The organism is Streptococcus pseudopneumoniae ATCC BAA-960 = CCUG 49455, assembly GCF_002087075.1.
Taxonomy (GTDB): Bacteria; Bacillota; Bacilli; order Lactobacillales; family Streptococcaceae; genus Streptococcus; species Streptococcus pseudopneumoniae.
The window spans coordinates 122,187-178,140 of record NZ_MWSM01000007.1 but is presented as its reverse complement, the minus strand read 5'-3'; the positions used below and the strand labels follow the sequence as shown (position 1 = coordinate 178,140).

At 39.3% G+C, this 55,954-nt stretch carries 56 protein-coding genes, 7 pseudogenes and 1 riboswitch (1 of these 64 running past the window's edge); of the genes and pseudogenes, 29 read left to right on the top strand and 34 right to left on the bottom strand.

All coding sequences use genetic code 11. The features are described 5' to 3' along the window. Positions 1-16 precede the first annotated feature (16 nt). The 13 genes and pseudogenes from B4W83_RS12215 to B4W83_RS01835 all read left to right on the top strand — a co-directional run. Positions 17-130 (top strand): annotated as a pseudogene (locus B4W83_RS12215) (tRNA (adenosine(37)-N6)-threonylcarbamoyltransferase complex transferase subunit TsaD); the annotation flags it as partial. A gap of 104 nt (positions 131-234) precedes the next feature. Next, positions 235-1,098 (top strand): XRE/MutR family transcriptional regulator, encoded by an 864-nt coding sequence (locus tag B4W83_RS01895; RefSeq protein ID WP_007284849.1) that lies wholly within the window; start codon positions 235-237, stop codon positions 1,096-1,098. Between the two features lie 289 nt (positions 1,099-1,387). Continuing rightward, on the top strand, positions 1,388-1,585 hold the full coding sequence (locus tag B4W83_RS01890; RefSeq protein ID WP_000933471.1) for a peptide pheromone VP1: 198 nt from the start codon (positions 1,388-1,390) through the stop codon (positions 1,583-1,585). A gap of 67 nt (positions 1,586-1,652) precedes the next feature. Next, entirely contained in the window at positions 1,653-2,321 is a 669-nt protein-coding gene (locus B4W83_RS01885; protein ID WP_000516540.1) for a CPBP family intramembrane glutamic endopeptidase, read from the top strand. A 148-nt stretch (positions 2,322-2,469) separates the two neighbouring features. Then, a pseudogene (locus B4W83_RS12210) lies at positions 2,470-3,696 on the top strand (MFS transporter). A gap of 273 nt (positions 3,697-3,969) precedes the next feature. Continuing rightward, entirely contained in the window at positions 3,970-4,665 is a 696-nt protein-coding gene (locus B4W83_RS01870) for an AzlC family ABC transporter permease (protein ID WP_000659737.1), read from the top strand. Further along, positions 4,655-4,978, top strand: a complete 324-nt coding sequence (locus B4W83_RS01865) for an AzlD domain-containing protein (protein ID WP_000253931.1) — start codon at positions 4,655-4,657, stop codon at positions 4,976-4,978. The genes B4W83_RS01870 and B4W83_RS01865 overlap by 11 nt, the downstream gene beginning before the upstream one ends. 103 nt (positions 4,979-5,081) lie before the next feature. Beyond that, positions 5,082-5,912, top strand: a complete 831-nt coding sequence (locus B4W83_RS01860; protein WP_000724933.1) for an amino acid ABC transporter substrate-binding protein — start codon at positions 5,082-5,084, stop codon at positions 5,910-5,912. Between the two features lie 153 nt (positions 5,913-6,065). Then, complete coding sequence (locus B4W83_RS01855; protein ID WP_000694510.1) at positions 6,066-6,920, top strand: MetQ/NlpA family ABC transporter substrate-binding protein; 855 nt, start codon at positions 6,066-6,068, stop codon at positions 6,918-6,920. A gap of 96 nt (positions 6,921-7,016) precedes the next feature. Further along, the gene (locus B4W83_RS01850; RefSeq protein ID WP_000231815.1) at positions 7,017-8,390 is read left to right on the top strand and encodes a M20 family metallopeptidase; all 1,374 of its coding nucleotides are present in this window, start codon (positions 7,017-7,019) and stop codon (positions 8,388-8,390) included. Next, positions 8,383-9,444, top strand: a complete 1,062-nt coding sequence (locus B4W83_RS01845; protein WP_000085651.1) for a methionine ABC transporter ATP-binding protein — start codon at positions 8,383-8,385, stop codon at positions 9,442-9,444. The genes B4W83_RS01850 and B4W83_RS01845 overlap by 8 nt, the downstream gene beginning before the upstream one ends. Position 9,445: 1 nt before the next feature. Next, the gene (locus B4W83_RS01840; RefSeq protein ID WP_000444652.1) at positions 9,446-10,138 is read left to right on the top strand and encodes a methionine ABC transporter permease; all 693 of its coding nucleotides are present in this window, start codon (positions 9,446-9,448) and stop codon (positions 10,136-10,138) included. 130 nt (positions 10,139-10,268) lie between these two features. Then, entirely contained in the window at positions 10,269-11,027 is a 759-nt protein-coding gene (locus tag B4W83_RS01835; protein WP_001180345.1) for a helix-turn-helix domain-containing protein, read from the top strand. Positions 11,028-11,188: 161 nt separating this feature from the next. On the opposite strand, the pseudogene B4W83_RS01830 reads toward B4W83_RS01835, so the two are convergent. The 4 genes and pseudogenes from B4W83_RS01830 to B4W83_RS01810 form a co-directional block, all read right to left on the bottom strand. Further along, a pseudogene (locus B4W83_RS01830) lies at positions 11,189-12,406 on the bottom strand (tyrosine-type recombinase/integrase). 81 nt (positions 12,407-12,487) lie between these two features. Then, positions 12,488-12,691 (bottom strand): excisionase, encoded by a 204-nt coding sequence (locus B4W83_RS01825; protein ID WP_000814511.1) that lies wholly within the window; start codon positions 12,689-12,691, stop codon positions 12,488-12,490. Positions 12,692-13,151: 460 nt separating this feature from the next. Beyond that, complete coding sequence (locus B4W83_RS01815; protein WP_000857133.1) at positions 13,152-13,382, bottom strand: helix-turn-helix domain-containing protein; 231 nt, start codon at positions 13,380-13,382, stop codon at positions 13,152-13,154. Continuing rightward, positions 13,379-13,801 (bottom strand): sigma-70 family RNA polymerase sigma factor, encoded by a 423-nt coding sequence (locus B4W83_RS01810; protein ID WP_000804885.1) that lies wholly within the window; start codon positions 13,799-13,801, stop codon positions 13,379-13,381. Before B4W83_RS01810 ends, B4W83_RS01815 begins: the two co-directional genes overlap by 4 nt. A 504-nt stretch (positions 13,802-14,305) precedes the next feature. Here B4W83_RS01810 and B4W83_RS01805 point away from each other — a divergent pair. Beyond that, a complete protein-coding gene (locus B4W83_RS01805; protein WP_001227347.1) occupies positions 14,306-14,659 on the top strand; it encodes a helix-turn-helix transcriptional regulator in 354 nt (117 codons plus the stop codon). A gap of 59 nt (positions 14,660-14,718) precedes the next feature. On the opposite strand, the gene B4W83_RS01800 is transcribed toward B4W83_RS01805, so the two are convergent. The 14 genes and pseudogenes from B4W83_RS01800 to B4W83_RS01730 form a co-directional block, all read right to left on the bottom strand. Continuing rightward, positions 14,719-14,886: a cysteine-rich KTR domain-containing protein gene (locus B4W83_RS01800; protein ID WP_000336323.1), complete on the bottom strand. Its 168-nt coding sequence runs from the start codon at positions 14,884-14,886 to the stop codon at positions 14,719-14,721. 118 nt (positions 14,887-15,004) lie between these two features. Next, the gene (gene tet(M) / locus B4W83_RS01795) at positions 15,005-16,924 is read right to left on the bottom strand and encodes a tetracycline resistance ribosomal protection protein Tet(M) (protein ID WP_000691726.1); all 1,920 of its coding nucleotides are present in this window, start codon (positions 16,922-16,924) and stop codon (positions 15,005-15,007) included. A 15-nt stretch (positions 16,925-16,939) separates the two neighbouring features. Next, positions 16,940-16,987: pseudogene (locus tag B4W83_RS13870) on the bottom strand (hypothetical protein); the annotation flags it as partial. Positions 16,988-17,300: 313 nt separating this feature from the next. Beyond that, positions 17,301-18,236 (bottom strand): conjugal transfer protein, encoded by a 936-nt coding sequence (locus B4W83_RS01785; RefSeq protein WP_001224320.1) that lies wholly within the window; start codon positions 18,234-18,236, stop codon positions 17,301-17,303. Then, positions 18,233-19,234, bottom strand: a complete 1,002-nt coding sequence (locus tag B4W83_RS01780; protein ID WP_000769868.1) for a bifunctional lytic transglycosylase/C40 family peptidase — start codon at positions 19,232-19,234, stop codon at positions 18,233-18,235. Before B4W83_RS01780 ends, B4W83_RS01785 begins: the two co-directional genes overlap by 4 nt. Further along, on the bottom strand, positions 19,231-21,408 hold the full coding sequence (locus tag B4W83_RS01775; protein WP_000804748.1) for a CD3337/EF1877 family mobilome membrane protein: 2,178 nt from the start codon (positions 21,406-21,408) through the stop codon (positions 19,231-19,233). Before B4W83_RS01775 ends, B4W83_RS01780 begins: the two co-directional genes overlap by 4 nt. Before the next feature lie 2 nt (positions 21,409-21,410). Next, a complete protein-coding gene (gene tcpF / locus B4W83_RS01770; protein WP_000331160.1) occupies positions 21,411-23,858 on the bottom strand; it encodes a conjugal transfer ATPase TcpF in 2,448 nt (815 codons plus the stop codon). Then, a complete protein-coding gene (locus tag B4W83_RS01765) occupies positions 23,842-24,234 on the bottom strand; it encodes a conjugal transfer protein (RefSeq protein ID WP_000723888.1) in 393 nt (130 codons plus the stop codon). The genes tcpF and B4W83_RS01765 overlap by 17 nt, the downstream gene beginning before the upstream one ends. A gap of 88 nt (positions 24,235-24,322) precedes the next feature. Then, entirely contained in the window at positions 24,323-24,820 is a 498-nt protein-coding gene (locus B4W83_RS01760; RefSeq protein WP_000342539.1) for an antirestriction protein ArdA, read from the bottom strand. Positions 24,821-24,936: 116 nt separating this feature from the next. Beyond that, the gene (locus B4W83_RS01755; RefSeq protein ID WP_001009056.1) at positions 24,937-25,158 is read right to left on the bottom strand and encodes a hypothetical protein; all 222 of its coding nucleotides are present in this window, start codon (positions 25,156-25,158) and stop codon (positions 24,937-24,939) included. A 42-nt stretch (positions 25,159-25,200) separates the two neighbouring features. Next, positions 25,201-26,406, bottom strand: coding sequence for a MobT family relaxase (gene mobT, locus B4W83_RS01750; RefSeq protein WP_000398284.1), 1,206 nt, complete (start codon positions 26,404-26,406; stop codon positions 25,201-25,203). Positions 26,407-26,582: 176 nt separating this feature from the next. After that, positions 26,583-27,968, bottom strand: a complete 1,386-nt coding sequence (locus B4W83_RS01740; protein ID WP_000813488.1) for an FtsK/SpoIIIE domain-containing protein — start codon at positions 27,966-27,968, stop codon at positions 26,583-26,585. A gap of 28 nt (positions 27,969-27,996) precedes the next feature. Beyond that, entirely contained in the window at positions 27,997-28,383 is a 387-nt protein-coding gene (locus B4W83_RS01735) for a YdcP family protein (RefSeq protein WP_000985015.1), read from the bottom strand. Between the two features lie 15 nt (positions 28,384-28,398). Next, positions 28,399-28,713, bottom strand: coding sequence for a YdcP family protein (locus B4W83_RS01730; protein WP_000420682.1), 315 nt, complete (start codon positions 28,711-28,713; stop codon positions 28,399-28,401). 649 nt (positions 28,714-29,362) lie between these two features. Here B4W83_RS01730 and B4W83_RS01725 point away from each other — a divergent pair. Both B4W83_RS01725 and B4W83_RS01720 read left to right on the top strand, forming a co-directional pair. Continuing rightward, a complete protein-coding gene (locus B4W83_RS01725) occupies positions 29,363-30,607 on the top strand; it encodes an MFS transporter (protein WP_000765360.1) in 1,245 nt (414 codons plus the stop codon). A 16-nt stretch (positions 30,608-30,623) separates the two neighbouring features. Then, positions 30,624-30,862 (top strand): annotated as a pseudogene (locus B4W83_RS01720) (ABC transporter permease); the annotation flags it as partial. 29 nt (positions 30,863-30,891) lie between these two features. Here B4W83_RS01720 and B4W83_RS01715 read toward each other — a convergent pair. Next, the gene (locus tag B4W83_RS01715) at positions 30,892-31,461 is read right to left on the bottom strand and encodes an MptD family putative ECF transporter S component (RefSeq protein WP_000751257.1); all 570 of its coding nucleotides are present in this window, start codon (positions 31,459-31,461) and stop codon (positions 30,892-30,894) included. Positions 31,462-31,595: 134 nt separating this feature from the next. Here B4W83_RS01715 and B4W83_RS01710 point away from each other — a divergent pair, with 134 nt between their 5' ends. From B4W83_RS01710 to nrdI, 5 genes are all read left to right on the top strand, one after another. Continuing rightward, entirely contained in the window at positions 31,596-32,210 is a 615-nt protein-coding gene (locus tag B4W83_RS01710) for a YesL family protein (RefSeq protein WP_000532364.1), read from the top strand. Then, on the top strand, positions 32,188-33,858 hold the full coding sequence (locus B4W83_RS01705; protein ID WP_080572907.1) for a sensor histidine kinase: 1,671 nt from the start codon (positions 32,188-32,190) through the stop codon (positions 33,856-33,858). Before B4W83_RS01710 ends, B4W83_RS01705 begins: the two co-directional genes overlap by 23 nt. A gap of 11 nt (positions 33,859-33,869) precedes the next feature. After that, positions 33,870-35,156: a response regulator transcription factor gene (locus B4W83_RS01700; protein ID WP_000278861.1), complete on the top strand. Its 1,287-nt coding sequence runs from the start codon at positions 33,870-33,872 to the stop codon at positions 35,154-35,156. A gap of 60 nt (positions 35,157-35,216) precedes the next feature. Next, entirely contained in the window at positions 35,217-35,750 is a 534-nt protein-coding gene (locus B4W83_RS01695; RefSeq protein WP_000729015.1) for an ABC transporter permease, read from the top strand. 77 nt (positions 35,751-35,827) lie between these two features. Next, entirely contained in the window at positions 35,828-36,298 is a 471-nt protein-coding gene (gene nrdI, locus B4W83_RS01690) for a class Ib ribonucleoside-diphosphate reductase assembly flavoprotein NrdI (RefSeq protein WP_000849623.1), read from the top strand. 285 nt (positions 36,299-36,583) lie between these two features. On the opposite strand, the gene B4W83_RS01680 is transcribed toward nrdI, so the two are convergent. The 3 genes from B4W83_RS01680 to B4W83_RS01670 all read right to left on the bottom strand — a co-directional run bounded on the left by B4W83_RS01680 (position 36,584) and on the right by B4W83_RS01670 (position 39,102). Continuing rightward, positions 36,584-37,846: an NRAMP family divalent metal transporter gene (locus tag B4W83_RS01680; RefSeq protein ID WP_000075789.1), complete on the bottom strand. Its 1,263-nt coding sequence runs from the start codon at positions 37,844-37,846 to the stop codon at positions 36,584-36,586. A 360-nt stretch (positions 37,847-38,206) separates the two neighbouring features. Then, the gene (locus B4W83_RS01675) at positions 38,207-38,665 is read right to left on the bottom strand and encodes a DUF3021 domain-containing protein (protein WP_000743979.1); all 459 of its coding nucleotides are present in this window, start codon (positions 38,663-38,665) and stop codon (positions 38,207-38,209) included. Next, positions 38,662-39,102 (bottom strand): LytTR family DNA-binding domain-containing protein, encoded by a 441-nt coding sequence (locus B4W83_RS01670; RefSeq protein ID WP_007284769.1) that lies wholly within the window; start codon positions 39,100-39,102, stop codon positions 38,662-38,664. Before B4W83_RS01670 ends, B4W83_RS01675 begins: the two co-directional genes overlap by 4 nt. A gap of 205 nt (positions 39,103-39,307) precedes the next feature. Between B4W83_RS01670 and mutL the strand changes: the two genes are divergently transcribed. Further along, the gene (mutL, locus tag B4W83_RS01660) at positions 39,308-41,257 is read left to right on the top strand and encodes a DNA mismatch repair endonuclease MutL (RefSeq protein ID WP_000018207.1); all 1,950 of its coding nucleotides are present in this window, start codon (positions 39,308-39,310) and stop codon (positions 41,255-41,257) included. Positions 41,258-41,581: 324 nt separating this feature from the next. Here mutL and ribH read toward each other — a convergent pair whose 3' ends face one another. The 4 genes from ribH to ribD are packed head-to-tail and all read right to left on the bottom strand — an operon-like array spanning position 41,582 to position 44,995. Beyond that, on the bottom strand, positions 41,582-42,049 hold the full coding sequence (gene ribH, locus B4W83_RS01655) for a 6,7-dimethyl-8-ribityllumazine synthase (protein ID WP_001099497.1): 468 nt from the start codon (positions 42,047-42,049) through the stop codon (positions 41,582-41,584). Next, positions 42,050-43,255 (bottom strand): bifunctional 3,4-dihydroxy-2-butanone-4-phosphate synthase/GTP cyclohydrolase II, encoded by a 1,206-nt coding sequence (locus tag B4W83_RS01650; RefSeq protein ID WP_007284770.1) that lies wholly within the window; start codon positions 43,253-43,255, stop codon positions 42,050-42,052. It lies immediately after the preceding gene. Positions 43,256-43,274: 19 nt separating this feature from the next. Continuing rightward, the gene (gene ribE / locus B4W83_RS01645) at positions 43,275-43,910 is read right to left on the bottom strand and encodes a riboflavin synthase (protein WP_000493848.1); all 636 of its coding nucleotides are present in this window, start codon (positions 43,908-43,910) and stop codon (positions 43,275-43,277) included. Next, entirely contained in the window at positions 43,895-44,995 is a 1,101-nt protein-coding gene (gene ribD / locus B4W83_RS01640; RefSeq protein ID WP_001284090.1) for a bifunctional diaminohydroxyphosphoribosylaminopyrimidine deaminase/5-amino-6-(5-phosphoribosylamino)uracil reductase RibD, read from the bottom strand. The genes ribE and ribD overlap by 16 nt, the downstream gene beginning before the upstream one ends. A gap of 133 nt (positions 44,996-45,128) precedes the next feature. Further along, a riboswitch (FMN riboswitch) is annotated at positions 45,129-45,243 on the bottom strand. Positions 45,244-45,399: 156 nt separating this feature from the next. Here ribD and ruvA point away from each other — a divergent pair. The 6 genes and pseudogenes from ruvA (at position 45,400) to B4W83_RS01605 (ending at position 47,620) form a co-directional block, all read left to right on the top strand. Then, a complete protein-coding gene (gene ruvA / locus B4W83_RS01635) occupies positions 45,400-45,993 on the top strand; it encodes a Holliday junction branch migration protein RuvA (protein ID WP_000273402.1) in 594 nt (197 codons plus the stop codon). 9 nt (positions 45,994-46,002) lie between these two features. Further along, a pseudogene (locus tag B4W83_RS01630) lies at positions 46,003-46,188 on the top strand (DNA-3-methyladenine glycosylase I); the annotation flags it as partial. A gap of 187 nt (positions 46,189-46,375) precedes the next feature. After that, complete coding sequence (locus B4W83_RS01620; RefSeq protein WP_001813542.1) at positions 46,376-46,621, top strand: hypothetical protein; 246 nt, start codon at positions 46,376-46,378, stop codon at positions 46,619-46,621. Continuing rightward, positions 46,618-46,953, top strand: coding sequence for a DinB/UmuC family translesion DNA polymerase (locus tag B4W83_RS01615; RefSeq protein ID WP_000806926.1), 336 nt, complete (start codon positions 46,618-46,620; stop codon positions 46,951-46,953). The genes B4W83_RS01620 and B4W83_RS01615 overlap by 4 nt, the downstream gene beginning before the upstream one ends. Before the next feature lie 12 nt (positions 46,954-46,965). Next, on the top strand, positions 46,966-47,334 hold the full coding sequence (locus tag B4W83_RS01610; protein ID WP_000567222.1) for a hypothetical protein: 369 nt from the start codon (positions 46,966-46,968) through the stop codon (positions 47,332-47,334). Further along, positions 47,321-47,620: a DUF5960 family protein gene (locus B4W83_RS01605; protein WP_001072467.1), complete on the top strand. Its 300-nt coding sequence runs from the start codon at positions 47,321-47,323 to the stop codon at positions 47,618-47,620. The genes B4W83_RS01610 and B4W83_RS01605 overlap by 14 nt, the downstream gene beginning before the upstream one ends. Before the next feature lie 117 nt (positions 47,621-47,737). On the opposite strand, the gene msr(D) is transcribed toward B4W83_RS01605, so the two are convergent. From msr(D) to B4W83_RS01590, 3 genes are all read right to left on the bottom strand, one after another. Continuing rightward, on the bottom strand, positions 47,738-49,201 hold the full coding sequence (gene msr(D) / locus B4W83_RS01600; protein ID WP_000420313.1) for an ABC-F type ribosomal protection protein Msr(D): 1,464 nt from the start codon (positions 49,199-49,201) through the stop codon (positions 47,738-47,740). 20 nt (positions 49,202-49,221) lie between these two features. Further along, positions 49,222-50,439, bottom strand: coding sequence for a macrolide efflux MFS transporter Mef(A) (gene mef(A) / locus B4W83_RS01595; protein WP_000417519.1), 1,218 nt, complete (start codon positions 50,437-50,439; stop codon positions 49,222-49,224). Between the two features lie 385 nt (positions 50,440-50,824). Continuing rightward, complete coding sequence (locus tag B4W83_RS01590) at positions 50,825-50,995, bottom strand: hypothetical protein (RefSeq protein ID WP_000873143.1); 171 nt, start codon at positions 50,993-50,995, stop codon at positions 50,825-50,827. Between the two features lie 543 nt (positions 50,996-51,538). On the opposite strand from B4W83_RS01590, the pseudogene B4W83_RS01585 reads away from it, so the two are divergent. After that, positions 51,539-51,976 (top strand): annotated as a pseudogene (locus tag B4W83_RS01585) (DNA-3-methyladenine glycosylase I); the annotation flags it as partial. A gap of 84 nt (positions 51,977-52,060) precedes the next feature. Here the strand turns inward: B4W83_RS01585 and B4W83_RS01580 are convergent. The 5 genes from B4W83_RS01580 to B4W83_RS01555 all read right to left on the bottom strand — a co-directional run. Further along, positions 52,061-52,324: a SemiSWEET family transporter gene (locus tag B4W83_RS01580; protein WP_000166114.1), complete on the bottom strand. Its 264-nt coding sequence runs from the start codon at positions 52,322-52,324 to the stop codon at positions 52,061-52,063. 105 nt (positions 52,325-52,429) lie between these two features. Next, positions 52,430-53,464, bottom strand: a complete 1,035-nt coding sequence (locus tag B4W83_RS01575) for a S66 family peptidase (protein WP_000255117.1) — start codon at positions 53,462-53,464, stop codon at positions 52,430-52,432. Positions 53,465-53,718: 254 nt separating this feature from the next. Continuing rightward, complete coding sequence (locus B4W83_RS01565; RefSeq protein WP_000078022.1) at positions 53,719-54,402, bottom strand: DUF1129 domain-containing protein; 684 nt, start codon at positions 54,400-54,402, stop codon at positions 53,719-53,721. Positions 54,403-54,413: 11 nt separating this feature from the next. Continuing rightward, positions 54,414-55,358 (bottom strand): magnesium transporter CorA family protein, encoded by a 945-nt coding sequence (locus B4W83_RS01560; protein ID WP_000815629.1) that lies wholly within the window; start codon positions 55,356-55,358, stop codon positions 54,414-54,416. 153 nt (positions 55,359-55,511) lie between these two features. After that, positions 55,512-55,954, bottom strand: the end of a protein-coding gene (locus B4W83_RS01555) for a tyrosine-type recombinase/integrase (protein WP_000704659.1). The gene runs 724 nt beyond the window's last position; 443 of the gene's 1,167 nt are visible here — the last part of the coding sequence; its start codon lies off the right edge, out of view — the gene reads right to left on this strand; it ends in the stop codon at positions 55,512-55,514.

Sequence of the window (55,954 nt, the reverse complement as noted above, 5' to 3'; positions counted from 1 at the left end):
TTAAGTGATAAAGTCGGGAGACAATGCAGGTATGATTGCTTATGCCAGTGTCAGCGAGTGGAACAAAGAAAACTTTGCAAACTTGGACCTCAATGCCAAACCAAGCCTCGCTTTTGATACCATAGAATAAAGAGTCAGCTTAAGGCTGGCTTTTTTATTTTTTCTAACTATCAGAATATTTTGACAAATGAACACAAATAATGATATAATATGCAAAAGCTAGGAGGTGGTAGGATGATTGAAAAAATGGAATTGGGGGAATTTTACAAGGAACTGCGCCTGGCTAGAAAGCTCAAGCAGTCAGATGTGGCTTGTGACGGGCTAACAGCTTCTCAGTTGTCCAAGTTTGAGCTAGGGCAGTCCATGTTGTCTGCTGATAAGCTCATATTAGCCATTCAAGGGATCAATATGAATTTTGATGAGTTTGGGCACAAGCTCAACAACTATCAAGAATCTCCACATATGCGAATCGGTCGAAAGGTTGTGGATCGCTTTGCCCACCAAGATATCGCTGGCTTAGAGCAACTATTGGAGAAAATCAAGCAAGAACAGATGGCAGAGACCTATCGTCGTTTGAATGCCATTGTGATTAAAAATGCTATCCATTCCTTAAATAAGAGCTATCTGCTAACAGAGGAGGATAGCGAATTTTTGACCAGCTATCTCTATGCTATCGAGTCTTGGACCTGGTTTGAACTCTATCTCTTTTGCAATACTATGCCCTTCTTGAGCAATCAAGATCTGATCTTTTTATCAACCTCCTTACTCGAAAAATCCAAAGAATTTAAAGAGTTGGTACATAATAGACTGTATATGAAAAGTGGCTTTCTGAATATTATATCAGAGCTCATGGAGCGAAAACTTTTCTCATACATCCCAATCTTCGAAGCTGAGCTGGAGCGCATGCTCCGTCCGTACGATGTTTTTGAGAAAGTATCGTGGCAATTTTTAAAGAAAATGAGTATTTTTCTTCAAACCAAGGGAAGCAACCAAAAAGAGATTGAAAATTTTATCCAATCTCTGCAAGTATTAGAAAATCCACAATTGACAGCCCTTTTTGAATTGCGTTTGCAGCAATACAAAGAGCTTATCGATTAGTTAAAAACGGGATGACAATAACCCACTCCGAAATAAGCAGGAGTATCAGTTGTATTTTTCTTTTCTTCATCATTATATCCCTCCTTGTTAGTAATAACTTTATTATACCAGAGAAGTAATCAAATTCACCAAAATCGCAAATCTGAAATTTCTATAAGAAAAAATATCAAATATGCGATTTTCTAAAATAAGCCAATTTCCGTGTTATACTGTCCTTGTAAAACATTTGAAGCAAATCCTAGGTCGCAGAAGTGGTTTACAAATGAAGATAATTGAAGGAGTGTAAAAGATGTTAAATTTACAATTTGCAGAAACAATGGAATTGACAGAAGCTGAGTTGGAGACAGTTTATGGAGGGGAACTTGGGTATAATGCCGTTATCCCAGGTGGTAGTTGGGGAGGTTTAGGAACGTCTTGGTCAATCACTAATTTCTGGGAGAAATATTTTAACCATGATTCTTCCACTGTTAATCGTCGCCATTATTGATATTCAAAGTCCTTGCCTTTTTCTTGGGTAGGGGCTGTCTTTATTTCATAGTATAGGAGAAAATAAAATGGGAAAGATAACTTCAAGATACTACTTTTTTATAGCGATTCTACTCGTCCTTGCTTATCAGTACCTTAGTGGTCTGGTTTTATCTAGCGACTTTGCTCTTGTTCTATCTGACTTTGGTTATTATCTGTCGGATATGATGTTGCATTTTCTTGTCGTTTTTATTGCTTTTTTTGCTATGGTTAAGTCAGGCAAATGGCAGAAAATCAAGAGTAGAAAGTTTAAAGGATCCTATCTTTTCTATTCCTTCCTAGCTCTGCTTGCTTTTGTTGTTTGGAATTTCGTCACCTTTTTTCTTTTCCCTCCTACCAAAAATGAAATTGCTTATCAACTGGATGTTCCTACTTTTACAGGAGCTACAGCATTTTTGATGTATTTTTTCTATCCTGTTATAGCAGGTCCCATTTTTGAAGACATGATTTATCGGGGATTGGTGATGACAGCTCTGGAAAAAGGAAAGCAATGGGGACTAGATGTACTTGGTTCTGCTATTTTATTTGGGGTCTTGCACATTAGTAATCACGGTTGGGTTTTAACAGACTTTTTTGTATATATGGGTGGTGGCCTCATATTTGCAGTCTTGTTTAGAGTAACCAAGTCCATTTATTGGCCTATTGGACTGCACATAGTCTACAATGGTATTGGTCAGATTTTGATGTTATTGCACTAGGATCTGGTTAGTAGCTAAAGACATGATGAGGTGTGCAGTGAAAAAGGCTGTGTAGGCTATCTATATGATATGGGATAGACTGGGCATACAGGATTTATTAGGATGTTTTGGAATAAAAATTCTAACTGGAATTTAAAAAGGAGTTGCGATGAAAGTATTTCTTCAAAATAGAGATTTTAGGCAATTAACCATCAACCAGTGGATTTCAACACTTGGGGATACGATTTTTTATCTGGCCTTCCTGAATTATGTGGCAGATGCCTCTTTTGCCCCTTTGGCGATTTTACTTATCACGATTTCAGAAACCCTGCCCCAAGTTCTACAAATCTTTCTGGGAGTTTTGGCGGATTTTCAACATCATCGTGTCCTAAAATATACAATTATTAGTTTTGCAAAATTTTTGCTTTACTCTATAGTGTCTTTATCACTTTCAGGGCAGTCTTTCTCCTTGTTGCTAGTAGCATTTATTTGTCTGATTAACCTCTTGTCTGACACATTGAGTTATTTTTCAGGCGCCATGCTCACTCCGATTTTCATTAGAATTATTGGGCAAGATCATCTGGCAGAAGCTATTGGATTTAAACAATCAACTGTTAGTTTAGTGAAAACAATCAGTAATATTCTAGGAGGAGTCTTACTAGGTATTCTATCCATCCAGTTTATTTCCTTACTGAACGCTCTTACCTTTTTAATCGCATTTTTAGGTATCCTATTCATAAAAACTGACCTCTTGAAAGTAGAAAAAACGATTAGCTATCAAGAAGGACTCTCTGTAAAATCCTTTTGCTAGCATTTGCTCCAATCATCGAAATTGATATGGAATATGAATAAGGTGCTCTTGGTTTTGTTTATTATTTCTATTAGTCAAGCAGTGATAAATGTTACAGTTCCTGTTTCTACTCTATTTTTGAGGAATCAACCCTTTTTGAATTTACAAACAGGTCAATCTCTTGCCTTGCTATCCACTTTTGAACTGTCAGCCCTGATTGTCGGAAGCCTTGTAAGTGGCTATCTGAAAAATATGATTTCTATAAAAACAGCTCTCTATGCCTCACTCGTCATCCAGTTGCTTCTTCTAGTAGGATTTGCCACAGTTCGTTTTGACTGGATTCTCATCTTTAGTACCTTGGATGCCTTTTTCGCAGGTGTTCTCTCTCCTAGATTGCAAGAACTCGTCTTTAAACAAATACCTGAGGAGTCAATGGGAGCAGTTCAATCTTCTATCGGTGCCATTACGGTTGTTTTACCTAGCTTATTTACAATAGCTTTGGTAACCATTGCTACTAGCTTTGGAACTCTGGCAGTTAGCTTTGTTTTATTGCTATTTCTTCTAGTTGCCTTTGTCATGCTTCTGAATCTTCGTGAAAGTATTTAGTGAAGAATTTCTATAATTTATGTTTGAGACTGGACTGCCAGTCTTTTTATGATAGCTACAATCAACAGACTTTTTTCTCTTTCCTGAATGTGTTATAATAGTCCATGCTGTGGCTGGATTCTTATCAGCCTACTTATACTCTTCGAAAATCTCTTCAAACCGCGTCAGCTCCTATCTGCAACCTCAAAACAATGTTTTGAGCAACCTGCGGCTAGCTTCCTAGTTTGATCTTTGATTTTCATTGAGTATTATTAAGACAATACGAGGAGAAAGATGAAAGAAAAAGGATTTTGGGAGGGAGCGCAGGCAGCTATGCCAACGGCCCTTGGATATGTTAGTATCGGACTGGCCTGTGGGATTATCGGTGCGCCCTATGTGACACCTGTTGAGATGGGCTTGATGAGCCTCTTTGTTTATGCTGGGAGCGCCCAGTTTGCCATGTTGGCACTAATTGCGGTTCAAGCACCTGTGGCAGCTATTGCTATGACGGTTTTTTTGATTAATTTGCGTCTCTTTTTGTTGAGTTTGCATGCGTCAACCTATTTCCGTCATACTAGTCTCTGGCACAATATCGGTATGTCTAGTATCTTGACAGATGAGACCTATGGCGTCTTGATGGGCGAATTAGCCCATACAGACAAGGTTAATCCTATGTGGATGCACGGAAATAATCTCAACAGCTATGTGGCTTGGTTTGTGGGAACAGTAGTCGGAACGGCTCTAGGTGGTCTGTTACCAAATCCAGAAATCTTTGGTTTAGATTTTGCCCTGGTTGGGATGTTTATCGGTATTTTTGCTTCGCAATTCCAGATTATGCAAAGACGGATTCCTGTCCGTAATCTGCTCATTATCTTAGCAGTTGTTGCGGTGTCCTTCTTTTTACTTTTGACAGTGGTGTCTCAGTCGCTAGCTGTTCTCTTTGCGACGCTACTTGGTTGTACAATGGGGGTGGTGTTAGATGGTCAGTAAGTATCTTTTATTAGCGGTTATTTTCTCTGGTCTTGTGACCTGGATTCCCCGTATGATTCCCTTCATCTTGGTCAAGTATAAGGGCTTGCCTGCGATCGTTGAGCGTTTTTTGAAGTTCTTGCCCGTTTCTATTATCTTTGCCTTGATTCTTTCAAGCGTAGTGACAGGTAAGGTTGGTAACTTACCTCAAATCAAATGGCTAGATTTCTTAGCCGTCTTTCCAACAGCTTGGGTAGCCTTTCGCTACCGCAATCTAGTCGGAACAGTTCTCTTTGGAGTGGTCTTGATTGCCGTCTTGCGTTTGATCTTTTAAATTAGCTATAAAGAAAACTTATCACAGAGATAGATATCATATAATGGCGTAAATGCTCTTTTTCTGTTAAGATTATAAGGTATTCTATTTTGGAGGAAATGACATGAAAAAAATTGTTAAATACTCATCTCTTGCGGCCCTTGCTCTTGTTGCTGCAGGTGTGTTAGCAGCTTGCTCAGGTGGTGCTAAGAAAGAAGGAGAAGCGACTAGCAAGAAAGAAATCATCGTTGCAACCAATGGCTCGCCAAAACCATTTATCTATGAAGAAAATGGCGAATTGACTGGTTACGAGATTGAAGTCGTTCGCGCTATCTTTAAAGATTCTGACAAATATGATGTCAAGTTTGAAAAGACAGAATGGTCAGGTGTATTTGCTGGTCTTGATGCTGACCGTTACAATATGGCTGTCAACAATCTTAGCTACACTAAGGAACGTGCGGAGAAATACCTCTATGCCGCACCAATTGCCCAAAACCCTAATGTCCTTGTAGTGAAGAAAGATGACTCTAGTATCAAGTCTCTCGCTGATATCGGTGGAAAATCGACGGAAGTCGTTCAAGCCACTACATCAGCTAAGCAGTTAGAAGCATACAACGCTGAACACCCGGACAACCCAACTATCCTTAACTATACTAAGGCAGACTTCCAACAAATCATGGTACGTTTGAGCGATGGCCAATTTGACTATAAGATTTTTGATAAAATCGGTGTTGAAACAGTGATCAAGAACCAAGGTTTGGATAACTTGAAAGTCATTGAACTTCCAAGCGACCAACAACCTTACGTTTACCCACTTCTTGCTCAGGGTCAAGATGAGTTGAAATCATTTGTAGACAAACGCATTAAAGAACTCTACAAAGATGGAACGCTTGAAAAATTGTCTAAACAATTCTTCGGAGACACTTACCTACCGGCAGAAGCTGATATTAAATAATTTCTTGAAATCATCCATTCTGAATAAGATGGGTGATTTCTCAGTTCTTAGATATATAGTTTTAAACTATATATCTGACTATCTAATAACAATTTGTGAAATAAAACAAAGTATGAGATACTAGTACGGTATTATTTTTAAGGAGAAAGAATCATGAAAATCAAAAAATGGCTTGGCCTAGCAGCCCTTGCTACAGTCGCAGGTTTGGCTCTTGTAGCTTGCGGAAACTCAGAAAAGAAAGCAGACAATGCAACAACTATCAAAATCGCAACTGTTAACCGTAGCGGTTCTGAAGAAAAACGTTGGGACAAAATCCAAGAATTGGTTAAAAAAGACGGTATCACTTTGGAATTTACAGAGTTCACAGACTACTCACAACCAAACAAAGCAACTGCTGATGGCGAAGTAGATTTGAACGCTTTCCAACACTATAACTTCTTGAACAACTGGAACAAAGAAAACGGAAAAGACCTTGTAGCGATTGCAGATACTTACATCTCTCCAATCCGCCTTTACTCAGGTTTGAATGGAAGTGCCAACAAGTACACTAAAGTAGAAGACATCCCAACAAACGGAGAAATCGCTGTACCAAACGACGCTACAAACGAAAGCCGTGCGCTTTACTTGCTTCAATCAGCTGGCTTGATTAAATTGGATGCTTCTGGAACTGCTCTTGCAACAGTTGCCAACATCAAAGAAAATCCAAAGAACTTGAAAATCACTGAATTGGACGCTAGCCAAACAGCTCGTTCATTGTCATCAGTTGACGCTGCCGTTGTAAACAATACCTTCGTTACAGAAGCAAAATTGGACTACAAGAAAGCACTTTTCAAAGAACAAGCTGATGAAAACTCAAAACAATGGTACAACATCATTGTTGCGAAAAAAGATTGGGAAACATCACCTAAGGCTGATGCTATCAAGAAAGTAATCGCAGCTTACCACACAGATGACGTGAAAAAAGTTATCGAAGAATCATCAGACGGTTTGGATCAACCAGTTTGGTAATAAGAAACAGGGAGGTGGGAGAGAAAATTCCACCTCTTGCTTTTGTATAGAGCATGGATTGTCAGGAAGAGTAGTTCATAGAAAGGTAGAGAGAATATGGTTTTTCCTAGTGAACAAGAACAGATTGAAAAATTTGAAAAGGATCATGTAGCCCAGCATTATTTTGAGGTTTTACGTACCTTGATTTCTAAGAAATCAGTCTTTGCCCAACAGGTGGGTCTCAAAGAAGTTGCCAACTATCTGGGTGAGATTTTCAAGCGTGTTGGGGCCGAAGTGGAGATTGATAAGACTTATACGGCTCCCTTTGTCATGGCGCATTTCAAGAGTTCGCGTCCAGATGCCAAGACCTTGATTTTCTATAATCACTATGACACTGTGCCAGCGGACGGAGATCAGGTCTGGACAGAGGATCCTTTTACGCTTTCGGTGCGCAATGGCTTCATGTATGGGCGTGGGGTTGACGATGATAAGGGTCATATCACAGCTCGTTTGAGTGCTTTGAGAAAATACATGCAGCACCACGATGACCTGCCTGTCAACATCAGTTTTATCATGGAGGGAGCGGAGGAATCGGCTTCGACAGACCTAGATAAGTATTTGGAAAAACATGCGGATAAACTCCGTGGTGCAGATTTGTTGGTCTGGGAACAAGGAACCAAAAATGCCTTGGAACAGCTGGAAATTTCTGGTGGAAATAAGGGGATTGTGACCTTTGATGCCAAGGTGAAAAGTGCTGATGTCGATATCCATTCGAGTTATGGTGGAGTTGTGGAATCAGCTCCTTGGTATCTCCTCCAAGCCTTACAGTCTCTTCGTGCTGCGGATGGTCGTATCTTGGTTGAAGGTTTGTACGAAGAAGTACAAGAGCCAAATGAACGAGAAATGGCCTTGCTAGAAACTTATGGTCAACGAAACCCAGAGGAAGTTAGTCGGATCTATGGATTGGAGTTGCCTCTCTTACAGGAGGAGCGGATGGCCTTTCTAAAACGTTTCTTTTTCGAGCCAGCGCTTAATATCGAAGGGATTCAGTCAGGTTATCAAGGACTAGGAGTCAAAACGATTTTGCCTGCAGAAGCCAGTGCCAAGCTAGAGGTTCGTCTGGTTCCGGGCTTAGAACCGCATGATGTTCTGGAAAAAATTCGGAAACAGCTAGACAAAAATGGCTTTGATAAGGTAGAATTATACTATACCTTGGGAGAGATGAGCTATCGAAGCGATATGAGCGCGCCAGCCATTCTCAATGTGATCGAGTTGGCCAAGAAATTCTATCCACAGGGCGTTTCAGTCTTGCCGACTACGGCAGGTACTGGGCCTATGCATACGGTCTTTGATGCCCTAGAGGTGCCTATGGTAGCCTTCGGTCTAGGAAATGCCAATAGCCGAGACCACGGTGGAGATGAGAACGTGCGAATCGCCGATTACTACACCCATATTGAATTAGTAGAGGAGCTGATTAGAAGCTATGAGTAGAGATATTATCAAGTTAGATCAGATCGATGTGACTTTTCACCAAAAGAAGAGAACCATCACAGCGGTCAAGGATGTGACCATTCACATCCAAGAAGGGGATATTTACGGAATTGTTGGATATTCTGGAGCAGGGAAATCAACCCTTGTACGGGTGATTAATCTCTTGCAAAAGCCATCTGCAGGGAAAATTACCATTGACGATGATGTGATTTTTGATGGCAAGGTGGCCTTGACGGCAGAGCAGTTACGTCGTAAACGTCAAGATATCGGGATGATTTTCCAGCATTTTAACCTGATGAGCCAGAAGACTGCAGAGGAGAATGTAGCCTTTGCCCTTAAACACTCTGGACTCAGCAAGGAAGAAAAGAAGGCTAAAGTAGCTAAGTTGTTGGACTTGGTTGGCTTGGCGGATCGTGCTGAAAACTACCCTTCACAACTATCTGGAGGGCAAAAACAGCGTGTAGCCATTGCGCGTGCCTTGGCAAATGATCCAAAAATCTTGATTTCAGACGAGTCAACTTCTGCCCTTGACCCTAAGACAACCAAGCAGATTTTGGCCTTGTTGCAAGATTTGAACCAAAAATTAGGCTTGACTGTTGTCTTGATTACGCATGAAATGCAGATTGTCAAAGATATTGCCAACCGTGTGGCGGTTATGCAGGACGGGCATTTGATTGAAGAGGGTAGTGTGCTTGAAATCTTCTCAGACCCTAAACAACCTTTGACTCAAGACTTTATCTCAACAGCCACAGGTATTGACGAAGCCATGGTCAAAATCGAGAAGCAAGAAATCGTGGAACACTTGTCTGAAAACAGCATTTTGGTGCAGCTCAAGTACGCAGGGGCTTCAACAGACGAGCCACTTTTGAATGAGTTGTACAAGCATTACCAAGTAACGGCTAATATTCTCTATGGGAATATCGAAATTCTCGATGGTACTCCTGTTGGAGAATTGGTTGTAGTCTTGTCAGGTGAAAAAGCAGCGTTGGCAGGTGCCCAAGAAGCCATTCGTCAAGCAGGTGTACAACTAAAAGTATTGAAGGGAGGACAGTAAGATGGAATCATTGATTCAAACCTATTTACCAAATGTCTATAAGATGGGCTGGGCTGGTCAAGCAGGCTGGGGAACAGCCATCTACCTAACCCTTTATATGACAGTTCTTTCCTTTATCATCGGAGGGCTCTTGGGACTGGTGGCAGGTCTTTTCCTTGTCTTGACAGCGCCAGGTGGTGTCTTGGAAAATAAGGTCGTCTTCTGGATTTTAGATAAGATTACCTCTATTTTCCGTGCGGTACCATTTATCATTCTCTTGGCAGTCTTGTCACCCTTCTCTCATCTAATCGTAGGAACAAGCATTGGTCCAAATGCGGCTATCGTACCGCTATCTTTTGCGGTCTTTGCCTTCTTTGCCCGTCAGGTGCAGGTTGTCTTGGCTGAGCTAGATGGTGGTGTCATTGAGGCGGCTCAAGCGAGCGGAGCGACTTTCTGGGACATCGTGGGTGTTTACCTATCAGAAGGTCTTCCAGATTTGATCCGTGTGACGACTGTGACCTTGATTTCCCTTGTTGGGGAAACAGCTATGGCGGGTGCGGTTGGAGCTGGTGGTATTGGTAACGTAGCCATCGCTTATGGATTTAACCGCTACAATCACGATGTGACTATCTTGGCAACCATCATTATCATTTTGATTATCTTTGCAATCCAATTCTTGGGAGATTTCTTGACTAAGAAATTGAGCCATAAATAAAAAAGGGCTAGGCAATCTGTACATCATTCATAGGAGTTGTCGTTATCGTCAAGACTTGAAATTTTCTGTACTGGTTGCTATCAATCATCACTTTTATGAGTTAGAGAGTTAAGCATTGTGGGGAGTCAATATGCAAAATCTGGGAGAAGTTTTTAAAGAATTGAGAAAGAGTCGGAATGTATCTCTACAGGAGGCGACGGGAGGAGAGTTTACTTATTCCATGCTGAGCAAATTTGAGCGTGGAGAAGCAGACTTATCATCTATGAAATTGATTACTGCCTTAGATAACATCCACTCTGATTTGAATGAATTTATGTACTTGGTACGTGGTTTTTCTCAGAAAAAGGCTTTGGCTTTTCAAGAAAATCTCTGGGAACTATATGATAGAGAAGGGATTGATTCTCTCCACGCCTTGTATGAAGAGACGATTCAAAAGTATAGATCAAGTGGTGAAAAAAGCTATCTTTTACAAATGATTCGTATCAAAAGCCTTCTTGTGTTTTTTGATTCAGAAATAAGGGCAACGGATGAAGAACTGACTTTTCTCTATGACTATTTTTTTACTATTGACATCTGGGGAAATTATGAATTGGAACTATTTTCAACGATTTCTACTTTGTTTCCTCTGCCCCTCTATTTTAAATATTCTAGGGAGATGTTGCAAAAGACGGATTTATTAGGCTCTTTACCTAGTAACAAAGTCGGTATTGATACCATTTTAATTAATGGACTTTTTAAAGCGATAGAGGAAAAGGATAAATTAAAAGCAGACTATTTTGTTTTTCAGATTGAAAAACGAGAATTGCCAGAATCTCAAGCTTATCTTAAAATCATTTATATGATTGCTAAAGGGTATTATGATACTATTTTTAATGTAAACAAAGTATAAATTTCTAATTATCTTTTTATATTTTCTTAAATGCTCGTAAAGCCTTATTCTATGTGCTTTCGAGTATTTTTACTGTAGGAAGATACTTCACGTTTCTTTGCATATTTCCTCATGTCTTAGCTGTCAGAAGTGGTAAATAAGTAGTAAATTCATTTGTACTACTAAGCAACAAGACGCTCCTGTTGCTTCTCTTTATTCAAGCGTTTCATTTCTGCCATTGCAGAATCGAATGTTGCATGTGCGTAATAGTTCAGCGTCATGGCTATATTAGCATGTCCCATAATGTACTGTAATGCCTTTGGATTCATTCCTGCATTTGCATAGTTGGTACAGAATGTATGTCGCAAACTATGTGGAGTGATGTGTGGCAATTTATCCTCGTTATACTTATTGTATTTCTTAACAAGACCTTTCATCATGCCGTTGTAATCACTTGCCACTTTTGGATAGTTCTTTCTATTAAGAAAGAGGAAATCACTATATCCATCAATCTCAACACGCTTATCATTCTTTCGATTCGCTAACACTCGCTTAAATGCTTGATAGGCTTCTTCAACCATAGGAACTTGACGTTCGCCACTTTTGGTCTTTGGTGTTTCAATGTAGTACCCAATTTCAGTATCTCTCAATAGCTGATGGTCTATATTGACAAGACGATTCTCAAAATCTAAATCTGGAAGTGTCAAACCACCAAACTCTGAAATACGAAGACCTGTTTTTAAGAGTATCAGAATTTCATCATAATTTTTGCTGTAGGTTTTATCAGCTTTTGCAAAGGCTAACAGTTTTTCTTCCTGTTCTTCTGTTAGTACGGTCTTAGGGACAGTATCATCATCAAGAACTGCTTTCAGTTGAAAGTCAAATGGATTCTTCCGAACACAATCATCTTGTATAGCAATATAGAATGAAGCCTTTAAAGAACGTTTGTAGTTATTGATGGTTTGATAAGCATAACCATTTTCACTCATTCTAATAGCTCATTCTTTAGCGTCTGATGGCTTAATACTGTCAATACTTCTTACACCTAACTTGTCTTTCTTCAAAATATCCATAAGATATTTGCGTCCAGTTTCAGTGTTTTTTCTAACCTTTGGTCTTTGAGCGTTCTGTTTTGCGTAAAGCTGGCAGAGTGTCATTTTCTTTCCTACAACATCAATACCATCATGAATGTCTTTCTGTAACTCTGCGATTTTCTCTCTAAGTGAGATACAATCACGCTTTCCTGCTGGTACTCGGTCTGTAGCCACAAGTTTCCACGAGTAAACAAATTGCGGTTCTCCAAATGAATCTATATATTTGTATAAGTATCTTCCGTCTTTTCGTTGGCTCTCTCCAGTCTTTAAGATTCGACCTTTATTGTCACGTCTTTTTTCTGACATGGCATTTGCTCCTTTCCTTTATGGAAAGAGCCTTGATACGACTTAATACTATTTTATCATATACAAGACCCTTTGGCGACGCTAGATTGCGTCCAATGTATCTATAATTTTTTCAAATTGTTTTCGTTTAATCTGAATACGATTGCCATTCATAATCAGCCAATTTGCATTTTTATTTTCCTCTGCCAAGCGTCGTAGCTTGTTTTCGCCAATACGAAAATATTTTGACGCTTCTTCAATGGTTAGGGTATAACGTTCCCAAATAGGAATGTCAGTCTGCTTCATAAAATCCTCCTTTCCAAATCACTTATTTGGATTTCATAAAAGTTGTTTTACCAGCAATCGAACAGCTTTAGCAAAGCTCACGGGAGTTCCACCCCTGCATGGTTCTCATGTAGCCATACTCATTGCCTGCGACGGTTTTATCACGCTCGGACTATTGACTGTATGGGAGTATCATTATCACGATAAGAATGTCGTTGCAGGCAATCCTGCTAAAGATTGCTTCTCGGATCACTAACATGAATCGCTCGCTATCTTTATAAGATAGGTCATGGCGGTTAGTTCCGTTGGCTCTTTTCTTATCGAAACGTATTCGATTACTTTTATTCAGTTTTCAAAGAACAATGGCTCGTTAGCCTATCAAAACACATTGAAAGCTCAATATGCTTTGGTGGAATAACAAACCTCCCTGTTCGGGAAGCGTGGAATGGTTTAGCACGCTTCCACGAAAGGAGAGAGGATATTACTTAATTTCAAATGACAAAATCTTTGTAATCAGTCTGGTTTCCATTCTTCCACGTAAGACTTCATCAACGACCATACTTTGATTGCCATATTCATCTTTCATAAGTCGTAGGGAACGCTTCGTTATGTACCCTCTGTAATGATGTAGAATCTGGTTAATCGCTTCGGTATCGCCATCTGTTGCCTTTACAATGAGAGGAAAGGGAATCATAGGATATTGTGTTTTCATTCTTCAAATTCCTCCATAAACTTTTTAATTAAGGCTAGTCCACTGGTTCTATGCCGATAGACAGTAGAACGGTTCAATTTCAACAGGTCTGCAATTTCTGAATCGCTCATGTCCATAAAGTAAAACAGCAGTAGAATTTCACGTTTCTTGTCTGGCAACTCACGTAATGCTTCACTCAACAAATCATTTTCAACGCCTACTGATAACCCATTGAGTGTAAAAATCTGAAAGTCAGTTGAATAGTTATCTGTTGTCGCAAACTGGCTAACAAGATAATCGCCAACATCCGAAAAGGACACCTCACGCTTTGCAATCCTTGAAAGATAAAGCATATAATTCTTTCGCTCGTCTTCCATAGCACGTTTACAGATATAGTCAAACTGATTTTCTATTGTGGTCTGAAAAGAAGATGGTTTCATGTTTCTCACCCCCTTTCTGTCTAGGAAAGGAAGTGAGCCTTGCTCGTTTATCTCCTTTCACTCTTAGTCCCAATGTGAAAGGGGGATTTGTTGCATTACTGATAAATAAACTTTGTAAAAAAGTTCTGAATAGCCAAAAAAGCATATAAACAGATTTATTTCTCTGTTTACATGCTTCTGTTATTCTATCTATATGATTTATAAAACCACATTGGTGGACGTACTTATCTATTGCAGATAGACGACTTTTTTTGACAAGAACCCAATGTAAGGAAATTTATTGTATATGATGTACTTCATGGCGACGTTGACCTCCAACAAACCGCCATTTGGAAGTAATATACAATATTTTAACAGCGTAAATAGCACTACCATATAACGGTTTTTTTTATTGGCGTTTAGTAGTGCTTTTTATTAAATATAAACCTATAAACCATATAACACGTTTTTCTATACCTGTTTTTAATTCAGTAGGGACAATAAAATGTATAGAGGTGGTCTACTATGCGTAAAAAAGAAGATAAATATGATTTTAGAGCCTTTGGTTTAGCCATTAAAGAAGCTCGATTGAAACGAGGTTTAACTCGTGAACAAGTGGGAGCATTGATTGAAATTGACCCACGGTACTTAACTAATATTGAAAATAAAGGGCAACACCCCAGCATACAAGTTCTTTATGACCTTGTATCGTTACTTCATGTTTCCGTTGATGAATTTTTCTTACCTGCTAATAACTTGGTAAAAAGCACCCGACGATTACAGATAGAGAAATACATGGATAGCTTTACAGACAAAGAACTATCCTTAATGGAATCTTTAGCCAGCGGTATCAACGAAGCAAGAAACATCGAAGACTAATTAAAAGAATCCATACATAACGGAAAGAGCCGATAAAATGAGATTGTATTAATCTCATTTTATCGGCTCTGCGTCTTTGCGTCTGGCTCTGTAATCACAGTTACTTTGAACTGCTTTATTTCAATTAAATTTTCTTGTCTGCATTTCGGACAATAGAGGGGGAATTTTTTTAATTCAGTATCTTCCCTTATCTTTAATCGTGTTTTATTTCCACATACAGGACACAATATCCACTTGTAGTTTATAATAACTATCTCCTCCTTTACACTTTAATTCAAATCTTTATTAAAAAATATTTCATCTTATTTAACAAGAAACCATATTTATATAACAACATAAAATACACTAAGTTATTTTATTGAACATATATCGTACTTTATCTATCCGACTATTTGGACGACGGGGCTGGCAAACAGGTTCACCGGTAGTAACATGGTACCCTTTTAACTCTGTTAAACAAACACTACGTCCATTTGTAAAGAAAGTTAAATCACTACGATATTCTTGAATACACCGAGCAGGGATTTCTCCACTAAGAATGACCTCATTATTTTTCAATTGAGTGTCTACGATGTTCGCACAATATTTAGGAGCATCGTTGTATGCTCGTGAAAGATATTCCTGTGGCGCATAAATTTTAAAACTAAGATATGGCTCTAACAATTCTGTTCCAGCTTTTTTTAAGACTTGTTCCAATACAATAGGAGCAAGCATCCGAAAATCTGCTGGGGTACTAACAGGGCTATAGTATAAGCCATACTTAAAACAGATTTTACAGTCCGTCACATTCCAACCATACAATCCTTGTTCACAGCCATAGCGTATCCCCTCCATAACTGCATTTTGAAACGATTGATTTAAGTATCCAAGAGAAACCGAGCTCTCATACTGTACTCCGCTCCCTAATGGAAGCTGTGCTACAGATAGACCAATGGAAGCCCAGAAAGGATTCGGTGGAACTTCGATGTGAATGGTATACTCTGCTTTTTTTAACGGTCTTTCCATATAAATGACTGTAGGCTCTTTTATTTCTATCTCCACATGATACTTTTCTTGCAGCAGAGCACAAGTCACTTCCATTTGTACTTTCCCTAAGAAAGAAAGTATGATTTCATGTGTCGCAGAATCCACATAATATCGCAGAAGCGGGTCACTGTCGGAGATTTCTAAAAGTGCATCAAGTAACATTTCCCTTTGTTGAGGTTTGCTCGGTTCAACAGTCGTTTGCAGCAGAGGGAGGGGATTTTCAATTCTCTCTCTCTGTGGCAATAGCTTTGTATCTCCAAGAACACTATTTAACTTCAAAAACTCATTCTGCAAAATAACAATTTCCCCGGAATAAGCCTTATCGATTTTACATAATTCACCATTTATTGAAGTATACATTTCTGTAATTTTTATTTTTTCCTTTTCCGATATTCTAACCGAATCTCGCAAATGCAGTACGCCACTATAAAGACGTATATATGCAAGACGCTGTCTTTTTTCCGAATACTCAATTTTGAAAACATTTCCGCAAAGTTCAGACGGACCTCGATGTGTTGATGAATAAAATTTATTCGTAATCACTTCTATAAGGTTATCAATCCCTATATTGTTTTTTGCACTTCCGTGATAAACAGGGAACAGGGAACAATTATGAAATCTTATGCTTTCCTCTTGTTCGAGTTCCAATGCTTCTAATGATTTACCGGACATATATTTCTCTAAAAGGTCATCGTTTCCCTCTATTACCGTATCCCATTGTTCAGATTCGGTAAAGTTCGTCACACACATATTAGGATACAGTTCTACCTTCTGTTTGATTACAATTTCGGCAGAAAGTTTCTCTTTAATATCCTGATAAACCGTTGATAAATCAATTCCATTTTGGTCAATCTTATTGATAAAAAAGATTGTGGGAATCCCCATTTTCCTAAGTGCATGAAATAATATACGAGTTTGTGCTTGTACGCCATCTTTTGCAGAAATCAGTAGAATTGCCCCATCTAATACTGATAATGAACGATATACTTCTGCTAAGAAATCCATATGTCCTGGCGTGTCTATGATGTTCACCTTCGTATTTTCCCACTGAAAAGAGGTTATTCCTGTCTGAATTGTAATTCCTCTCTGACGTTCTAAAAGCGTATTATCCGTCCTCGTTGTACCTTTGTCCACGCTTCCTAATTCTGTAATCGCTCCACTGTTATATAATAAGCTTTCTGTTAAGGTAGTTTTTCCTGCATCAACATGAGCTAAAACTCCAATATTAATAATTTTCATGTGATTTTCCTCCATTCAAAAACCCAAAAGGGCATAAAAATCCCAGTGATAAATACTTTTATCACTGGGATTTTTATGCATAACCATAGGTATACAAAGCATACAGATATTCTCCGGATACTTTAGAATCACATGATAAAGGTATTCTTAAACTGGGTACAAAAAACTAAGCCCTCCTAAAAAAGGACATCCAATTATTTGTTCCCACTATCAAATTGACAGTTTATTTAAGAATACCTTGCCGCATATTTATTAACTCCTTTTAAATAGATACTTAAATTATAGCACGTAAGAGCATATTTGTAAAGGAATCTCCAATTTTTTATCAAAGAGAGTACGTGATTACAAAATAGCTGTAATAATGTACCAATATTTGTTATTCTATAATCTTCCAATTACTCCCGTTCTTTTCAAGTACCAAATCAAATTGAGATACCTGCGTTGCTTTGGTCTGCTGGTCGATATACTCCACTGTCAGCGATACCGTGACTTGATTATCCTTACGATTGTGAATAGGATTTACCAGTTCTTGAAAGATGTACTCTTTTCCGATTGGTTTTAATATCCCGTCATTCACATAGTAGGAAAGTTCACTGGCTGTCGCTGTAGGATAGAGCTTGAAGAACGTCGTTAAAAACTCATTGATTTCATTGGTTGTAATGGAATCAACCGTCCCCTCACTTTCAATGGCTTTTGGTTTATAACTTGATTTCTTAGGTATGTTGGTAATGGTCGGATTCTTAACCAGTACCATATTTCCAGAACCATCTACATAGACACTCACTATATAAGCAGAGTGGACGGTCTTTGTATTTTCTCCCTCTGTAATGAGCTGGTCTACACTGTAGGTTACATTAAACTCATTGTCGCCAGTTGGCTCTACCGTCCATATCTGAAATCCTCTTACAGAAGACGATACAGGAATATCTTTGCGTACTGTATCAACATTGAGAGCTTGAAGTTCATCTGTCAGATAGCCTTTTAGACTTTCCATTCGATTATCAATGGACTTATCGGATTGCTCCCATGAATAGTAGACTTTCGCAAAGTTCTCTACAAAATTTTCTACATGATGAGTATCAACGTATTCCTTTTCTATGATAGTTGTTTCGTGAATAGTATGAGTATCTATAGCTGTAAAGTGCTTGAATATCGCAAAGCTGAAACTAAGCCCTAAAAGTACCCACAAGGCAATCACAACCTTTTTATGAGGATTGACCTTATAGTAGACACGAGGTTTCTTTTCCTTTGGTATCTGTTTTTCTTTATTCTGATTTTTTCTAAATTTCATCATTAAATCTTCCTTTCTCATTGTTTGATTCGTCCTGCTCCCACTAAATGCTGTTGCCAGTAGGGGCTTGTTAAGTCGGCATAACCGATTGGGTCGCCTGCATGAAACATACGGTTATTGCCAAGGTATATCCCAACATGAGTAATATAAGAGCCAGCGTTATAGGTAGAATGAAAGAAAACCAAATCGCCAGCTTGTGCTTCCGATAGTGGGATATGCTGGGTCACATCATATTGCTGTTGTGCGGTTCGTGGTAAGTTAATTCCAGCTTTTCCATACGTCCATTGTGTCAGTCCGCTACAATCAAAAGAAGTAGTCGGGGAAGCTCCACCGTAAACGTATCGCCAGCCCTCATATTTCAGTGCTTCGTCCATGATGGCTTGTACCGTATCATCATCAAACTCTGTTGTGACAAGATACTGCGTTACCAGTTGCACATAAAACATATTGCCATAGTTGTATCGCCAGCCCCCATTGATAGGTATGGCTATGGGATTGGGGTAAGACACTTTTTCGCCACCTGAATACTCTTTTGAGAAACTTTGAGCCAGTTCAAAGGTATATTTATTTCCACGATTAGCCACATACCCTAAGAAACCACCACCATAATTGTAGGACTGGATAACCGATTCTAAATCTACACTGAGCCTTTCGCTACTGGCTAATAATTCACTGAAATACTTCACACCTTGCTTAATGGATTCTTCTGTACTCAATGAATTAGGTGGAAGACCGAGGGATTCCGAGGACTGCATAACATCTTCCGCAGTACCGCCCGATTCCACCTGTATAATCGCAAGAAGTATGTTGACATATTCTTCAACGCCATATTCTTTGGCATATTTTTCTACCATAGGCTTATGAGCCAGCACTTCTGCGGAAACATTCACACCTCCATAATGAATATTGGAAATTCCGCTGTCCTGTTCATCTGAAAATAAAATGGCAACAAACAGAAGCAGTGAGAAGACCATCAAGAATAATCCAGAACCACCAATCACTAAAGTTTTCAACTTCATGGTTTCTTACCGACTTTCTTAATGGTGGCGGTTTTGATTGGTGGTCTACTTCTTGTATTTTGTAGTGGTACTCTTTGAACAGTAGACGGACGTTCTTTTGTGATTGGACGTTGTGAAGTTCTATCTGCTGTAGTGGTTGAAGTTGCTGGCTTTTGAACGGTTTTTTCTTGAACGGTATTGCCTTGGCGTTCCACTTTTGGACTTGAAAAATCGGACTTAACTGCTGGACGCTCTTGTTTGGCTTGTTGAGATTCCTTATATGAAGTCTGAATATTAGACTGTTTTGAGGTCTGTTCATCATGATATTGTTCTTGTCTTGTAGTCGGTCTTTCATGAACAGAAGAAGCAGGCTGTTTTTTCTGTTTGACCTGTTCCATTTCAGAGCGACGCTTCGCAATGGTTTTTCGCCTTTGTTCCTGCTGTTCCTTGCGTCCACTGGCTCTGTCCGCTTTGGTTTGAGAAATACTACTGGTTAAATCACGGACATTCTCTTTTACTTTGGATTTTCCTTGATATACTGCATATCTTGCATTGGTCGGCAAATCTTTAACCTGTTCTTTCAAACCACTAGCAGTGTCTACCATTCTGTCTTTGGTATCAGCTACTGTACCGATGGTTTGACCGATACGTTTTCCAAGTGTTGATTTTTCCTTTCCGTCTGGTCGGGAGTGATCTGCTTGTGTCCTTGCAGAACTCCCCGAACCCGACTGTCCTTTTTTACCTGTAACAATGGCAGACCCAGCCCCTAGAGTAGTCATGGAACGTCCAAGTTTCCGCTGTAGACGGTGCATGTGAGCGTGCATAAGCATACGAGGTTTTCTCATCACACGACTTCCCACACTTTGAGAATCGTTACTCTGTAGAGAAAACATACTCATTAAATCGCCCAGCTTGAAGTAGATTCCTGCAAAGGTCACAATCTGTAGAAAAGCAATCAAAAAGAACGGATAACCAGCCGATAAGGTATAGAGCATGGTTGAAATACTAAATGCTGTCGTAATAATCAATGTGATTCCAGCTCGTGTCAAAATGGTATTAAAGAGCTTTGTTATGGCTCGTTTTGACATACCATCAAATGATGGAATCATGCTTAAAATAAAGCTCACAGGCAGAAACATAGCATAGATGATAAAAAGTACCTGCGAGAAAATCATGATTCCTGTTAATAGGAATACAAATATGGAAATCCCAATATTGAAGACAAATAGGAAGAAGACTGTACCTAAACGGTTAATGGTCTTTGTAATGGTTAGATTGGTATTGCTTCTGTCTTCAATTTCTTCCGCAACAATTTTTTCTCTGTCTTCGCCATTGTTGGAATCTGGGCTGGTGGAGAGCAGGCTTTCCACACGGTCAATACCGATACTTTCAATGTCTGAACTGTTGTATTGAAGCAGTAGCCACGGTTGCTGAACCTGTATGGAAAACAGGCTATCTCTGATTAAGTCCACGCTGTCCTTGCCTTGACTATCGGAATGGGGCATGACAATCTTCGTGCCAAGTGATAAACTGGCATTACTGATGTCTGATGAAAAGTCATTGATTTTTTTAATGTAGTCGGGAGCGTAGGCAATAAAGGAAGCCGATAGGATAAACACCAGCACAAAATTCATAATGGCATGAATTGCCTTTGTGGTTTCTCTCTTTATCAGTCCCGTATAGGCAACATAAACCCCAAGAACCAAAATCAAGAGTAAGAGGAATCCAACATAGAAACCCTCTGTTGAAAATCCGTTTGCACTCACACCAGCTAAGGTCTGCATATTCTTACCAATGGAATCTGCTGTAGCGGAAATGAAGTCTAAGGAATAGGCTTCCTGTACTAAGTAACCTGTCGCATTGGAAACATACAAACTGATTGTCCAAATAAAATTGGTAATGGCATATAGTCCATACATGACCTGTTTTCCAATCCCGTCCGACCAGTTCCACGGAAGCCAGCCCCAGCTATTATCCACATAAAAATCCAGTTGATAGTTTTCAAGTGGGTATCGGCTGTATTCATTTGCCACATTGACCGTATCATCTACCAAGCCCGCAGCTTGAACCACCGTTCCCAGCATGGCTAAAAGAAAAATGGCAATCACAAGTGTGAAAGCCACTGTCATTGCCACTTTACCTAGACGTTTCAGCGTCCAGTTTGATTTTATTCTGTTTACTATTGATGGTTTCACATTTACACCTCTTTTCGCACAGGTGGTCTGGTATCAAAGGCATGGAGCAGTTCTTCAAATACAGGGTGGAACTGTATCACACCGACACGACCATATAAATCACTGATAAGGCATTGCCCGTTTTCCAAATCACGCAATCGCTTCTGATTGTTTTCGTCCTCTGGGTCTACACCAAAAAAGGCTAAGGTCTTTTTAATCTCGTTAAGGTCAGTGGAACGAAATGCAAATTTTAAGCCGAGGTTATTTTTCAGTTTTTCATCTAAGAGGTCGTCTGTATTTTGGGTCACGAAATATACCCCAGCGTTCATAGCACGACCAGCCCGAACCAGCTTCATAGATAGTGTTTTTCCTTGTGCTACCTGTAAAAAGCTCCATGCTTCGTCTAAATCTACAATCTTGAAAATGCTTCGGTCTGTATGGATAAAGTCTAAAGCAAAGGTACTAATGACAATCAGCATAGCAACGGATAAAAGCTCCATAGTGGTATATTCCTCAAAGGAAGTTTCCTTGTCGGGAAGTACCAAGTCCGCAACCTGTATAATGTTCAGTTGTTTTTCTAAGCTGATAGACTGCTCCACATAACCATTACTGAATAATAAATGTGCAAAGTCATAGTCTGTAAAACTTTCGATATGGTCGGCTATACTGGTACTTAGTGGCGTATTCTCAACCCGTAATTCCTCAATCACTTTCATCAACCCTCGTACTTCACTATTGGTTACTGCACGAATGGCTTTTCTAAGGATTGGGAAGCGTTCCCCATCACGAGAGGAAATCCCCGTAAGGAATGTCAGAATATCAATAGCCAGTGATTCAGAATCTTTGGGATTTTTCATAATCACATAAGGGTCAAGTAAGCCTTTGTTTTTCTCATCAGAAGTCAGAGTGACGATATTGATTTCATGGGAAATCTCTGGCAAGGTTTCTTTCCATCTGCCACGTTCTGCTTTTGGGTCTACAATCACTGCTTGTGCCCCATAAAGCACCGCATAATAGACGATAAGGTTATTCGCAAAGGATTTACCACCACCCAGCGAACCAACAAAAGCCGACGCTAACGCATTGGTTACTGAACCCTTAACCCCTTGACTGGCAAGAGCAGGTTTCAGATAGACATTGCGTCCAGTATCTAAGCTGTAGCCAACATAAATCCCCTCATTTTCCCCCAGCATTTGAGTAGCACCAAAACCTAAACCAGCGAGGAAATCAGAGGTCACGTATTGAATATAATCATTCATATAACGCTTGCTGGCAGGTAAAAATTCTTCATGTAAGCCGAGCATATCCCCAAATGGTCGTACCAGTTTTACGCTTAAATCGTCATAAAAATCTTTCACTTCATTACAACGACGTTTGAGTTCGTCAAGATCATTTGCTGATACCCTTACCACATAAGACAGCTTGTACATAGATTCCTTGCTTTGGTCTAAATTGGTTTCCAGCTCATTCACACTTTCCAGAGCTTCCGCCACATTGGAGCTGGTTTCATTATCACTTTGCCAAGCGTGGTTATCCAAGTCTTTCAGTTCTTTCTTTTTATTGCGGACAGTAGATAGGGCTTTACGATTCGCTACAATTTCCACATTCATTGACGTATCAATCGGGAATGTAAATTGCTGTTGCTGGTAGTAGAAGATTTCAGAGGACGGGAAGTCCAGTTCTCCGACAATGCTGTTAATGGTAAAGTAAGCTACATAGACGGTTTCATCTTCCTGCTGGATTTTCAAATATCGCTGTTTTTCTTCCACCAAACAGCGAGTAGGCTTAATCAAGTCATAGTATTTAATCAGCGTTTCATTATCCAGCTTTTTCTTTGATAGATGGTACTCATACTCTTCATAGGCAGTGCCTGTCTGTCCGTAAAGGTGTTCAATCAGATAGCCGAAGTCGTCCTTATCTAACCTGCGGATTTTGAAACGACGAGAGATTTTATTTTCTAAGAGCTTTTCCATCTTCTGAAAACGCAGGATTTCATCATTACTCATACTAACAAAATCGCCCATCAGCTTATGGTTCACATCATAGACAAAATCAGACAAAGCATTTTTTGCTTCAACGGTAAGACTTTTCATAGAAAACTCCTGATCGTTGAGAAGCAACTTAAAGCCGATAAAGAAACGGTAGTTCACTTGATTTTCGCCAATCATGGATATTAAAGCGTCTGTCTGTTGGTCGATTTTGTCATAGGCAACCGCTTTGAGCTTGCCAGTGACTTCATTTTTGGAACGCTCTTGTGCAGAACGTATGCTGGATTCTGTACTGATTTGTAAAGCATGAATTTTGCCATCACGATTTTGTGCGATAAGCTGTCTGAAAGAATCATGCACTTGTATTTTCTGTTCTGGACTTAGAAATGAGTAATTGTAAGGAACAAGCTCATAGTAAGCATAACATTCCCCGTCTTTATTCCAGACGAGATTGTTTTCAATGTATTTAATTGGATATGCCATAAAATTCACTCCTAACTGCTGTAATGGCTTCTTGTGGCTGGTTTCTGCCAAGCGTTACTTTTTTTCCTGCATAGGTCAGCTTTGGTCGCAGTGCATAAGCAATGACAGACTTCAAAAATCCATAAGGCTTTTTACCATCAAAAGTTTTTGTAGACATAAACCATGTGAAAGCCACAGGAATCCCAAAGTATTTGAGAAATGCTCCCTCTATCATGGAAAGAGGGGGCAAGTTGCCAAGTATCATCACTGCAAAGAGTGACACGACAAACCATGTCATTTGCGTAAAGGTTATGGGAAACGGAAGTCTAAAATCATTGATAGAATACAGTACCTTTTCCACAGACCAGATACTGGTATAGCTTCGTATTTTCTTCATGTAATCAATCCTTTCATAAAAAATAGGGGTAGCTGATTGAGCCACCCCGTAAAATAGAAAATCTGCCAGTAGTAATGTACCGACAGATTTAATAGACGATTTCAAAAATCCCATGATTGGTTGAGATAAACGTTCCTGAAAGGTCTAAATCCCGACCATAGGCTTGATAATCAATATAGTTTTGAAGACTAGCTGGTACTTCGCCTAAAGCACCCGTTTCTTCAATGTAGTAGCGTGCCACGTCATACATATCATCACAATCGGAATGAATGATAATATCCTCTTGATGTTCGCTTAGTTCTTCAATGCTTGAAAAATGAGTGAGCAGAGCAGATAGCTCCGATTGTAATTCTTCGGGTAATTCCGATACCATTTCCCATAGTCGATTGAGTTCGCCAATGGAAGTGTATTCGTCAACCGTAAAGGGTAACTCGTAGTCATGAATGGCGTATTCCTCATATTCATCATTCAAGCCGATTTTCTCTTTGACTTCCTCAAAGTCAATGGGAAAGGTAAACCACGCACCGACCAATTCGCCCTCATTGTATTTGCCTAAATTCGCAATATAGACTTGCATATCGTCCATATATTCACGTCCTTTCTTTGTAGAGATTCAAAAATCCCTACCGCACTTCGTTTGGTGTACCATTCCTTTGCGGAACATAAGAAAACCACTTATATTCCACAAAAGAACGGTTTTATTTAAGCACCAATAATGCGATTGAATAGCTCTAGTAAAATGTCTTTTACTCCAGCAGCGTTGAAGACTAAGCCAACCGCAATAATCGCAATAATTAAAAAGCCAATCAGTTTGCTAAACTCACGCTTGAAGCCAAGATACAAGCCAATCACAACGATTGCTAAAAGCACCAGTGATTGAGCGTTTGATAGAAACCAGTTATAAAGGTTTTGTCCAAAATTCATAAAAATGTTCTCCTCTCTATATTCAATGAATTTGTATTTGAGTTATTTTTTTGTTGTTATCACGTCCTGTTCTTTTACTGACTGTTGCTTCAAAATCTGCTTGTGTCGGTCTGTCAGTTTCGCATGGTCGAGAATGTCTTTTACAACCTGCGTCTGGTTGATTTCATCAAGTTTAATCGCAACCTTTAAGGTCGGGGCAACTTGATGAGATAGCCAGTTCAGCGTCCTTTGGAAGGAGTAAGGCTCTGGTTTTGTGGTTAGTTTTAATCGTTCACGATTGTTCCCAATAAACCAAGCCCATTCTTCATTCAGTTTCCAATCAGAACGAGGTTTGGAATCGTCTTTATCTACAAAACGGATATACCGATTGATAATTTTAAAGGCGGTATGCTCTGGATTGTCATAGACGAGTAAATCACGGACTGCATAATAGGCACGCTCATTTTTCAATCGAATCTCAAAACGGTTTTTTACTTCTGCGTCTTCAATGGGAATATCATTTTTCTTGTACTGCTCGTAGTCCTTTTCATAGATACAGAAATAAACTTCACTTTGTAATGAACCGATATAGAGGGTGTTTCCCATACATTCCTTTTCCTCTTTGCGTACCAGTTCGCCACTGCGATAGCTTTTAAAACTGCGGAAGACGGAGATACATTCTTCCTGTTGGCACTTTTCAGTGAGTACAGGGATATTCAAAATCCCTGTCTTATCGTTAATGGCAAGGTCAAGGCGTTTCATCACACCGCCAGCCACCAAAACGTCCATAAAGAACTCATACCAGCTTCTTTGTTGTGCCAGAAGATAGCTTTCAAATTGTCTGCACCCACGACCTTTCAATTCCACCAGAACTCCTTTGTCCAGTTCATGGGAGCAAAGGACGAATATGTCGCCTAAAGCATAATGCTCTGAATAAGAATAGAAACCATAGTCCTCATGAAGAAAATAGGACAGTTTCAGTTGTAAGATGTTTTCGACCACCTGCTGTACGTCTGTTGTCGGAAAGCGAATCCTTACATAATCAAACAGCATTTCAAGGGGAGCGTCGGGATTGAAGCGTTCCAGAGCTTCCCAAAGGGACTGCTGTAAATCCTCTGATGGCTTGACTTTTCCTGTTTCAATATCGCTTAGATACTGCCTTGTAATACCAGTCGCAACAGCTAAACGGTTTTGAGATAGTCCATAAGCCAAGCGTTTTTCTTTTAAATGCTGTAACCAAGTTTGTTCATTCAGTAAAAATCCCTCCAATCAAAAAGGCGTATGTCAACTTTTAAAGCCCATTTGACATACGCTGAAATTTTGTAAATCCCTTGTAACCAAAGGATTTTCTAATGTTTTTTTGACTGTTTCCTGTCGATTTGTACCCCCTGTTAGATACGGGGGGTTAAGTGCTGGCGTGGCTATTGCCACACCAGCCAGCAAGATCAGTCCACACCTGCGACTTCCGCTTCGCACGTCGCCTGCGTGGACTGTCTGCTGTTGGATAACTTTTTAATTTCCTCCAAGAAATCATATCCTTTTGGTACAAGGGGAGTATAAAACTCTGATATGACACTTGTTCCTACATCAACATAGCCACGACCTTTGATTCGCTTTAAGAAGAAATCCTTTTGTACGTCACTGCCAAACATCATGCCATAGCCCATTTCAGACATACGACCTAAAGCCACTCTGAAATTAAACTGATCACGGATTCCGTCGCCTAAATATTTTGCGTCTGGACGTTGACAAGCCAGTATTAGAAAGAAGCCAGCTTGACGACCTAACATGACAATCTGTTTCAGCTTATTCATAACTGCGGTGTTTTCTTTTGTTCCCAGCATTTCCATGAAAGCGACGTATTCATCAAAGATTAAGAAGTGTGCCGGGAGACCTAAGTAAGCATAATTTTTGCCAGTCTTATAGTTCTTCATCTGCTTCATTTCCTCACTACGTTTCATCATTTCTTCATAGAATGTTTCAATGCAAGAAAGCAAGTCTTCTTTTCTATAGTAGACATTTGCCATCACAGAACCTAAGTCCGCAAGGTCAGCATTTTTCGGGTCAAGAATATACAGTTTTGAATCTGTATGAAGCAAGGCTTCAATCAGTGTCAGTATAAAGTAAGTTTTACCGCCACCTGTACCACCAGCAATCAACATATGAGGGAGCTTATCATATTCCCACCATACGTTTTTCATTAAGCGAAGTTTACCATCTTTAGCTTCTACTTCATCAATAGAAATACGACTGGCTATGGTGTCATAGAGCAAAGTATATTCCACATAGGAATCCTTTAACTCTTTATCCGTCAGCTCACAGTACAAGCCACTCTCTAATTTCTTTTCCAAGTGTAAGAGTTGGTCTTGATATTTTCCCAGCGTGATTTCCACCCGTATCTGTATCAAGCCATTTTTAAGTCGATAATACATTTTAGGGAAGTAGGTTATCTTTTCCTTTGTACGACCAGCACTATCTTTAAAGAAACCCTCTGTTTTGACCTGTTCAGATTCATACCACTTGTTTTCAAGTATCATCTTTGCCAGTTTTTGACGGTGGTAAAGTTGTTTAACCGTATCATAGCGAACCCGTTTGAATACAAACGCTACCAGCAAGCAGATAAGAATTGCGACACTGAAACTGATAATTAAATAGGGAATGTCAATCTTATCTGCTTGTGATAGGTTAAAATCCTGCCAGTTGATCTGCTGGATTGTCTTCACATGAAACAGTCCGACAACCAGCAGGAAAACAGGCAGGAGTGACGCTATCGTAAAATGAAAGACTAAATCTTTACCAGATGGGCGAATCCTTTTACCACGCTGTTTCATGCGAAAAAGTCTCCTTTCTACCTAGCGACTATTTGTCTTGTGTCGGTTCTTTCTTTGCTTGTGGTTGAGCTTTGAATGAACTAGAATCCTTTGTCAGCACAATATCGTCTGCCTTGATATACCAGTCAACATCTGCTCCTTGATAGGTGGCAGTAGCAACGGTGTCCGCAATGGGATTGATAAGTTCCACCCGTGCGTTATAATCAAACTCTTTCAAAGGCACGCTGGCAGGAATACTTACTTGAATCATGCGTCCTTGTCCTTTGGATTTTAAGTCATAGGTACGTTCCTTGATTTCATCTGAAACCGACCCGTCTTCATTTTGGATTCTCACTTCACGACGTAGAGCAGAGAATTTCAATTCTCCAAAAGTCGTGTCTTTATCTAATACAATGCCATTTGCTAATCTCATCATTTTTCCTCTCTTTCTTTATTCTTTTATCATGTCGTCAGCATGTAAAAGGTAATTTGTAAAACCACGAGTGCCGATTTTGTAGCCCTCTGCGGTAATACGTGGATTGACTAACTTCACACGTTCCTCAAAGCCGAAATGTTTTTCGCCAGCTTCAGCAGGAAGCACCACCACAATATCATCTGCTCTTTGAACATCAGAATAGAGATTATAGCTTCTTGATAAGACAGTTAGCCGTCCGTTGATTCTTCGCTGAACGACTTTATCCTCGCCAGCAAATTCTAAATTGCCGAATGTTTTTTCCATGTTGGGAATCACAAATTTAAGTTCCATATTTTTACCTATCCTTTCTTTTTTATTGGCTGAATGAATGTTTGATGGTCTTAAAGAGTGGGGAACGACCTTTTGATTCTTGATTTTTTGTTTTCATAAGTTCACTTCCTTTCAAAATCGGGTAAAAAAATAGACACCTCATTTTTTGAAGTGTCTACCTATTAAATATTCAAATTTTATTGGAAGTATCTTTATATCTTCACTTTTCAAGGATAAATCGTCGTATCAAAGCTCATTCATAAGTAGTAAATTAGTAGTAAATTGAGTGGTTTTGACCTTGATAAAGTGTGATAAGTCCAGTTTTTATGCGGATAACTAGATTTTTATGCTATTTTTCTTTGAAAAAATAAGGGTCTTGAAAAAATCCAGAGAGGCATTACAATCTTACAAGATTTAGAGTATATAGATGGTGCAAGATACTATGAAAACTATTTTGCAAATCAGCTTTCAAATAAAGATTTGTAATATATTCTCGTTACATCGACTGATGAAAAATAAATAGGCTTGTAGATGGAGTGATAATTAGCAATTTCTAGGCGCTAGAGTTTCTATTTTCAGAAAAAATATATTACAAAAAAGTGGGGAGTCCCGCTTTTTTTGTTAGACTGGTTTCAATAGAATACTCTTTGAAATGTGAGAAAGGCTTGTTATGAAACTATTCTTAAGACATCATTTATTTAGAATACTGACCTTATCAAGGTTTTTAAGCTCAAGTGGAGCTTATATTTATAATCTGGTATTTATCGTTTATGCTGCGAGTCTACCCTTTAAAAATATAGCTGTATTTATGGCGAATATGATTACGATTTTACCTTTCCTATTTACTTTTTATGTTGGGATTAAAGCTGATCATACTCGGAATAAAGCAGGGACAATTATCTGGGTTGGTTGTGTGCAAAGTCTCCTATTTCTTTTGATTGCTAGTGTGATTCATGATCAGAACTTCGTAACGTTTGCTTTTATCTGTATGGTTAATATCTGTTCAGATATTTTATCGGATTATACAGCAGGCCTTCGTATGCCGATTATCCAGCATAATATTTCGGAAGATAAGCTCTATGAAGCTTATTCCTTTACTCAGTTTGTCTCCTATTTATCAAATCTAGGAGGTCAAGCCTTAGGAGTGTGGCTACTCACAACCAGCAATCAAAATTTTTCTTTTGTTGCAATTGTGAATGCTGGCTTCTTTTTACTATCTTCTCTTATTTTGTTCAAAAATAGAAGAGAATTGACGTATTTGTCTGTAAGTGTAGAGGATAAGTCGATTAGTTTACTTCAACAAGTTAAGGTAATCTATGCGGACATGGATAATATATTTAGACAGAGAGAAAGTAAATCTTTGTTTAAAATTATTCTTGTTATTTTAGTAATGAATACTTTGGGAGGAGCTGTTGGAGGTATTTATCACTTTTACTTATTAGACCATACTATCTATCATCTCAGCTATGCTCAAGCTCTATTTTTAATTGAATGTGTCAGCTTGGGAGGAGCTATTCTTGGTAGCCTAACTCCCCATGATTATTTTGGAAAATTGTCGTTTTCAAGTTTGCTATCGCTCAATGCAATTCTGTTTGTATTACTTGCTACTGCTAATATTTTAGATTTTTCTCCTCTAGTAGGTGTTGTTTGCTTAGCCTTTGTCATGTATTTGATGTCGAAATCAATGCCTAAATTAGATACTCTGTTACTGTCTAACTTGAGCGCGGATGTATTAGCTAGAAGTAATAATCTCTTGAGTATGATTTTTTCCCTAACATTACCCTTGGGGATGTCTATATTTTCCTTCTTAGCTTTACAAGATATCAGGCTTTGTTGGTGGGTGTTTTTGGTAGTGAGTGTGATAGGGCTGATTTTATCACTAGAAAAAAGAAGTTTTTCGGGTAAAAAATGTTAACCTAGGAAGCTAAGGCTTACTAGAAGATCTTCCAGATTTGATTCGTGTGACGACTGTGACCTTGATTTCCCTTGTTGGGGAAACAGCTATGGCTGGTGCGGTTGGTGCTGGTGGTATCGGTAACGTAGCCATCGCGTATGGATTTAACCGCTACAATCACGATGTGACCATCTTGGCAACAATCATTATCATTTTGATTATCTTTGCAATCCAATTCTTGGGAGACTTCTTGACTAAGTCTTGAGCCATAAATAAAAAAGAGCCGTGCGGCTCTTTTTTATTTATCAGATTTTCTGTGCCAATTTTTTGCTCAAGACTTGTCCAATCAAGGCACCCACTAGGGCTCCGATGACTACACTTGCAACAAATAGAAGGATGGTTCCAGGATTTGGCGCGACCATGATACGGTCGATATATTCTTGCGATTTTCCTCTTGCTAGAAGGGTTGCCATATAGGCTTTGGGCGTAATCCACATGAGTAGAATTGGTCCTGATGTGCTAAAGGCAAAGAGTATGAAAGAAAGGAAATTCTTTGTTTGGTCCTTGTATTTTCCTAAATGAGCTATTCCATCTGCTAGGAGGCCACAGATAATTCCAGGAAGGAAGGCACCAGCACCGTGTTTAGATCCCAAGAAAAAGAGGGCCATGACAAGGCCGATAGTGGTAATGGCTCCAAAGCGCGGAACTTTTGCGACTAGGATCATATAGACGCTACCGCCGACAAGGGCAGTAAAGGCAGGCGCATAAAACATATTCCCAGTTTGGTCAAGGGGATTGCCCAAAAGGACACCAATCCCCATGCAGAGGAAGTAAAGAACTGCAAAAAGCAGTGTAGTTAAGATAGTTTTTTTCATGAATTGTCTCCTGATAATTTTTTCACAATTCTCATTTTACCATGGTTTGGTGGGATTGTAAATGGATACTAGAAGTTTTTGAAAACGCTTGAAATATGATATAATAGTTTCATAGTTAATTTTAGGAGGATATCATGGGTAGATTTTTAGACTTTGTCTTTAATCGTTTCTTTTTAGGGATGGTTGCGACAGCCTTCTTTTGGCTATTAACCTTGGCAGGAGGAATTATCCTTGGTCTAGCGCCGGCTAGTGCCACCTTGATGAGCTTGTATGCAGAACATGGTTATAGCTTTCGGGAATACAGTTTGAAGGAGGCTTGGTCTCTTTATAAGCAAAATTTTGTCTCAAGCAATCTGATTTTCTATAGCTTTCTAGGAGTGGATTTAGTTTTGGTCTATGGCTTGTATCTCTTGGTACAATTGCCTCATCAGACTATTATTCATTTGATTGCGACCTTTTTGAATGTTCTAGTAGTTGCCCTGCTGTTTTTGGTTTATACAGTATCTTTGAAATTACAAGTTTATTTTGACTTGTCTTATCGAAATAGTCTCAAACTATCCTTGATTGGCATCTTTATGAGCTTAGCGGCTGTGGCCAAGGTTCTCCTTGGGACCGTGCTACTTGTAGCAATTGGTTACTATATGCCTGCTCTGCTTTTCTTTGTAGGAATTGGGATGTGGCATTTCTTTATCAGTGATATGTTGGAACCGGTCTATGAAAGTATCCATGAAAAATTGGCGACAAAGTAGGATGAAGCAGTTTTGGCTACATACGCTTCTGCGAACCTACAGTTCAGTTATGATCATTATTATTGCGAGTTTTGCAATCTTACTCTCTTACGCTGACTGGGATTCACGGGAAAAGGAAGCCCAGAGAGTAGCCCAGCGTGTAACTGCTAGAACAGTGAGTGAAATTGAATATTACCATAGAGAGTCAACCCAGATAGCTCAGGCTTTAGTTGAAAATCAAGCTCGTATTGAGGGAATCTATAAATACTTTAGCCTTAGCATGCCAGACTATTTTTACTGGCAATTAGAGCGGAAAGCTTCGCCTTATGTATCAGTCTCTCTGCATGAAAATGTTGATGACCTCTATGTTCGAAATGATTTTGTAACTGGAGTGGCCATTGCTTTTCAAGATTACAAGGAAGTCTATGTTTCTACTAAAGACAAACGTAGTGGAGAAAAAATCAGGGCTGAGGATTTCAAACCAGCAGGAAATAGTTTTGCCATTCCGGTGTCAGATCCAGTGTCAGATCAAGATTTAGGAGTGATTTACATCTCCTTGGATCCTGCTGTTTTATACCATGCCATTGATAATACTAGAGGTCATACTCCGATGGCAGTAACAGTGACCTCACCTTTTGATACGGAGATTTTTCATATTGGTGAAACAGTTGATAAGGAGAGTGAAAATTGGCTTGTTGGCTTAACTTCTCATGGTTATCAGGTTCAGGTGGCAGTTCCCAAAAACTTTGTTTTACAAGGAACGGTGACCAGTTCTGCTTTGATTGTGAGCTTGAGCCTTCTCTTTATTGTTATTCTCTATCTGACTTTGAGGCAGACCTTTGCTAATTACCAAAAGCAGGTAGTGGATTTGGTGGATTCTATTCAGGCTATTGCCCAAGGGGAAGAAGGTCTTCGCATCGATACGCTTGAAAAGGACCAGGAATTGCTCCTAATCGCGGAGACGACCAATGATATGTTGGATCGATTGGAAAAGAACATCCATGATATTTACCAGTTAGAACTTAGTCAAAAAGATGCCAATATGCGAGCCTTGCAGGCGCAAATCAATCCTCATTTTATGTATAATACGCTGGAGTTCTTGCGCATGTATGCAGTTATGCAGAGTCAAGATGAGTTGGCAGATATCATTTATGAATTCAGTAGTCTCTTGCGTAACAATATTTCTGACGAAAGAGAAACTCTTCTCAAACAGGAATTAGAATTTTGCCGTAAATACAGCTATCTCTGCATGGTTCGCTATCCCAAGTCCATTGCCTATGGTTTCAAGATAGACCCAGAGTTAGAGAATATGAAGATTCCCAAGTTTACCTTGCAACCGCTGGTAGAAAATTATTTCGCGCATGGTGTTGACCACAGACGGACAGATAATGTGATTAGCATCAAGGCGCTTAAACAGGATGGTTTTGTGGAAATTTTAGTGGTAGATAATGGCCGTGGAATGTCGGTTGAAAAATTGACAAGTATTCGAGAAAAATTAAGTCAGAGACATTTTGAACACCAAGCCAGTTACAGTGATCAAAGGCAGTCTATCGGGATTGTCAATGTCCATGAGCGGTTTGTGCTCTATTTTGGGGACCGCTATGCCATTACGATAGAGTCTGCGGAGCAAGCAGGTGTTCAGTATCGTATTACAATTCAAGATGAGTAGAAAGGGAGAAAATGTATAAAGTATTATTAGTAGATGATGAGTACATGGTGACAGAAGGTCTGAAGCGTTTGATTCCCTTTGATAAGTGGGATATGGAGGTCGTCGCAACAGCCAGTCATGCCGATGAAGCCCTAGAATATGTTCAGGAAAATCCCCTCGATGTCATCATTTCAGATGTCAATATGCCCGACAAAACAGGGCTTGATATGATTCGGGAAATGAAAGAGATCTTACCAGATGCCGCCTATATCCTGCTTTCAGGTTATCAGGAGTTTGATTATGTCAAAAGAGCCATGAATCTTAGTGTGGTGGACTATTTGGTCAAGCCTGTTGATAAGGTAGAGTTAGGAAATCTGCTGGAGAAGATTGCAGGTCAGCTCGGCGAGAGAGGGAAGAAAAGCCAGACCCTCAGTCAAGATTTAGACGAGACTGGATTTGTTAGTTATTTAGGGGATAAGGAGAATTGGTGGATAGGTCTATCCAAGGAAAAACAAGGTTCCTTCACCATTCCCTACTATGTCTTGGGTCAAGATTGGCAGATTTTCATTTCTGACCAACCCCTAGATGGTTTGGTCGTTACACCTTTTGAAGCTCCTTATCAAGAACACTTTGAACGCTGGAAGCTGAATGCTGAGAAAGCCCTCTTTTACGGCTCTGTAAATCTACAGCAGTCTCAGAGTCTCTTTGCCTACTACGAACCGATTTATAGGGTTATCATTCAGGGGAATCTCAATCAAATCGTAGAAGAGTTGAACCTCTTGGAGAAGGTGGTTCTTGAAAATACACCTCGTGTTCCGATTACCAAACAGCTTTTTATCCAGTTTGTCATGGATGTCTTTCACTTGTTTGAACATCTCAAAGCTGATGATATGACGGACATTGTCAAAACCATTCATGCTATTCAATCCTTCGATGAATTGGTTTCTTATATCAAGGAAACTCTGACCAGCTTTTTCGGTCAATACCGCATGAATGAAAATGTGGTCAGTGTGCTGGAAGTCATTGGTCGTGATTACCAAAAAGAGCTTTCCCTCAAGGATATCAGTAAGGCCCTCTTTATCAATCCTGTCTATCTAGGTCAGTTGATTAAGCGAGAAACCGATTCGACCTTTGCAGAATTACTAAACAAACAACGTATTAAGGCTGCTCAGCAGCTCTTGCTTTCAACCAGTGACAGTATCGAAGATATTTGTTATGCTGTTGGTTACAGTAACCTTGGATATTTCTATAAAGTGTTCCGAAAATTGTGCGGAAAATCGCCAAAAGCCTACCGAAAACAGGTAGAAACGATACTGTAAGATTTGTATTCCTTTACAAAATGTGCTATAATATGAATAATATTATTAGGAGGTTCTATCATGAAAAAGAAACCGATTTATCTATGGGTCTTGCTAATCTTGTCTGCTCTTATTTCAGCAATGTCTCTGTTTGGAATGTTGAGTCCCTTACCTAGCAAAGAAGCTCTTCGTGCCGCTCAGAAACAAGTTGCAGGGGTCAGTGCTCAGCAATTAGAAGACCAGCTTAATTACAACTATGGAGTAGCAGAAGCGTATCATTCTATTTTTAATATGGCCTTGATTGTGCTATCTGCTATTTTAGTGGTCGTAGCGATTGTCTTCCTTATTCGTAAGAATTTGCAATATGCAAACTATACTTACGTTGGCTATGTTTTGTTAGCTATTATCGGTTCGATTTATGGCTATGTTGGTTTACAGGACGCTGTGCAGTTGGTTCAAGATGAGAGCATGCGTTTGACAATGAGTATTGGTTCAAAAGCTGTCAGCATTTTCTATATCGTCATCAATGTTCTCTTCCTAGCCCTTGTCTTCTATAAGATGTGGCGTCAGCAGAAAGCCTTGGCAGAAGAAGAGGAAGCAGAAAATCTTGCCTAAGTATTGACAAAAAAGAACTATCAAGATACAATCTTGGTAGTTCTTTTTCGATTAAAAATAAAATCATGGAGGTACATATGAAGACAATTTCTTTAGTTTATATTAGTTTGAGTGGCAACACTGAAAGTTTTGTGACGCGCTTGAAAGACTATCTCTTGTCCCAGTACAAAGGGATTGAGGTTCAAAAGATTCATATCAAGGATTTGGTCAAGGAAGGTCGCGATTTCTATGAAATGGACCATCCCTATGTCGCTTTTTTGCCGACCTATCTCGAAGGTGGGAATGGCGTTGATAACGGAGATGTCGAGATCTTGACGACACCCGTTGGGGATTTTATCGCCTATGGTGACAATGCTAGTAAGTGTTTTGGCGTGGTTGGTTCAGGAAATCGTAACTTTAATAACCAATACTGCCTGACAGCTAAGCAATACAGTCAACGTTTTGGTTTCCCTGTCTTGGCTGACTTTGAAATGCGAGGCATGCTGGAAGATATCAAACATGTCGCAGCTATTATCGCAGATTTGTATGAGTTGGAAAAGGAGAATTAAAGTCAATATAAGAGGCACTTGGGATTTTTCAACTGTTTTTTTGAGTATAAACAGTCTTTGAGAACGCAAAAAAGCATAAGTTCAGGTCTTTAAAACCTTGTTCTTATGCTTTTTATCATAGAAATATTTGCTGAATGGTCTCTTGAAATGAAACCTTATACTCAATGAAAATCAAAGAGCAAACTAGGAAACTAGCCGCAGGCTGTACTTGAGTACGGCAAGGCGACGTTGACGTGGTTTGAATTTGATTTGCGAAGAGTATTATCTTCATCTCGCGCTTGTCCCTTACCCTGCTTTTCCGATTGCGAGTGCGTAGATAAAGAAGATGGCGAAGCCAAAGAGGAAAATCAATCCTGCAATGGCAAGGTGTTTGAGCCAAGAAGGAAGATTTTTGTTTTCACGCGTTACCAAGGCGTAGTTTAAAAGAGCGAAGAATGGTGTTGTCAGGAAAGAACCAATCATAGCAAAGCGGAGCATGGTTGAAACCTGACCAGCGAAGAACTTGATAATGACGATACCGATGATAGCAGTGATGGTCATCCAGATGTTCAAAGATTTACGATTGTCTTCTTTTTGACTGATTAGCAGTCGGAGAGATTCCTGATTGACGCGAGAATAGCCATCAATAACAGTGATAACTGTTCCAAAGATACAGAGGAAGGCAATAAAGGTAATCAAGTAACGGGACCATTCGCCAAGAACAGAGGCATACATGCCCACGAATTGAGAGATGTATTTGGCTGAAGCAGCTTCAACCGCCTGCCCTGTAGGATACTGAATCAGTGCTCCCAGTGCCACAAAGAAGACGGCTAGGATAGCTGTTCCAATATAACCAGTGTTAAAGTCAAACAGAGCGTCTTCTGTGTTAAAGTTGACGGTCTTTCTCTTTTCAGCTGACCAAAGTGAATTGATAGCTGAAATTTCAATAGGAGCCGGCATCCATCCTAGGAGGGAGACGATGAAGGGCAGAGCTGCCATTTGCCAAGGTGTCTTCTCGACAAAATCAGAACTGTATTCGGGATGCTTGACCGCCGCAATGATAACTGCAAGAACAGTCGCAATGGTCAAAGCAGACATAATCCATTTGACCATGCCGTCTAAAAGTTTGTAGCCTCCAAAGAGTAGCATAGCCCAAATGATTGCAACGAGAATGAGGGACCACTGAGTAATGCTAAGTCCAATCATTGGGAAGGCACTGGCGATGATAGCTGAGCACAGAATGGCAACACCAGCCGTGTTGACCATAGCCGAAAAGACATTTAGGATAAAGAAAATCCAGAGATAGAGTTTTCCTTTTTCGGCATAACCTTCAACCAAAGTCTTTCCAGTATCAGCTGTGTATTCAGCACCAAAACGGAAAAATGGATATTTAAAGACATTGGCTAAGATGACCAAGAGAAGTAGAGACCAACCGTAAGAACCGCCAGCTTGAGTGGAAGATACAATGTGGGAACCTCCAACAGCGGCAGTTGCCATTAGGATTCCAGGTCCCATTGCTTTTAGCTTGCTTGCCCAGGTTGATTGATTTAAGGAAATAGCTTGCGACATGATAAATACTCCTTTTTGAATTTTCAGAATAATCTGGATATGTAACCTATATTCTACAAAAAATTTTGGAAAAATGCAAGAATGTTTTGAAAAAAGATAGAAAATTACAGAAAATTTACAAAGAAGATCTGAAAATAACTGCTATGATAGTAATACTCTTCGAAAATCTCTTCAAACCACGTCAGCGTCGCCTTACCGTAGGTATGGTTACTGACNNCTTATCTGCAACCTCAAAACAATGTTTTGAGCAACCTGCGGCTAGCTTCCTAGTTTGCTCTTTGATTTTCATTGAGTATAAGGTGCAGCAGGATAAAGAAAAACCGAGAAGTTTCTTTCTCGGATTTGCTTATTATGAGGTTCCTATTTTCTATGCTCCAAGAGTTGATTGATATGGTCTACTTTTTTTGATGCTCTTTTATAGGAAATAGTCCAAATGATGAGGTAGACAATCGCAAACTCGATAATGAGCTGGAGGTAGAAAATCCAGTGGAAGGGGAACCAACCTGCTAGGGTTGCTAGTGGGACAAAGCCTACTAGCATGAGGAAAAAATGAGTCAGAGTGGCACGAAGCATGCTCCAGTCACGGCTGAATAATCGGTTGCCAAAGTTGAAGAGAATACCGATGGCTGCCCAGATAAGAGTACAGTAGAGCAAGACCAGGGCACCGTGAACCTGATGTTGAGCCATCACTTGGCCGATGAGAGAGTAGGGATTTAGTGGTGCGTAGGTATTTGGTGCATAAATGAGTGAAAAGATGATAGAGAGGATGAGGCCGATGAGGACACCAGTAGCTGCGTCGTGGAAGATTTGTTTTTTCATAGTTCTAATTTCTCCTTGATGGTTTTTAGATAACGGCGTGAAGAGTAGGTGAAGCTTTCGTTTTTCAAGAAAATTTCTACTAGGCCGTTGGGCGTAAGCTTGAGGTGAGAGATGGAGTCGATATTGATGATTTCTGATTGGGAAATTTGGATAAAATTGCTTGGCAAGAGTTCAAGGATCTGATAGAGTCGTAAGTCAATGGTGTAGGTCTGACTCGCCGTTTCTGCTAGAACCTTCCGATTCTCAATATAGAAGCGCTGAATCTTGCCAATCTCAACTAGATAGACCTGATCATCGATTTTTCCTTTGATTTTTTCTGTTCGGTCAAGATTTTCTGCGAACTCGATGACTTTTTGGACTTTTTCGGTCTCTTGAGGTGCTTGGACAATCAGCTTTTCCTCTTCGTAAGTTTCACTAATCTGTAGTTCTACTTTCATAAATTTCTCTCCTTGTTTTTCATACAAAATTGTGATCACTTCTTGTACACCTTTATTAAACACTATTTTTCAGCCCCTTGCAAGGGACTTTGTCTATGTGGAGGGATTTGGCTCCTATGTGGTGGAGTTTTTCTGTCCTATCTGAAATATGGTATAATAGCACTAATCAATTTCTAGGAAAACAGATACAGAAAGGGGCTGAAAGATGTCTCATATTATTGAATTGCCAGAGGTGCTGGCAAACCAGATTGCAGCTGGAGAGGTTATCGAGCGTCCAGCTAGCGTTGTTAAGGAGCTGGTAGAAAATGCCATTGATGCGGGCTCTAGTCAGATTATCATTGAGATTGAGGAAGCTGGTCTCAAGAAAATCCAAATCACAGATAATGGTCATGGAATTGCCCACGATGAGGTGGAGCTGGCTCTGCGTCGTCATGCGACTAGTAAGATAAAAAATCAAGCAGACCTCTTTCGGATTCGGACGCTTGGTTTTCGTGGTGAAGCCTTGCCTTCTATTGCGTCCGTCAGCGTTTTAACTCTTTTGACAGCAGTTGAGGGCGCAAGTCACGGAACCAAGCTCGTCGCGCGTGGGGGTGAAGTTGAGGAAGTCATCCCAGCGACTAGTCCTGTGGGAACCAAGGTTTGTGTGGAGGATCTCTTTTTCAACACGCCTGCCCGTCTCAAGTATATGAAGAGCCAGCAAGCAGAGTTGTCTCATATCATTGATATCGTCAACCGTCTGGGCTTGGCCCATCCTGAGATTTCTTTTAGCTTGATTAGTGATGGCAAGGAAATGACGCGGACAGCAGGGACTGGTCAATTGCGCCAAGCAATCGCAGGAATTTACGGTTTGGCGAGTGCCAAGAAGATGATTGAAATTGAGAACTCTGACCTAGATTTCGAAATTTCAGGTTTTGTGTCCTTGCCTGAGTTGACTCGGGCTAACCGCAATTATATCAGCCTCTTCATCAATGGCCGTTATATCAAGAACTTCCTGCTCAATCGTGCAATTCTTGACGGCTATGGCAGTAAGCTCATGGTGGGGCGTTTTCCACTGGCTGTCGTTCACATTCATATCGACCCTTATCTAGCGGATGTCAATGTGCATCCAACCAAGCAAGAGGTGCGGATTTCCAAGGAAAAAGAACTGATGACCTTGGTCTCAGAAGCTATTACAAATAGTCTCAAGGAACAAACCTTGATTCCAGATGCCTTGGAAAATCTTGCCAAATCGACCGTGCGCAATCGTGAGAAGGTGGAGCAAACTATTCTCCCACTCAAAGAAAATACGCTCTACTATGAGAAAACTGAGCCGTCAAGACCTAGTCAAACTGAAGTAGCTGATTATCAGGTAGAATTGACTGATGAAGGGCAGGATTTGACCCTGTTTGCCAAGGAAACCTTGGACCGATTGACCAAGCCAGCAAAACTGCATTTTGCAGAGAGAAAGCCTGCTAACTACGACCAGCTAGACCATCCAGAGTTAGATCTTGCTAGCATCGATAAGGCTTATGACAAACTGGAGCGAGAAGAAGCATCCAGCTTCCCAGAGTTGGAGTTTTTCGGACAAATGCACGGGACTTATCTCTTTGCCCAAGGGCGAGATGGACTTTACATCATAGATCAGCACGCTGCTCAGGAACGGGTCAAGTACGAGGAGTACCGTGAAAGCATTGGCAATGTTGACCAGAGCCAGCAGCAACTCCTAGTGCCCTATATCTTTGAATTTCCTGCGGATGATGCCCTGCGTCTCAAGGAAAGAATGCCTCTCTTAGAGGAAGTGGGCGTCTTTCTAGCAGAGTACGGAGAAAATCAATTTATTCTACGTGAACATCCTATTTGGATGGCAGAAGAAGAGATTGAATCAGGCATCTATGAGATGTGCGACATGCTCCTTTTGACCAAGGAAGTTTCTATCAAGAAATACCGAGCAGAGCTGGCTATCATGATGTCTTGCAAGCGATCTATCAAGGCCAATCATCGTATTGATGATCATTCAGCTAGACAACTCCTCTATCAGCTTTCTCAATGTGACAATCCCTATAACTGTCCTCACGGACGTCCTGTTTTGGTGCATTTTACCAAGTCGGATATGGAAAAGATGTTCCGACGTATTCAGGAAAATCACACCAGTCTCCGTGAGTTGGGGAAATATTAAAAGTATAAAAAAGTCTGGGAAAAATGTTCAAAATCAGAAAAACGCATAAAATCAGGTGTTCAAAAACCTTGATTTTATGCGTTTTATCATAGAAATATTTACTTCATTTTTTCCTAATTCTTTTCGAAAATCTCTTCAAACCAGGTCAGTTTTATCAGTAATCTCAAAACAGTGTTTTGAGCTAATTTTGCTAGTTTTGTCTGTAACATCGAAGTTGTGTTTTACCACTCTGCGACTGGTTTCCTAGTTTGCTCTATGATTTTCACAGAGTATTAAATTGCGATTTTGCCAAGTTTCTTTATTCGTCTAAAAGTAGAGTCTGTTCTATGCGTCTAATGTACGAATTAGGTTGACCATTTCAATAGCGCCTTGTGCACACTCAGAACCCTTATTTCCTGCTTTAGTGCCAGCTCGTTCTATGGCTTGTTCAATTGTATCTGTCGTTAGCACACCAAACATAACTGGGATTTCGCTATTTAAACTGATTTGGGCGATTCCCTTAGATACCTCGCTACATACATAATCATAATGACTTGTATTCCCTCTAATGACAGCTCCTAAGCAGATAATTGCATCATATTTTTTACTTTTTGCCATTTTTGATGCAATCAGAGGTATTTCAAAAGCTCCTGGAACCCAGGCCACCTCGATATCTTTCTCGTTTACATTCTCTCTTTTGAGATTATCCAGTGCTCCAGATAATAATTTTGAAGTTATAAATTCATTAAATCTCGCTACAACAATACCGATTTTAATATCGTTCGCTACTAAATTACCTTCATAAGTGTTCATTTATTTTTCCTCCATATTTAAAATGTGACCCATTCGATTTTTCTTTGTTTCTAAATAAAAACTATCGTAAGGATTGGCTTCTATTTCGATTGGTATTCTACTGGAAATGGTAATTCCATATTTTTCTAACTGTTCAACTTTGTCAGGATTATTTGTCAGTAAATGTAGTGACTGTAGTCCTAGGTCTTTAAGCATTTGTGCTCCAATATGATATTCTCTTAAATCACCTTCAAAGCCTAATGCAAGATTGGCATCAAGCGTATCCATGCCTTGATCTTGTAAATGATAGGCTTTTAATTTATTGATAAGTCCAATTCCTCGTCCCTCCTGTCGCAAGTAAAGTAAGACACCCGAACCATTCTCAACAATCATTTTCATAGCTTTATCGAATTGCTGTCCACAATCGCAACGTAAAGAGCCTAAAACATCTCCTGTTAAACATTCGGAGTGGACCCGACATAATACATTGGCTTCATCCTCTATGTTTCCCATAATAAGAGCAAGATGATGTTCCCCATTTAGTTTATCTATATAGCTAATTGCTTTGAAATTACCGTATCTAGTAGGCATATTGACAGTTGAAACTCGTTCTACCAGCTGATCATATACTTTTCTATATTCTTGTAATTCTTTGATGGTAATTAGTGGAATCTTGTGTTTCTTCGAGAACTGAATTAAATCATCTGTTCTCATCATTTTGCCATCATGATTCATTATTTCACAACATAGGCCACACTCTTTTAGTCCAGCTAATTTTAATAAATCAACAGTTGCTTCTGTGTGTCCATTTCTTTCTAGAACACCACCTTTTTTTGCAATTAAAGGAAACATGTGTCCTGGCCTGCGAAAATCAGAGGGTATTATATCTTCAGCTACACACATACGTGCGGTCAGTCCTCTTTCCTCGGCAGAAATACCTGTGGTCGTTTCTTTATAATCAATTGAAACTGTAAAAGCAGTCTTATGATTATCTGTATTGTTTTCAACCATAGGTGAAAGCATTAATTGATTAGCTAAACTTTCGCTCATAGGCATACAAATTAATCCTTTGGCATAAGTAGCCATAAAATTAACATTTTCTGTTGTAGCTGCTTGTGCAGAACAAATTAAGTCTCCTTCATTTTCTCTATCCTTATCGTCTATAACAAGAACAAGTCGTCCCTTCTGCAATGCTTCTAATGCTTCTTGTATTTTTCGATATTCCATTGACTGATTATCCTTTCTGCTAAAATCCATTTTGATATAATAGTTCCTTAGATATTTCTGATTTTGGAGAATTATCCATCAGTTTTTGCACATATTTACCTAAGATATCATTTTCAAGATTTACTGTACTCCCGACTTGTTTACTCTTAAGAATGGTTTGTTCCAAGGTATGAGGGATAACAGATACTGAAAAGTTTACTTTGGAGACTTTAGCGACAGTCAGACTAATGCCGTCAATTGTAATAGATCCTTTTTCAACTATTAAATCTAAAATTTCTTTTTGTGTGTTGATTTGATACCATACAGCATTATTATCTTTTTTTATTGACGAGATTTTTCCTGTACCATCAATGTGTCCTGTAACGACGTGACCCCCAAGTCGACCGTTGACAGATAAGGCTCTTTCTAGATTCACCTCACTTCCATGTTTTAATAGAGTAAGAGCTGTTCGACTCCATGTTTCATTCATTACATCAACTGTAAAGGATTGATGATTGAAATGAGTAACTGTAAGACAGATACCATTTACTGCTATACTATCGCCTAAATGGATATCCGTTAATATTTTTGAGGCTTTAATTGATAGTTTACAATTACGAGAGTCTTTCTGTATTCTTTCAACTTTTCCGATTTCTTCAATTATTCCTGTGAACATGGATAAATCACTTCACTTTCTATGAGATAGTCATTTCCTATTTGAGAAAAAGCATAAGGTTTCAATCTAATAGCGTCATTTGGCAAAGAAATGCCTTCACCTCCGACAGGAAACTTGGCACTGCCTCCAAAAATTTTTGGTGCAATATATATTTTCAGCTCATCAACAATTTGTTGTTCCAAAGCACTCCAATTCATTAGACTGCCCCCTTCTAGAACTAGGCTATCAATCTGCATGTTTCCTAGATGTTGCATTAAACTCGATAAGTCTATATGATTGCCTTTTTTCTTTATGGAAAGTATTTCACAGCCATGATTTTGATATAGCTTCATTTTATTTTTGTCTTCAGAGGAAGTGGCAATGTAAGTTTTAATATCATTTGCTGTTTTTACGATTTTAGAGGTAAGAGGAGTTCGTAAATGTGTATCGCATATGATACGGATAGGATTTTTCCCTTCCTCCAATCTACATGTCAGCAAAGGATCGTCTTGAATAACAGTATTGACTCCCACCATAATTGCACTAACATGGTGTCGTAATTGATGCACATGCTTTCTTGCTTCTTCTTCAGTAATCCATTTGGATTGATTTGTTTTAGTGGCTATTTTTCCATCCATTGACATTGCATATTTCATAAAAACATAGGGTACATGCTGGGTAATATACTTTCTAAAACTTTTTATTAAGTTAAGACACTCATTTTCTAAAATTCCAACAGTAACTTGAAGATTATTTTCCTCAAGTATCTTTACTCCTTTTCCAGATACAATAGGATTACAGTCTAGGCTTCCAATGACTACTCTTGTAATACCACTATCGATTATAGCATCTATACAGGGAGGTGTTTTCCCGAAGTGACAACAGGGTTCAAGTGTTACATAAAGCGTCGCTCCGACAGGGGATTTTCTACAGTTTTTAAGAGCATTTCTCTCAGCATGTGGGCCACCAAAAAACTCATGATAACCTTGTCCGATAATGTGATTATCTTTTACAATAATTGCGCCAACCATAGGATTGGGATTGACGTAACCAGCCCCTTTTTGTGCCAGTTTTATTGCTAATTTCATATATTTTGAATCGCTCATCTCACTACCTCCAAAAAAATATACCTTGAATAGGGGACTACTCAAGGCATACAAAAGAAAACTTATGCGATTAACAAAAATGCTCTGAAATGACAAGTAATCATTTCAGAGCACGCAAAAAGCACAAATATACTTTTATCTTCTTTCATCCAGACTATACTGTCGGCTTTGGAATTTCACCAAATCATGCCTTTCGGCTCGTGGGCTATACCACCGGTAGGGAATTGCACCCTGCCCTGAAGATAGTTATTCAATTACAGATGATTATAGTACTTAATTTTGAATATGTCAACAGATAAATACCGATTGTTTTTGATATACTGTATTTGTGATAATCGATTCTCGCTCCTCGGATAAAGAAAATATGATATACTAGATAAACGAAATAAGAGAGAAGGAACACTATGTACGAATATTTAAAAGGAATCATTACCAAAATCACTGCCAAATACATTGTTATTGAAATCAATGGTATCGGTTATATCCTGCATGTGGCTAATCCCTATGCTTACTCAGGACAGGTCAACCAAGAAACTCAAATTTATGTGCATCAAGTCGTGCGTGAGGACGCTCATCTGCTTTATGGATTTCGCTCAGAAGACGAGAAAAAGCTCTTTCTCAGTCTGATTTCGGTCTCTGGGATTGGTCCTGTATCAGCTCTTGCTATTATCGCTGCTGATGACAATGCTGGCTTGGTTCAAGCCATCGAAACCAAGAATATTACCTACTTGACCAAGTTCCCTAAAATTGGCAAGAAAACAGCCCAGCAGATGGTGCTGGACTTGGAAGGCAAGGTAGTAGTTGCTGGAGATGACCTTCCTGCTAAGGTCGCAGTGCAAGCAAGCGCTGAAAACCAAGAATTGGAAGAAGCCATGGAAGCCATGTTGGCACTGGGATACAAGGCGACCGAACTCAAGAAAATCAAGAAATTCTTTGAAGGAACGACAGATACAGCTGAGAACTATATCAAGTCGGCCCTTAAAATGTTGGTCAAATAGGAGCAGAGCATGACAAAACGTTGTTCGTGGGTCAAGGTGACCAATCCGCTCTACATTGCCTATCATGATGAGGAGTGGGGTCAACCCCTCCATGATGACCAAGCATTGTTTGAGTTGTTGTGTATGGAAACCTATCAGGCTGTGCTGAGAGCTTTCTTCTATACTAATAGACGAAAGGGTGTGAAAATGATTTTTAAATGATACTGTGGAACGGAACAGTAGCCCTAGTATTGACTACTGTCGTTTCTATTCATATTGGCTATTCTAGGACTGAGATGAAAAAATCTATAAATGCTCAGAATAAAATTGAACCCGCAAATCTCCCCAAAACAATGGTGAGTCATGTACTTGTATTATTCCGAAAAAATACACCTCTGGTGCAGTGAGACAAATTGGTGTATCTTATAGTGGCTTCGTAGATGAAAGCTATACTCTACTATCACTCTTTGATGATGTAGAACAAATTGAAAAAGATAATAGACTTCAGACAGCTATTGATGTTGTCAGAGAACAGTTTGGTTTTTTAGCCATACAAAAAGGAACCGTCCTAACTGAAGGTTCCAGAAATATTGAACGCAGTAAACTTATCGGTGGTCATTCCGCGGGTGGATTGGAGGGATTAAAATGAAACAAGAAAAAAATACAGTACAATTTTCAGAAATCCGTAGCAAAGGATGTAATGATATTGAAATGCTTGAAAGATTTTTACATGGAATCGTTGAAACAGCAACTTCAAAACTTCGTCAGAGAAAACTCAAAACAACTGAAATATCGATACGACTAGTACATGCTAAATCTGAAAACCGATTACCATTGGAATTTACATTTAGCATTAAGCCAACAAGCTCATCTGTGATAATCTATACTGAGGTAATCAATCGCTTTAAAGAATGTTACACAGGTGGGGGAATTCAAGGTTTTACGATTCAATTTGATAAAAATACCCTTGCCTCTGCATAGAAAGGATTTGATATGATTGACCGTTCATATTTACCATTTCAATCAGCAAGAGAGTACCAGGATACAAAGATGCAAAAATGGATGGGCTTTTTCCTATCTGAACATGCATCAGCACTCTCTGATGATACAAACAAAGTAACGTACATGTCTGACTTATCACTAGAGAAGAAATTATTACTCCTCAGTCAAGTATACGCCGGGCAGCTACGCACACGCATTCAAGTGATTGAAAAAAACAAGCGTGTTTCCTACACTGGAACAATACCAAGTCTGACCAAAGATTTCATTTTGATAAAAACTACAACAGGTCACATCAATTTGAAATTAAAAGACATTATTAGTATTGAACTTGTCGAGGAGGTGCTCTATGAATCAGCTTGAGTTTCAGCGTAATCACCTACAAATGGACTATTATAGCGAGAGCTACCAAGATTTTGAACGTGACTTCTACCGCTACTCTAACATGAATATTCCATTGACCTTCCTAACTGATGATATCCTAAAAACAATGGCGACTTCACGTAAGAATTACTTTGTCCTCAATAAGGAAAAGTCCAGAGATAACCGCGATCACTTCTTCATATTTGAAGTAAGTACCGTAGATGAGAATCCGCTAATCTATCATTATACATATAAGAAAACTACAATATATTTAGCAGAAAAATAGGAGCAGTTCAATTGACTGTTCCTATTTTTAATATTCATAAAATCTAAAGTCTTTATACTCTTTAACAATGGAGTCGCCAACCAGAACAGACTATACTGACCAGCGACTACCTTAAATTTAATGTTTCAGATTTATTTTCTTATCTCTAATTTCATAAACTACATCTGCTACATTTTCGAGTAATCGTTTATCGTGGGTGATAAACACGATAGTTCCGGTGTACTCCTTCATTAGTATTTCCAAAGCCTCTAAACTTGGTATGTCAAGGAAGTTACTGGGTTCATCCATTATTAGGATGTTATATCTACCCATGAGCATTTTAGCAAGCAACAATTTTATAATTTCTCCACCGCTTAAAACAGATAAACTTTTTCCAATATCGTTCTGTTTGAACCCCATAGATGCTAGCACTGAACGAATTTCTGATATATTGTAGTCACAATCCTTCTGCATAAACTCCATAACATTCTGATTACTGTTGTACTTGTAACCATTCTGTGCAAAGTAACCTATTTTTGCCTTAGGCGAAATAGAAATTCCTTCTTCATGGTTTAAGATCATTTGGATTAAAGTTGTTTTTCCGATTCCATTACCACCAGTTAACGCCACTTTTGCTCCTAACGGAATTTGAAAAGATGCATTTTCAAACAGAGCCTTATCCCCAAATACTTTATTAATTTCTGCACCGACTATAGGGTATGGATTATGGAGCTCCAATGCTTTACTTTGCCTGAAACGAATTCTGCGAATGCCTTCCGGAGCTTCTACTTTTCCTAAGGCCGCAATCCTGTGCTCTAGGGTTTTAGCAGCATTATACATCTTTTTTTCCTTACTTCCTATTGATTTTTGATGAGCTAAACGCCCTCCGTCTTCAGTACTTTTTTTCTTTGAAGAACCTTTTGCCTTCTGTTCTATTTTACGAGCCTGTTTTCGCTTTTCCTCCGCAGCCCTTTCCAATCGGGCACGTTCCGCAATAAATTGTTCGTATTCTGCAGCTTGGCTCTTACGTTCTTCCTCTTTCTGACGAAGATAATCAGAATAGTTTCCCCAATACTCAGTGATTTTGCCATCTTTCAGTTCCCATATTTTATCTACTATTTCATCAAGAAAATAGCGGTCATGGCTAATAACTAACAGTGCACCTGTAAAATATTTTAGCTGTCCTATTAGAAAATCAATTCCTTCACGGTCTAAATGGCTCGTAGGTTCATCCGCTAAAATACCATGAACCTGTGCCGATAAGGCCTGTGCTATTTTAAGCCTTGTTTCTTCACCACCGCTCATAGTCTGTATATTTAATTGCTCAACACCTAGCTTGCCTACAAGTGCAAAATCTTTTTCCTCCTGCAGAGTTACTTCGTCCAACTGGGGAATATAGGCAAGTTCACCCAGACGATTCATTTTACATCCTGGGGGAGTTAATTCTCCTAAAAGTACCCTGAGTAAAGTGCTTTTTCCAGCACCATTTGCTCCTACTAAACCAATACGGTCATAATCATATACTTCTAATTCATTTATATCTAAAACATCGCGTCCTTTGAATTCCACACGAATGTCTTTTGCTTTTAATATTAATTCCATAACATTTCCTCCAATATTGTTTATTTTAAATCTAATTTTCTAACCTCAGTTATCATTTGGCAAACTATAGCAATGCCAATAATTAAAATACCTGATAGTAAAAACCAATGATTTACACCGATTTTATCAGCAAAGAATCCAGAAAGAATTAACCCAATTGGCATAGCAAGTGACATGATACTTCCGATCAAAGAAAATACACGTCCTAAATATTCAGGCTTAATTTTCTCCTGAAAAAGAGCTGTTTGCACACCGCTATAAAATGGCACCGAAAGCCCCATTATTGCACAGCAAACTACGAATATTACAAATCCATTTGGAGGAAGTATTCCCGAAACGGCTAAACTGGTCCCCATTATAAAAAATGAACTTGTTATTAGTAATACATGCTTTTCGAAGCCCCCTAATCTTCCTAATAATAAGCCTCCTGCTAGCATCCCAAATGCAAAGGAAATTTCCGTAATAGAAATATGCACAGGCGTTCCATTAAAGTGTTCCATGCTTATTAAAGGAAATAGTGCATTGATTGGCATATAAACAAAAGTATATAGTGTTCCTAAGAGTAATAAGGCAAACAATCCTTTGTTTTGTCTCAGAACCACAACTCCTTCTTTCATCTCCCTTATGAAATTTGGTTCTAAACTTTGCACTTGATTACCCAGCTTAGGTATACGTACAATTGCTACCGTAATAGATGCAATCACAGCACCCAATACGTCGATGGCAATAATAGCATTTAAATCCCAAACGGAGTATAAGAGTGCTGCAACTGCCGGACTAACAATATAGCTTATAGACTGCAAAGACTGACTATAGCCTGCGCATTTCGTTAGCTGTTCTTCTGGTACTAAAAGTGGTGTAACCGCATTGAGTGCTGGGGTATGAAAAGCTGTTCCAATGCTACGGATAAACAATACTATCATAATCATCCAGACAGGTAGCTCCATACAGAATGCAACAATAGCAAGCACTGCACCAGCTGCTGCGATAATTAAATCGGCACCAATCATTATCTTCTTCCTATCATGACGATCCACTAGCACACCAATGGCAGGTCCCAAAATCGCATAGGGTAAAAAACCTACTAATGAAGCCATAGACAAGACCATCGCAGATCCTGTTTTTTCTGTAAGGTAAAAAATAATCGCCATTTGCAGGATGGCACTAGTGATTAATGATACTGCTTGCCCTGCCCATATTGCATAAAATTTTCGTTTCCAATTGTTGTATTTTTCCATTTATATTATCTCCTGCATATTATTTTGCTTGAATTTCTATTTTGAATAGCATTCTAGGCAATAAAAAATGCAGGCCAAACCCCACAATGTGGCTTTTGGTCTGCATACATACAATTTGGAAACATTCATATTAAAGACATAGTTAAATAAAGGTATAGTTAAATAACCAATATCCTCACCGTAACTAATGAATGCTCAATATCGTATAAATAAGCACAACAAAAAAGCCTATCATCGGGTATAGATTCTGCTTTTTTTATTGCCAGCTTATCTTAAACGCATTGAGGCTGTCATAGTTTCGGTTCCTCCTACATCTTTGTTTATATCAATTTATAGTATAACACAACAAAATGATATGTTCAATATAAAAGTTATGGAATGAGACTCATACTTCCAATTCGATGCCAGATTTAAAGGATATGACGAAGTTTTCTTCATAGACTGTAACGCTCTGGATTATCTTCCTTAGTAGCAAGCGATTAGCTTTCACAAAATCTTCTGTTTGTAGTTTTAAAAATTCATCAGGATTTTCTAACTCAACCTCAAAATATTTCATTTTACATTCCCTCATTTCATTTATTGATAAATTGAGTTTGCAAAAAAGAGTGGACAATTTTTGTCTACTCTTAACCTTTAAAATAGTTTTTTTTAATCGATTTGAAGTTGCCTAAATTATTACTTATTCGGTAAAATGAAGTATTGCTTTCAACAGATTTCCTTCAACTACACTTCACTTGATTCAAACAAGGTGGGTACATTTCTATTCCCACAAACTCCTTGTCAATGGAAACAAACACGTACCCACAGGGTAAATGGAAATAGAAACTGATAATTTCTAGCTATCACTTCTACTCATTCCAAAAATTTTCTCACTCTGATACTTACCCACCATAAAGCAAAAAGCCTTGCAATCAAGGCTTTCATTATCCCTTTCGTTCAAAGGTTTCTAAGCTTTTACGAGCAGAGCGACACACTCAGCGGTTCGCTATCTCCGTTCTGTCTGCGTGCTAGCACTTGTCAATCACGGACAGCTATCGCATGGGCGGAAGTAAATGCTAATCTTCGTCGTTTTACTCCTTGACTAGCAAACTTACCGCCTCAACATGGTCTGTCTTGGGAAACGGTGCTCAACAAACGTCAAGCTTTCCGAGAAGCATTTTATGGCTATCAAATTCAAGCGGTCGCAGAAATGACCGATACTGAATTGGAAGACTTGCTGGATAATCCAGCCATCATCCGAAATAGAGCCAAGATTTTTGCTACACGCGCTAACGCCCAAGCCTTTCTACGACTACAGGAAGACCATGGCTCTTTTGATGCCTATCTTTGGTCTTTTGTTGAGGGGAAAACGATTGTTAACGATGTTCCCGATTACCGCCAAGCCCCAGCTAAAACACCTTTGTCTGAGAAATTAGCCAAAGATCTCAAAAAACGAGGCTTCAAGTTCACAGGACCAGTCGCTGTCTTGTCTTTTCTACAGGCTGCAGGGCTAGTTGATGACCACGAGAATGATTGTGAATGGAAAAGCAGGAATTAGTGTGTACAGGTAACTAGCATATCTGAGAATATAGAAAAAAGCTGAGAAATTTTTCCCAGCTTTTTATATATACTATTAGATTTGTTAGAGTGAAGTCAAAAAAGTGATTCCACCTAAAATAACACCAGCTGAATTTGGAATGATTAGTATCCAATCCTTCTTAGGTTCCTTTGTCCATCCATAAATAACCCAGATTAAGCAAGATATAGCAGCTGATAAAGGTTGAAATGGTTGAGCTTTATTTCCTTGTAAATTAGCGATAATTTGAGGTATGTAGGCAATAAATACTATAATTCCAATAAAGGCACCAATAGAACCTACGATTCGATTAATTTTTTGTTTTGTCATATACACCTCCTTCAAAAGGATACCATAGAAATTAGCGAAATGCAATAAATTCAGATACAAATTGTAACGAAAACCAATACAAAAGCACAAAAATAGAGAAACTATTTATTTTTTGTTATAGTCAAAGCGAATGACTTGTTCCTGTGCATCTACATAGGCGTGAACGCCAAAGGGAACAATGGCTCTTGGAGTTGCGTGGCCGACATTCAGATTATAGACAATCGGGATATTGCTGTCAATGATATCCAATAGTGCCTCTTTATAGTCGTCATGGAAAGTTTCATCCATAGGTTTTCCGACCAAGAGTCCATTGATGACCGCGAATATGCCAGTGTCCTTTAAAGTTAGCAACATCTTTTTGAAGTCTTCTGGCTTAGGCTTTTCTTCGCTTGTTTCGAGCAAGAGGATTTTCCCTTCCCAGTCTGACAAGTCAGGGAAAAGTTTGTATTTTTGGCAGAGCTCCGTGCTATCTGCGTATCGAGAGTTGTCAAAGATATCGTAGAGGGATTCGAGGCAACCACCGAGGATTTTCCCCTCGAACTGAGCACTTCCTTGCAACAAGTCAAAACCTGTATTTGTATGACTGACACGAGGTGTTTCCAGGGCCGTGGGACTAAAATCAGTTCGTTCCTCATACCAAACGTCACTAGGGCGGATTTCTGAAATTCTTCCCGTCTCAATCAATTCTTTAAAGTAGTGAAGGCTATAGGCTAGCATTTCTTTGTCTAATTCACAAATGTCTGCTAAAAAGGATTGACCATAAAAAGTCTTGATTCCTAATTTATGCAACATGAGGTGGTTCATGGTTGTATCCGAGAAGCCAAGAAAAATTTTTTGTTTGATAACCTTTTGGAGTTGGTCATTTTCAAAAAGATAAGGTAGCAAGCGATAGGTATCGTCTCCACCGATGGCACATAGGATCATGTCGATGCTATCATCAGAAAAGGCATGAATCAAATCCTCTGCACGAGCTTCAGGATGGTCCTTGATAAAGTCTAATCCTTTTAACGAATGGGGCAAAAAGATGGGATTGAGTCCCAGAACCTTGAGACGTTGGATACCCAAGTCCACTTCGTGTTTGACAAAATCCTCTCCGATAATGCCACTAGATAAACTAACAATACCAATAGTAGAAACCATATCTCATCCTCCTAGAAATAGATTGAGCCTATTTTATCACAAAATATAAGAGAAAGCTATGTGGGATTTCAGAAGAATACTTTTAATACTCTTCGAAAATCTCTTCAAACCACGTCAGTTTTATTTGCAACCTCAAAGCTGTGCTTTGAGCAACCTGCAGCTAGCTTCCTAGTTTGCTCTTTGATTTTCATTGAGTATAACTCAAAAAAGTAAGTGAAAAAGCAACCGCACCTGCAGTTGCTTTTATCGTTTTCTTATTCTTGATAGCGTGTTGGTCCTGCACTTGCACTACGGATATTCAAGCGTTTCTTGAGATAGAAGCGAAGGGCTAGGAGGGCTGCTCCAATAATAGCTAGTGGCAATGGATCCAGTACTGGGTTAAGGCTAGCTGGTAGGAAGCTTGTTGCAAAGAAGACAAGCAACCAAAGGAACATAGAAGCTAGGATAACTAGTACAGATTTCCAGAAAGGTGGACGTTGACTGCGATCCATATCTGGTCCATAGTATTGGTAAACAAAGTAGTACATCAAGTAGAAGGCAAATCCACCAACCAGTCCAACTAATAGAAGAGTAATCAATCCATAGCCGAAAGCTTGATCTGCCGCAAAGAAGGTTGTGAGGGCGCTGACAAGGGCAAAGAGGCTAGTGATGAAAAGAGCTGAGTCCATAATCATCAGTTTTGGATCATCATTTTCTTTTGGATGCTCTTTTTCGTACTGCTCTTTGACAGTGAAGCTATGAGCCCAATGAGTTGGTGCGCCGTATAGGGAACGGGCAGTTGTACCTTTAGATTGCTCCTCAAGGATTTGGGGAATGACTTCCTCAAAAATAGTCTGGATTTCAGCGTCTGTTTTCCCATCTTTGATGAATTGTTGGGTAGCAATGTGGACAAACTCTTGGTTTTTCTTAGTTAATTTTTGTAGATCAATCTGAGACATAGGAACTCCTCTTAGAACCATTTTTTATGGATGAGATAGAGAGTGAGCGAGACACTCATAGCAAAGGCGATAAAGACGATTAACCAGAAGGCATTTGGCTCTCCGTTTAGGGGAATTTCATTATCCTTAAAGTTCATCCCGTAGGCAGAAAAGACCATGGTTGGGATGGACATGACGATGGTCACAAGGGCCAAGGTTTTCATGATGTTGTTCTGGTTGTTAGAAATGATAGAGGCAAAGGTCTCTGTCATAGAATGCAAGACGTTTCCATAAATATCTGCCATCTCGATGGCCTGTTGGGTTTCAATCAGGGTGTCTTCAAGCAGGTCTTCGTCCTCAAGGTATTTCTTGATATTGCTGGTTGAACTGGTCAATTTCTTAATCACGCGCTCATTTGTTTTGAGGGAGGCCTTGAAATAGACGATAGTTTTTTCCAATTCCATGAGCTCAATCAATTCTTCATTACGAGTTGATTGATGCAGTTGACTTTCGATTTGTTCACTCTTACGGTCGATTGAACGAAGGGCTGTTAGGTAAAGCTCTGCATTGCGATAAAGAATTTGAAAGATAAAACGTGAACGCATGAAGGTATAGAAATTACGCAATCGACGGTTGATAAAGACATCAAGGACAGGTAGTGGTTCCAAACACGTAGTGATAATGGTTTCCTCAGTGATGATAATACCAAGCGGGATGGTTACGTAGTAGGTGCGGTTATTTCTTTCCTCCGTGACCGGCACGTCTACGATAATCAGGGTATACTCGTCTTCAATGGTAATACGAGACATTTCTTCCGCATCGAGCGGTGCTCGAAGGTCGGCAATATCAATATCGAAGGTGTTGGCGATTTCGAGTGATTCATTTTGAGTCGGATTGACGAGATTGATCCAAGTACCCGGTTCAAGCGTATCGATCTCTTTAAATTCAGTTGTTGTAGAGAGAAAAACTTGTTTCATATCCCTTATCCTTTCTCAGATTTTTTCACACTGTACTATTATACTACAAAATCGGCTTTTTTCAAATAAAATCTTATCAAAATACCGTTGTTATTGGCTTTTCACTTTGTTTTGAAACGTTGATTTTGGAATTTGCTCCCCTTTTTGCTCCCCTTATAGTGCTTTTAGTGCAGTTTCGTAGAATGAGACTGCTTTTTTTGCGTTCTCTTTTGAGAGGTGGCTATAAATGTCCATGGTCATGGATAAAGTAGAATGACCTAAACGGTGCTGAAGTTCTTTGTAAGGAATACCAGAGTTAAGCAATAAACTAGCGTGAGTGTGACGGAATCCGTGAAAGCCAATGTTAGGAACATCAGCACGCTTAAAATGTGTTAGCAATCTTCTTTTAAGTTTTGAACTGCAAGGATATTCATGAATGAAGTCAGAAAATACTACACTTTCACTTTGCCCTATCTTCCAAGCCTCTTTAGTTTGGCGTAGTTTGTACTGTTTCAGCATGCTAACAGTCGCTTGATCTATATCTATACCCCGATAACTAGCCTTAGATTTTGGGCTATTGATTTCTAGATCCCGATTTAGTGTTTTGGTAATATGCA

Excerpts from the sequence above, each read along its gene's own strand:
- mutL (WP_000018207.1), top strand. The coding sequence starts at position 39,308 with ATGTCTCATATTATTGAATTGCCAGAGGTGCTGGCAAACCAGATTGCA.
- B4W83_RS01785 (WP_001224320.1), bottom strand. The coding sequence starts at position 18,236 with ATGAGAAAGGAAGATTTAATGATGAAATTTAGAAAAAATCAGAATAAA.
- B4W83_RS01850 (WP_000231815.1), top strand. The coding sequence starts at position 7,017 with ATGGTTTTTCCTAGTGAACAAGAACAGATTGAAAAATTTGAAAAGGAT.
- B4W83_RS01610 (WP_000567222.1), top strand. The coding sequence starts at position 46,966 with ATGATTGACCGTTCATATTTACCATTTCAATCAGCAAGAGAGTACCAG.
- B4W83_RS01615 (WP_000806926.1), top strand. The coding sequence starts at position 46,618 with ATGAAACAAGAAAAAAATACAGTACAATTTTCAGAAATCCGTAGCAAA.
- B4W83_RS01740 (WP_000813488.1), bottom strand. The coding sequence starts at position 27,968 with ATGAAACAGCGTGGTAAAAGGATTCGCCCATCTGGTAAAGATTTAGTC.
- B4W83_RS01560 (WP_000815629.1), bottom strand. The coding sequence starts at position 55,358 with ATGAAACAAGTTTTTCTCTCTACAACAACTGAATTTAAAGAGATCGAT.
- B4W83_RS01670 (WP_007284769.1), bottom strand. The coding sequence starts at position 39,102 with ATGAAAGTAGAACTACAGATTAGTGAAACTTACGAAGAGGAAAAGCTG.
- B4W83_RS01885 (WP_000516540.1), top strand. The coding sequence starts at position 1,653 with ATGGGAAAGATAACTTCAAGATACTACTTTTTTATAGCGATTCTACTC.
- tcpF (WP_000331160.1), bottom strand. The coding sequence starts at position 23,858 with ATGGCATATCCAATTAAATACATTGAAAACAATCTCGTCTGGAATAAA.
- B4W83_RS01700 (WP_000278861.1), top strand. The coding sequence starts at position 33,870 with ATGTATAAAGTATTATTAGTAGATGATGAGTACATGGTGACAGAAGGT.
- ribD (WP_001284090.1), bottom strand. The coding sequence starts at position 44,995 with ATGAGCGATTCAAAATATATGAAATTAGCAATAAAACTGGCACAAAAA.
- B4W83_RS01870 (WP_000659737.1), top strand. The coding sequence starts at position 3,970 with ATGAAAGAAAAAGGATTTTGGGAGGGAGCGCAGGCAGCTATGCCAACG.
- B4W83_RS01725 (WP_000765360.1), top strand. The coding sequence starts at position 29,363 with ATGAAACTATTCTTAAGACATCATTTATTTAGAATACTGACCTTATCA.
- ruvA (WP_000273402.1), top strand. The coding sequence starts at position 45,400 with ATGTACGAATATTTAAAAGGAATCATTACCAAAATCACTGCCAAATAC.
- B4W83_RS01825 (WP_000814511.1), bottom strand. The coding sequence starts at position 12,691 with ATGAAGCAGACTGACATTCCTATTTGGGAACGTTATACCCTAACCATT.
- B4W83_RS01865 (WP_000253931.1), top strand. The coding sequence starts at position 4,655 with ATGGTCAGTAAGTATCTTTTATTAGCGGTTATTTTCTCTGGTCTTGTG.
- B4W83_RS01650 (WP_007284770.1), bottom strand. The coding sequence starts at position 43,255 with ATGGAATATCGAAAAATACAAGAAGCATTAGAAGCATTGCAGAAGGGA.
- B4W83_RS01705 (WP_080572907.1), top strand. The coding sequence starts at position 32,188 with ATGAAAAATTGGCGACAAAGTAGGATGAAGCAGTTTTGGCTACATACG.
- B4W83_RS01890 (WP_000933471.1), top strand. The coding sequence starts at position 1,388 with ATGTTAAATTTACAATTTGCAGAAACAATGGAATTGACAGAAGCTGAG.
- B4W83_RS01565 (WP_000078022.1), bottom strand. The coding sequence starts at position 54,402 with ATGTCTCAGATTGATCTACAAAAATTAACTAAGAAAAACCAAGAGTTT.
- B4W83_RS01855 (WP_000694510.1), top strand. The coding sequence starts at position 6,066 with ATGAAAATCAAAAAATGGCTTGGCCTAGCAGCCCTTGCTACAGTCGCA.
- B4W83_RS01760 (WP_000342539.1), bottom strand. The coding sequence starts at position 24,820 with ATGGACGATATGCAAGTCTATATTGCGAATTTAGGCAAATACAATGAG.
- B4W83_RS01835 (WP_001180345.1), top strand. The coding sequence starts at position 10,269 with ATGCAAAATCTGGGAGAAGTTTTTAAAGAATTGAGAAAGAGTCGGAAT.
- ribH (WP_001099497.1), bottom strand. The coding sequence starts at position 42,049 with ATGAACACTTATGAAGGTAATTTAGTAGCGAACGATATTAAAATCGGT.
- B4W83_RS01845 (WP_000085651.1), top strand. The coding sequence starts at position 8,383 with ATGAGTAGAGATATTATCAAGTTAGATCAGATCGATGTGACTTTTCAC.
- nrdI (WP_000849623.1), top strand. The coding sequence starts at position 35,828 with ATGAAGACAATTTCTTTAGTTTATATTAGTTTGAGTGGCAACACTGAA.
- B4W83_RS01605 (WP_001072467.1), top strand. The coding sequence starts at position 47,321 with ATGAATCAGCTTGAGTTTCAGCGTAATCACCTACAAATGGACTATTAT.
- B4W83_RS01780 (WP_000769868.1), bottom strand. The coding sequence starts at position 19,234 with ATGAAGTTGAAAACTTTAGTGATTGGTGGTTCTGGATTATTCTTGATG.
- B4W83_RS01710 (WP_000532364.1), top strand. The coding sequence starts at position 31,596 with ATGGGTAGATTTTTAGACTTTGTCTTTAATCGTTTCTTTTTAGGGATG.
- B4W83_RS01860 (WP_000724933.1), top strand. The coding sequence starts at position 5,082 with ATGAAAAAAATTGTTAAATACTCATCTCTTGCGGCCCTTGCTCTTGTT.
- B4W83_RS01695 (WP_000729015.1), top strand. The coding sequence starts at position 35,217 with ATGAAAAAGAAACCGATTTATCTATGGGTCTTGCTAATCTTGTCTGCT.
- B4W83_RS01840 (WP_000444652.1), top strand. The coding sequence starts at position 9,446 with ATGGAATCATTGATTCAAACCTATTTACCAAATGTCTATAAGATGGGC.
- ribE (WP_000493848.1), bottom strand. The coding sequence starts at position 43,910 with ATGTTCACAGGAATAATTGAAGAAATCGGAAAAGTTGAAAGAATACAG.
- B4W83_RS01755 (WP_001009056.1), bottom strand. The coding sequence starts at position 25,158 with ATGAATTTTGGACAAAACCTTTATAACTGGTTTCTATCAAACGCTCAA.
- B4W83_RS01805 (WP_001227347.1), top strand. The coding sequence starts at position 14,306 with ATGCGTAAAAAAGAAGATAAATATGATTTTAGAGCCTTTGGTTTAGCC.
- B4W83_RS01735 (WP_000985015.1), bottom strand. The coding sequence starts at position 28,383 with ATGATGAGATTAGCAAATGGCATTGTATTAGATAAAGACACGACTTTT.
- B4W83_RS01590 (WP_000873143.1), bottom strand. The coding sequence starts at position 50,995 with ATGAAATATTTTGAGGTTGAGTTAGAAAATCCTGATGAATTTTTAAAA.
- B4W83_RS01575 (WP_000255117.1), bottom strand. The coding sequence starts at position 53,464 with ATGGTTTCTACTATTGGTATTGTTAGTTTATCTAGTGGCATTATCGGA.
- B4W83_RS01765 (WP_000723888.1), bottom strand. The coding sequence starts at position 24,234 with ATGAAGAAAATACGAAGCTATACCAGTATCTGGTCTGTGGAAAAGGTA.
- B4W83_RS01580 (WP_000166114.1), bottom strand. The coding sequence starts at position 52,324 with ATGACAAAACAAAAAATTAATCGAATCGTAGGTTCTATTGGTGCCTTT.
- B4W83_RS01680 (WP_000075789.1), bottom strand. The coding sequence starts at position 37,846 with ATGTCGCAAGCTATTTCCTTAAATCAATCAACCTGGGCAAGCAAGCTA.
- B4W83_RS01895 (WP_007284849.1), top strand. The coding sequence starts at position 235 with ATGATTGAAAAAATGGAATTGGGGGAATTTTACAAGGAACTGCGCCTG.
- B4W83_RS01810 (WP_000804885.1), bottom strand. The coding sequence starts at position 13,801 with ATGAAACCATCTTCTTTTCAGACCACAATAGAAAATCAGTTTGACTAT.
- B4W83_RS01675 (WP_000743979.1), bottom strand. The coding sequence starts at position 38,665 with ATGAAAAAACAAATCTTCCACGACGCAGCTACTGGTGTCCTCATCGGC.
- B4W83_RS01815 (WP_000857133.1), bottom strand. The coding sequence starts at position 13,382 with ATGAAAACACAATATCCTATGATTCCCTTTCCTCTCATTGTAAAGGCA.
- B4W83_RS01730 (WP_000420682.1), bottom strand. The coding sequence starts at position 28,713 with ATGGAACTTAAATTTGTGATTCCCAACATGGAAAAAACATTCGGCAAT.
- B4W83_RS01715 (WP_000751257.1), bottom strand. The coding sequence starts at position 31,461 with ATGAAAAAAACTATCTTAACTACACTGCTTTTTGCAGTTCTTTACTTC.